The organism is Halomonas ventosae (assembly GCF_004363555.1).
Taxonomy (GTDB): domain Bacteria; phylum Pseudomonadota; class Gammaproteobacteria; order Pseudomonadales; family Halomonadaceae; genus Halomonas; species Halomonas ventosae.
Window position 1 is genome coordinate 57,672 of sequence record NZ_SNZJ01000002.1, and the last position, 55,002, is coordinate 112,673.

53 protein-coding genes (2 of these 53 running past the window's edge) are annotated in these 55,002 nt (G+C 69.1%); 29 read left to right on the forward strand and 24 right to left on the reverse strand.

Annotated features, from left to right (window positions below; translation table 11 throughout):
• Both DFP85_RS01765 and DFP85_RS01770 read right to left on the reverse strand, forming a co-directional pair.
• A protein-coding gene (locus tag DFP85_RS01765) for an SDR family NAD(P)-dependent oxidoreductase (protein ID WP_133634363.1) crosses the window boundary here: on the reverse strand, positions 1-255 show its 5' portion. The gene continues 522 nt to the left of window position 1, outside the view; 255 of the gene's 777 nt are visible here — the first part of the coding sequence; its start codon is at positions 253-255; its stop codon lies beyond the left edge, outside the window.
• Between the two features lie 69 nt (positions 256-324).
• Entirely contained in the window at positions 325-2,121 is a 1,797-nt protein-coding gene (locus DFP85_RS01770; RefSeq protein ID WP_133634365.1) for an NAD(P)/FAD-dependent oxidoreductase, read from the reverse strand.
• A gap of 354 nt (positions 2,122-2,475) precedes the next feature.
• Between DFP85_RS01770 and DFP85_RS01775 the strand changes: the two genes are divergently transcribed.
• From DFP85_RS01775 to DFP85_RS01785, 3 genes are all read left to right on the forward strand, one after another.
• Positions 2,476-4,431, forward strand: a complete 1,956-nt coding sequence (locus DFP85_RS01775) for a sigma-54-dependent Fis family transcriptional regulator (protein WP_133634367.1) — start codon at positions 2,476-2,478, stop codon at positions 4,429-4,431.
• A 77-nt stretch (positions 4,432-4,508) separates the two neighbouring features.
• Positions 4,509-5,387 carry an NAD(P)-dependent oxidoreductase gene (locus DFP85_RS01780; RefSeq protein WP_133634369.1) on the forward strand — a complete coding sequence of 293 codons (879 nt, stop codon included), beginning with the start codon at positions 4,509-4,511 and terminating at the stop codon, positions 5,385-5,387.
• A gap of 16 nt (positions 5,388-5,403) precedes the next feature.
• Positions 5,404-6,324, forward strand: coding sequence for a DMT family transporter (locus tag DFP85_RS01785; protein WP_133634745.1), 921 nt, complete (start codon positions 5,404-5,406; stop codon positions 6,322-6,324).
• 7 nt (positions 6,325-6,331) lie between these two features.
• Here DFP85_RS01785 and DFP85_RS01790 read toward each other — a convergent pair whose 3' ends face one another.
• Positions 6,332-6,907, reverse strand: a complete 576-nt coding sequence (locus tag DFP85_RS01790; protein WP_166644570.1) for a biliverdin-producing heme oxygenase — start codon at positions 6,905-6,907, stop codon at positions 6,332-6,334.
• A 112-nt stretch (positions 6,908-7,019) separates the two neighbouring features.
• Here DFP85_RS01790 and DFP85_RS01795 point away from each other — a divergent pair, with 112 nt between their 5' ends.
• The 3 genes from DFP85_RS01795 (at position 7,020) to ahpF (ending at position 9,838) form a co-directional block, all read left to right on the forward strand.
• The gene (locus tag DFP85_RS01795; protein WP_133634373.1) at positions 7,020-7,412 is read left to right on the forward strand and encodes a ribonucleotide reductase subunit alpha; all 393 of its coding nucleotides are present in this window, start codon (positions 7,020-7,022) and stop codon (positions 7,410-7,412) included.
• A 136-nt stretch (positions 7,413-7,548) separates the two neighbouring features.
• The gene (gene ahpC / locus DFP85_RS01800; protein ID WP_106229529.1) at positions 7,549-8,112 is read left to right on the forward strand and encodes an alkyl hydroperoxide reductase subunit C; all 564 of its coding nucleotides are present in this window, start codon (positions 7,549-7,551) and stop codon (positions 8,110-8,112) included.
• Between the two features lie 172 nt (positions 8,113-8,284).
• On the forward strand, positions 8,285-9,838 hold the full coding sequence (ahpF, locus tag DFP85_RS01805) for an alkyl hydroperoxide reductase subunit F (RefSeq protein ID WP_133634375.1): 1,554 nt from the start codon (positions 8,285-8,287) through the stop codon (positions 9,836-9,838).
• Between the two features lie 110 nt (positions 9,839-9,948).
• Here the strand turns inward: ahpF and DFP85_RS01810 are convergent, their stop codons facing one another.
• Entirely contained in the window at positions 9,949-12,036 is a 2,088-nt protein-coding gene (locus tag DFP85_RS01810; protein ID WP_133634377.1) for a sensor domain-containing diguanylate cyclase, read from the reverse strand.
• 216 nt (positions 12,037-12,252) lie between these two features.
• Here DFP85_RS01810 and DFP85_RS01815 point away from each other — a divergent pair, with 216 nt between their 5' ends.
• Positions 12,253-13,044, forward strand: a complete 792-nt coding sequence (locus tag DFP85_RS01815; RefSeq protein WP_133634379.1) for an EAL domain-containing protein — start codon at positions 12,253-12,255, stop codon at positions 13,042-13,044.
• A 7-nt stretch (positions 13,045-13,051) separates the two neighbouring features.
• On the opposite strand, the gene DFP85_RS01820 is transcribed toward DFP85_RS01815, so the two are convergent.
• The 10 genes from DFP85_RS01820 to DFP85_RS01865 form a co-directional block, all read right to left on the reverse strand.
• Entirely contained in the window at positions 13,052-13,417 is a 366-nt protein-coding gene (locus DFP85_RS01820; protein WP_133634381.1) for a DUF6164 family protein, read from the reverse strand.
• Positions 13,418-13,460: 43 nt separating this feature from the next.
• Positions 13,461-14,015 (reverse strand): hypothetical protein, encoded by a 555-nt coding sequence (locus DFP85_RS01825; RefSeq protein WP_133634383.1) that lies wholly within the window; start codon positions 14,013-14,015, stop codon positions 13,461-13,463.
• A gap of 81 nt (positions 14,016-14,096) precedes the next feature.
• Positions 14,097-14,648: a nitrous oxide reductase accessory protein NosL gene (locus tag DFP85_RS01830; RefSeq protein ID WP_133634385.1), complete on the reverse strand. Its 552-nt coding sequence runs from the start codon at positions 14,646-14,648 to the stop codon at positions 14,097-14,099.
• A gap of 43 nt (positions 14,649-14,691) precedes the next feature.
• The gene (locus DFP85_RS01835; protein WP_133634387.1) at positions 14,692-15,516 is read right to left on the reverse strand and encodes an ABC transporter permease; all 825 of its coding nucleotides are present in this window, start codon (positions 15,514-15,516) and stop codon (positions 14,692-14,694) included.
• On the reverse strand, positions 15,513-16,457 hold the full coding sequence (locus DFP85_RS01840) for an ABC transporter ATP-binding protein (RefSeq protein WP_133634389.1): 945 nt from the start codon (positions 16,455-16,457) through the stop codon (positions 15,513-15,515). The genes DFP85_RS01835 and DFP85_RS01840 overlap by 4 nt, the downstream gene beginning before the upstream one ends.
• Positions 16,454-17,815, reverse strand: a complete 1,362-nt coding sequence (locus DFP85_RS01845) for a nitrous oxide reductase family maturation protein NosD (RefSeq protein ID WP_133634391.1) — start codon at positions 17,813-17,815, stop codon at positions 16,454-16,456. Before DFP85_RS01845 ends, DFP85_RS01840 begins: the two co-directional genes overlap by 4 nt.
• A 56-nt stretch (positions 17,816-17,871) precedes the next feature.
• Positions 17,872-19,767: a TAT-dependent nitrous-oxide reductase gene (gene nosZ / locus DFP85_RS01850; protein WP_133634393.1), complete on the reverse strand. Its 1,896-nt coding sequence runs from the start codon at positions 19,765-19,767 to the stop codon at positions 17,872-17,874.
• Between the two features lie 4 nt (positions 19,768-19,771).
• Positions 19,772-21,910, reverse strand: a complete 2,139-nt coding sequence (gene nosR / locus DFP85_RS01855; RefSeq protein WP_133634395.1) for a transcriptional regulator NosR — start codon at positions 21,908-21,910, stop codon at positions 19,772-19,774.
• A 94-nt stretch (positions 21,911-22,004) separates the two neighbouring features.
• Positions 22,005-22,322 (reverse strand): c-type cytochrome, encoded by a 318-nt coding sequence (locus DFP85_RS01860; protein ID WP_133634397.1) that lies wholly within the window; start codon positions 22,320-22,322, stop codon positions 22,005-22,007.
• 171 nt (positions 22,323-22,493) lie between these two features.
• The gene (locus tag DFP85_RS01865) at positions 22,494-22,955 is read right to left on the reverse strand and encodes an Rrf2 family transcriptional regulator (RefSeq protein ID WP_133634399.1); all 462 of its coding nucleotides are present in this window, start codon (positions 22,953-22,955) and stop codon (positions 22,494-22,496) included.
• A gap of 149 nt (positions 22,956-23,104) precedes the next feature.
• Between DFP85_RS01865 and DFP85_RS01870 the strand changes: the two genes are divergently transcribed.
• Both DFP85_RS01870 and hemN read left to right on the forward strand, forming a co-directional pair.
• A complete protein-coding gene (locus DFP85_RS01870) occupies positions 23,105-24,298 on the forward strand; it encodes an NnrS family protein (protein WP_133634401.1) in 1,194 nt (397 codons plus the stop codon).
• Positions 24,299-24,413: 115 nt separating this feature from the next.
• Complete coding sequence (hemN, locus tag DFP85_RS01875; protein ID WP_133634403.1) at positions 24,414-25,799, forward strand: oxygen-independent coproporphyrinogen III oxidase; 1,386 nt, start codon at positions 24,414-24,416, stop codon at positions 25,797-25,799.
• 78 nt (positions 25,800-25,877) lie between these two features.
• On the opposite strand, the gene gdhA is transcribed toward hemN, so the two are convergent.
• A complete protein-coding gene (gene gdhA / locus DFP85_RS01880; protein WP_133634405.1) occupies positions 25,878-27,230 on the reverse strand; it encodes an NADP-specific glutamate dehydrogenase in 1,353 nt (450 codons plus the stop codon).
• Between the two features lie 471 nt (positions 27,231-27,701).
• On the opposite strand from gdhA, the gene ubiT reads away from it, so the two are divergent.
• From ubiT to DFP85_RS01895, 3 genes are all read left to right on the forward strand, one after another.
• Positions 27,702-28,187, forward strand: a complete 486-nt coding sequence (ubiT, locus tag DFP85_RS01885; RefSeq protein WP_133634408.1) for a ubiquinone anaerobic biosynthesis accessory factor UbiT — start codon at positions 27,702-27,704, stop codon at positions 28,185-28,187.
• Between the two features lie 72 nt (positions 28,188-28,259).
• On the forward strand, positions 28,260-30,371 hold the full coding sequence (locus DFP85_RS01890) for an adenosylcobalamin-dependent ribonucleoside-diphosphate reductase (protein ID WP_133634410.1): 2,112 nt from the start codon (positions 28,260-28,262) through the stop codon (positions 30,369-30,371).
• A gap of 54 nt (positions 30,372-30,425) precedes the next feature.
• Positions 30,426-31,178 (forward strand): ribonucleoside-diphosphate reductase, encoded by a 753-nt coding sequence (locus DFP85_RS01895; protein WP_133634412.1) that lies wholly within the window; start codon positions 30,426-30,428, stop codon positions 31,176-31,178.
• A gap of 91 nt (positions 31,179-31,269) precedes the next feature.
• Here DFP85_RS01895 and DFP85_RS01900 read toward each other — a convergent pair whose 3' ends face one another.
• From DFP85_RS01900 to ubiU, 4 genes are all read right to left on the reverse strand, one after another.
• Positions 31,270-31,548: a hypothetical protein gene (locus DFP85_RS01900; protein ID WP_133634414.1), complete on the reverse strand. Its 279-nt coding sequence runs from the start codon at positions 31,546-31,548 to the stop codon at positions 31,270-31,272.
• Positions 31,549-31,683: 135 nt separating this feature from the next.
• A complete protein-coding gene (locus tag DFP85_RS01905) occupies positions 31,684-32,316 on the reverse strand; it encodes a radical SAM protein (RefSeq protein ID WP_133634416.1) in 633 nt (210 codons plus the stop codon).
• The gene (locus DFP85_RS01910) at positions 32,313-33,245 is read right to left on the reverse strand and encodes a U32 family peptidase (protein WP_133634418.1); all 933 of its coding nucleotides are present in this window, start codon (positions 33,243-33,245) and stop codon (positions 32,313-32,315) included. Before DFP85_RS01910 ends, DFP85_RS01905 begins: the two co-directional genes overlap by 4 nt.
• Before the next feature lie 21 nt (positions 33,246-33,266).
• Positions 33,267-34,262: a ubiquinone anaerobic biosynthesis protein UbiU gene (gene ubiU, locus DFP85_RS01915; protein ID WP_133634420.1), complete on the reverse strand. Its 996-nt coding sequence runs from the start codon at positions 34,260-34,262 to the stop codon at positions 33,267-33,269.
• A 199-nt stretch (positions 34,263-34,461) separates the two neighbouring features.
• On the opposite strand from ubiU, the gene DFP85_RS01920 reads away from it, so the two are divergent.
• Complete coding sequence (locus DFP85_RS01920) at positions 34,462-34,890, forward strand: globin (RefSeq protein ID WP_133634422.1); 429 nt, start codon at positions 34,462-34,464, stop codon at positions 34,888-34,890.
• Between the two features lie 70 nt (positions 34,891-34,960).
• Here the strand turns inward: DFP85_RS01920 and DFP85_RS01925 are convergent, their stop codons facing one another.
• On the reverse strand, positions 34,961-35,578 hold the full coding sequence (locus tag DFP85_RS01925) for a hemerythrin domain-containing protein (RefSeq protein WP_133634424.1): 618 nt from the start codon (positions 35,576-35,578) through the stop codon (positions 34,961-34,963).
• Between the two features lie 59 nt (positions 35,579-35,637).
• Positions 35,638-36,294, reverse strand: a complete 657-nt coding sequence (gene ytfE / locus DFP85_RS01930) for an iron-sulfur cluster repair protein YtfE (protein WP_133634426.1) — start codon at positions 36,292-36,294, stop codon at positions 35,638-35,640.
• 153 nt (positions 36,295-36,447) lie between these two features.
• On the opposite strand from ytfE, the gene norR (DFP85_RS01935) reads away from it, so the two are divergent.
• From norR (DFP85_RS01935) to DFP85_RS01945, 3 genes are all read left to right on the forward strand, one after another.
• Positions 36,448-37,974 (forward strand): nitric oxide reductase transcriptional regulator NorR, encoded by a 1,527-nt coding sequence (gene norR, locus DFP85_RS01935; RefSeq protein ID WP_133634428.1) that lies wholly within the window; start codon positions 36,448-36,450, stop codon positions 37,972-37,974.
• A gap of 131 nt (positions 37,975-38,105) precedes the next feature.
• Positions 38,106-38,453 (forward strand): hexameric tyrosine-coordinated heme protein, encoded by a 348-nt coding sequence (locus DFP85_RS01940; protein WP_208108429.1) that lies wholly within the window; start codon positions 38,106-38,108, stop codon positions 38,451-38,453.
• 41 nt (positions 38,454-38,494) lie between these two features.
• Positions 38,495-39,202, forward strand: a complete 708-nt coding sequence (locus DFP85_RS01945) for a succinate dehydrogenase iron-sulfur subunit (RefSeq protein ID WP_208108430.1) — start codon at positions 38,495-38,497, stop codon at positions 39,200-39,202.
• A gap of 79 nt (positions 39,203-39,281) precedes the next feature.
• Here the strand turns inward: DFP85_RS01945 and hmpA are convergent, their stop codons facing one another.
• Positions 39,282-40,451, reverse strand: coding sequence for an NO-inducible flavohemoprotein (hmpA, locus tag DFP85_RS01950; protein WP_133634430.1), 1,170 nt, complete (start codon positions 40,449-40,451; stop codon positions 39,282-39,284).
• A gap of 217 nt (positions 40,452-40,668) precedes the next feature.
• Here hmpA and norR (DFP85_RS01955) point away from each other — a divergent pair, with 217 nt between their 5' ends.
• Positions 40,669-42,240 carry a nitric oxide reductase transcriptional regulator NorR gene (norR, locus tag DFP85_RS01955; protein WP_133634432.1) on the forward strand — a complete coding sequence of 524 codons (1,572 nt, stop codon included), beginning with the start codon at positions 40,669-40,671 and terminating at the stop codon, positions 42,238-42,240.
• Positions 42,241-42,366: 126 nt separating this feature from the next.
• Positions 42,367-43,524, forward strand: coding sequence for a cytochrome P450 (locus tag DFP85_RS01960; RefSeq protein WP_133634434.1), 1,158 nt, complete (start codon positions 42,367-42,369; stop codon positions 43,522-43,524).
• A gap of 64 nt (positions 43,525-43,588) precedes the next feature.
• On the opposite strand, the gene DFP85_RS01965 is transcribed toward DFP85_RS01960, so the two are convergent.
• Together DFP85_RS01965 and DFP85_RS01970 are read right to left on the reverse strand one after the other, a co-directional pair.
• Positions 43,589-44,797 carry a cytochrome D1 domain-containing protein gene (locus DFP85_RS01965; RefSeq protein WP_279512911.1) on the reverse strand — a complete coding sequence of 403 codons (1,209 nt, stop codon included), beginning with the start codon at positions 44,795-44,797 and terminating at the stop codon, positions 43,589-43,591.
• 7 nt (positions 44,798-44,804) lie between these two features.
• Entirely contained in the window at positions 44,805-45,140 is a 336-nt protein-coding gene (locus DFP85_RS01970; RefSeq protein WP_133634436.1) for a c-type cytochrome, read from the reverse strand.
• Between the two features lie 356 nt (positions 45,141-45,496).
• Here DFP85_RS01970 and DFP85_RS01975 point away from each other — a divergent pair, with 356 nt between their 5' ends.
• From DFP85_RS01975 to DFP85_RS02020, 11 genes are all read left to right on the forward strand, one after another.
• Entirely contained in the window at positions 45,497-47,227 is a 1,731-nt protein-coding gene (locus tag DFP85_RS01975; protein ID WP_133634438.1) for a nitrite reductase, read from the forward strand.
• Positions 47,228-47,284: 57 nt separating this feature from the next.
• Positions 47,285-47,785, forward strand: coding sequence for an AsnC family transcriptional regulator (locus DFP85_RS01980; protein WP_133634441.1), 501 nt, complete (start codon positions 47,285-47,287; stop codon positions 47,783-47,785).
• Positions 47,782-48,315, forward strand: coding sequence for a siroheme decarboxylase subunit beta (gene ahbB, locus DFP85_RS01985; protein WP_166644571.1), 534 nt, complete (start codon positions 47,782-47,784; stop codon positions 48,313-48,315). The genes DFP85_RS01980 and ahbB (DFP85_RS01985) overlap by 4 nt, the downstream gene beginning before the upstream one ends.
• On the forward strand, positions 48,312-48,770 hold the full coding sequence (locus tag DFP85_RS18835) for an Lrp/AsnC family transcriptional regulator (RefSeq protein WP_166644572.1): 459 nt from the start codon (positions 48,312-48,314) through the stop codon (positions 48,768-48,770). The genes ahbB (DFP85_RS01985) and DFP85_RS18835 overlap by 4 nt, the downstream gene beginning before the upstream one ends.
• On the forward strand, positions 48,745-49,302 hold the full coding sequence (ahbB, locus tag DFP85_RS18840; protein WP_166644573.1) for a siroheme decarboxylase subunit beta: 558 nt from the start codon (positions 48,745-48,747) through the stop codon (positions 49,300-49,302). The genes DFP85_RS18835 and ahbB (DFP85_RS18840) overlap by 26 nt, the downstream gene beginning before the upstream one ends.
• Before the next feature lie 18 nt (positions 49,303-49,320).
• Positions 49,321-50,553, forward strand: coding sequence for a heme d1 biosynthesis radical SAM protein NirJ (gene nirJ, locus DFP85_RS01995; RefSeq protein ID WP_133634443.1), 1,233 nt, complete (start codon positions 49,321-49,323; stop codon positions 50,551-50,553).
• Positions 50,554-50,573: 20 nt separating this feature from the next.
• Complete coding sequence (gene cobA, locus DFP85_RS02000) at positions 50,574-51,422, forward strand: uroporphyrinogen-III C-methyltransferase (protein WP_133634445.1); 849 nt, start codon at positions 50,574-50,576, stop codon at positions 51,420-51,422.
• Entirely contained in the window at positions 51,419-53,002 is a 1,584-nt protein-coding gene (locus tag DFP85_RS02005) for a nitrite reductase (protein ID WP_279512912.1), read from the forward strand. Before cobA ends, DFP85_RS02005 begins: the two co-directional genes overlap by 4 nt.
• A 305-nt stretch (positions 53,003-53,307) precedes the next feature.
• Positions 53,308-54,522, forward strand: a complete 1,215-nt coding sequence (locus tag DFP85_RS02010) for an NnrS family protein (protein WP_133634447.1) — start codon at positions 53,308-53,310, stop codon at positions 54,520-54,522.
• Between the two features lie 21 nt (positions 54,523-54,543).
• Positions 54,544-54,933 (forward strand): SirB2 family protein, encoded by a 390-nt coding sequence (locus DFP85_RS02015; RefSeq protein ID WP_424955070.1) that lies wholly within the window; start codon positions 54,544-54,546, stop codon positions 54,931-54,933.
• 62 nt (positions 54,934-54,995) lie between these two features.
• On the forward strand, positions 54,996-55,002 hold the beginning of the coding sequence (locus tag DFP85_RS02020; RefSeq protein WP_133634449.1) for a carboxymuconolactone decarboxylase family protein. Its footprint extends 311 nt past the window's final position; the window shows 7 of its 318 coding nt (coding positions 1-7); the start codon lies at positions 54,996-54,998; the stop codon falls past the right edge of the window.

The window sequence follows — 55,002 nt, forward strand, 5'->3', positions numbered from 1 at the left end:
GATATCGAGGTGGCCGAAGGCGGCTGCCACGTCATCGACCAGCTGGTTGATCGAGTCGGGCTCCGCCACGTCGACCTTCAAGGCCAGGCTTTGCCGGCCCAGTGCCTCGACCTTGCTGGCCGTTTCCCTGGCGATGTCGATATCCAGGTCAGCGACCGCCACGTCTGCCCCGGCCTGTGCCAGGGCCAGGGCGACTCCCTGTCCGATGCCGCGGCCACCGCCGGTGACCAATGCCGTCTTGCCATTGAGTTGCATAGGGGATGCTCCCTTGAAGCGTGAAGGTGCTGGCCCGACACGCTCGGCGTGCCGGACCGCTGCGGGGGATCAGGCGAGGTGGTGGACCTCCTGCAGGCCGTAGACCGGTGTCGGGATGCCCTCCTGGCGCGCCTTGAGCTGCAGTGCCAGGTACCGGGAGTAGTGGCGCGACTGGTGGAGGTTGCCGCCGTGGAACCACAGCGCCTCCTGCTGGGTGGGCTTCCACATGTTGCGCAGCTCGCCTTCCCAGGGCCCCGGATCCTTCGGGGTGTCGGAGCCCAGGCCCCAGCACTTGCCGACCTTGTCGGCCACCTCCTGGGAGATGATGCGTGCCGCCCAGCCGTTCATGGAGCCGTAGCCGGTGGCGTAGACGATGAGGTCCGCGGGTAGCTCGGTGCCGTCGGTGAGGGTCACCGAGCGCGGGTTGATGCACTCGATGCCGACGCCACTGCGCAGCTTGATCTCGCCGTTGGCGACCAGGTCGCTGGCGCCCACGTCGATGTAGTAGCCCGACCCCCGCCGCAGGTACTTGAGGAAGAGGCCGGAGTCGTCGGAACCGAAGTCCAGCAGGAAGCCGGCCTCCTCCAGCCGCTGGTAGAACTCGGCGTCCCGCTCGCGGATCTCGTCGAAGGCTGGCTTCTGGATGTCGGGCAGCACCTTGTAGGGGATCGAGGCGAAGATCAGGTCGGCCGTGTCGTGGGTGATGCCGCTGCGCACGGCCTCCTCGGAGTAGAGCGGGCCGAGCACCACGTCCATCAGTGAGTCGGACTTCACGATATGGGTCGAGGAGCGCTGCAGCATGGTGACGTCGGCCTCGTTCTCCCAGAGCGCCGCGCAGATGTCATGGGCGGAGTTGTTGGCACCCACCACGACCACCTTCTTGCCGCGATAGGCGTCCGGCCCGGGGTGCTGGCTGGAGTGCTGCTGCTCGCCCTCGAAGCGCTCGGCGCCCGGGAAGTGGGGAACATTGGGCATGCCCGACATGCCGGTGGCCAGCACCAGCTGCTGCGGCCGCAGCGTGACCCGCTCGCCGTCGCGGTTGACTTCGACGATCCACTCCCCCCTGGTCTCGTCGTAGCGGGCGCTCTCGCATTCGGTGGCGCCCCAGTAGTTGAGCTCCATCACCTGGGTGTACATCTCCAGCCAGTCGCCCAGCTTGTCCTTGGGCGCGAAGACCGGCCAGTTCTCGGGGAAGGGAATGTAGGGCAGGTGGTCGTACCAGACCGGGTCATGCAGGCAGAGCGACTTGTAGCGGTTGCGCCAGGAGTCGCCGGGGCGCGGGTTCTTCTCCACCACGATGGTGGGGACGTCCAGCTGGCGCAGGCGTGCGGCGAGCGCGATGCCGCCCTGGCCGCCGCCGATGATCACGCAGTAGGGCTGGCGCGTGTAGCCCAGCTCCTGCTGCTCGCGCTGGCGTGCCTCCAGCCAGGTCTCGCGTGACTTGCTGGCGCCGTGCTGGGCGCCCTTGGGGCGGCGTTCCCGGCTGGGCTCGGGATGGTCCTTGAGCCCCTGCATGGTGGTCAGCAGCGTCCAGCACCGGCCGTCCTTCAAGCGCAGCAGCCCCTTGCCGCTGGCTACCGCCGTCTCGAAGGTGATCCAGGCCTCGATCACGCCGTCGGCCTCGTTGGCCTTGCCGTCCAGGCGCCAGTTCGTGGGGCGTGTCTCGTCCAGGGTGGCCTCCAGCATGGACTGGATCTCCTCCTTGCCCTCCAGCGTCTTGAGGTTCCAGGTGAAGGTGACCAGGTCACGCCAGTAGCACTCCTCGCCGAACAGGTCCACGACCTGCTGGCGGTCTCTCTCGTGCAGGGCGGCCTCGAACTGCTCCAGCCATTGGGTGACATCTTGGGTCGGCGTGCGTGTTGTCATCATTGTTCTCCACTGCTCGTCATGGGGTGTGCCCCCTGACTGAGGCAGCATTCATGCCAGGCGCGGGACGCGATGGCCGGCATGGTTTTCAATGCATTGAAAAACAGGGAAATTGAGTTCTCTGGGCAGGGCCAGGGCCCGTCGGGCATCGGTGTCCGGGGCCGGCGGATGGCGTGCCACCTGTCACGGCCATGACGGCCAGGACGTTACAGCTGTAATGCCCGACCAAGGGCGAAGGCCTTGTCGATTGACTCTCCGCCGGGGCGGCATAGGCTGGGAGGCTGGCCTGCCAGACAACAACAACGGTCCCGTCGCCCCTTCCTGCCTGGCTAAGCGGGACCCCGGGAGGCAGACATGAGCCTGCAAACCGAACAACGCCAGCATATCGATACGCTGATCCAGCTCAGCGAAGGCCGTGAGACGGGACTCGGTGCCTGCCGCGAGGTGATCCGTCGCTCCTGGGCACGCTGCGTCGCTGAATACCGCCTCGACCCCAGCCGACCGCGCCCGGTGCGGGTGCTGACCCAGCAGGCACTGCGCGACCACCAGGAGTCGGTGGACGACCTGCTGCACGTGGCCCGTGCCGGGGTCGACCAGCTCCATGCCCAGGTGGCCCGGCTGGGCTATGTGCTGCTGCTTACCGACCATCGCGGCATCACCGTGGAGTTCCGTGGCCAGCGCCACCGGGACCGGGCGCTGCGCAAGGCGGGCCTCTATCTCGGGGCCGACTGGGACGAGCGCTATGCGGGGACCTGTGCCGTCGGCACCTGCATCCACGACACACTGGCCATCACCTGTCATCACGGCGAGCACTTCGACGCGACCCATATCAACCTGACCTGCACGGCGGCGCCGATCACCGACCCCCAGGGCAACGTGATCGCCGTCCTCGATATCTCGGCCCTGGAGTCGCCGCGATCCCACGAAAGCCAGAATTTCGGCCTCTCGCTGGTGACGCTCTACGCGCGGATGATCGAGGATGCCTACTTCATGCACCGCTACGGGGACTGCCTGATCCTGCGCTATGACACGGCGCGCGAATTCGTTCACCTCAACGGCCGGGGGCTGATCGCCATCGAGGAGGACGGCACCCTCATCGCCGCCAACGGCAGCGGGCGCGCCCTGATCGACGAGCACCTGCGCCGCTGGCCTTCCTGGTCCCCGGACCGCATGCCCTCGATCACCCAGCTGTTCGACGGCGAGATCAGCGATTTCCTGGGCATCCTCTCGGCCGGCGGCGACCAGGTTCGGGCCTTCCGCGCCCGGGCCAGTGATGCCATCTGCTTCGTCACCCTCATCGAGCCGCGAGGGCGGCGTGTCGCCGTGCGCGACCTGCCGGCATCGCCGACGCCGGTGCCGGCACTCGACCGGCTCGCCTCGGACGACCCGGCCATGCATCGGGTGCTCAAGCTGGCGCGGCGCCTGCGCAACGAGGAGGTGAGCGTGCTGATCACCGGGGAGACCGGCACCGGCAAGGAGGTGCTGGCGCGGGCCCTGCATGACAGCGGCTCGCGGGCGAGCGGCCCGTTCATCGCGGTGAACTGCGCGGCCATTCCCGAGTCGCTGATCGAGAGCGAGCTCTTCGGCTACCTGCCGGGCGCCTTCACCGGCGGTCGCCGCCAGGGCATGCGCGGGCTGATCCAGCAGGCCGACGGCGGCACCCTCTTCCTGGACGAGATCGGCGACATGCCGTTGCCGCTGCAGTCGCGGCTGTTGCGGGTGCTGGCGGAGCGCGAGGTGATGCCCCTCGGCGCTGATACGCCGGTGAAGGTCGACATCCGGGTGATCACCGCCACCCACCGTGACATGAGCCGGATGATCGGCGACGGCGACTTTCGGGAGGACCTCTACTACCGGCTCAACGGTGCCCAGCTGCGCCTGCCGGCGCTGCGGGAGCGAGCCGACCGGCACTTCGTGATCCGCAGCGTCTACGAGGCGCTGGTCGCCGAGCGCGAGCAGGCCACCCGCCTGCGCGCCGATGCCATGAGTGCCCTGCTGGCCTATGGCTGGCCCGGTAACATCCGGCAGCTGAAGAATGCCCTGGGCTTCGCCCTGGCCACAGTCGAAGGGGACGAGATCACCGTTCATGACCTTCCGGAGGAGTGCCTGGTCGATGCGCCTCCCGCACCGCTCACCCTGGCACAGGGGGACGACGAGGCGGTGGACGACGATGGGCAGGCCCTCCATGAGCTGTTGCAGCAGGCCCGATGGAACATCAGCCAGGTGGCCCGGCGGCTGGGCGTGTCGCGCCCCACCGTCTATCGGCGGATGCAGCGCCACGGCCTGGTGCCGCCGAACCGCAGAGGGTGAGGGCGTTCGTGATTCGAGACGGTCCGAGAATGTTAGGGCGAGAAGACGCACCACCACGGATGAGCAGGGAGGCAAGCATGACACAGACACCGCGTATCGGCCTGGTCGGGGCCGGCCTGATGGGCCACGGCATCGCCCGCAACATCCTTCGGGGCGGTTATCCACTGACGCTCCTGGAGCATCCCGGCAACCAGCCGGTGGATGACCTGGTGCAGGCGGGGGCACAGCTGGCGAGCACGGGGCGCGAGGTGGCAGAGGCCGCGGATGCGGTGCTGCTCTGCGTGACCGGCTCGCCCCAGGTCGAGGCGGTGCTCTTCGAACCCGGTGGGGTGCTGGAGGGGCTGGCGCCGGGGGGCGTGGTGATCGACTGCTCCACGGCGCTGCCCAGCTCCACGACCCGGGTCGCCGCGCGGGTGGTGGAAGCCGGCGGCCACTTCATGGATGCCGCCATGACCCGGACGCCGCGGGAGGCGGAGGAGGGGCGCCTGAACCTGATCGTGGGGGCCCCTTCGGCGCTGTTCGCCGAGATGCGGCCGCTGCTCGAGAGCTTTGCCGAGAACATCACCCATGCCGGCGAGGTGGGGGCCGGGCATACCCTGAAGCTTGTGCACAACTTCGTCTCGCTGGGCTTCTCGGCGGTGCTGGCCGAGGCGGCCGCGGCGTCGCGCCGGGCGGGCATCGACGATACGGCCTTCCTCGAGGTGGTGGGCAAGGGCGGCGGTGGCGGAGTGGTCTTCGACCGCCTGCGGCCCTTCATTGCCGAGGGCGATGCGTCCGGCTTTCGCTTCAGCGTGGCCAATGCCAGCAAGGACCTGGGCTACTACCATGCCATGACCGACGAACTGGGGGCCGGTCGCAGCGTCGCCGAGGCGGTGGAGGCACTTTTTGCGGGGATCGATGATCAGGGCCTGACGGTGCCGGAAGTCATCCGCGTCCTGGAGGAGAGGAAAGCGTGAGGGAGGCACGGCCGTGATGGTGTGGCGGTCGGGCGCCGGTCTCTCCCACCGCCAGCAGGGCCTGCTGCTGACCGGGGGCGGGGCGTTGATCATGTCGCCGGATGCGCTGCTGATCAAGCTGGCGGCCCTGCCGGACGCCGAGATCCTGATGTGGCGGGGGCTCCTCTCGGCGCTGGGCTTTCTGGTGATCGCCGTGGCGCGCTACGGCCGCGGCACCCTGGCCGCCTACCGGCGCTGCGGCGGCACCGGCATCGCTGTGGCGCTGCTCTTCAGCCTGACGACCTGCGGCTTCGTGCTGGGCAACCAGTACACCAAGGCGGGCAATGTCCTGCTGATCCTCGCGGGGGCGCCGCTGATTGCCGCCCTGCTGTCCCGCGCGATCCTCGCCGAGCGGCTGCCGCGCCGCACCTGGCTGGCGATCGGGCTCTGCATGCTGGGCATCGGGATGATCGTGATCGACGACACCGGGGCCGGCTCCTGGGTGGGCAATGCCTTCGCCCTGATGGCCGCCACCACCCTGGCGCTCAACTTCACGCTCTGCCGTCGGCGCCCCGGCGTGGACATGAGCCCGATGCTGGTGTTCAACGGCCTCATCGTGGGCGGTGGCGCTGCCCTGGCGCTGCAACTGGGCGGTGGTGGGATCGACATGCCGCCCATCGATCGCTGGCTGCTGGTGGTCCTGCTGTGCCTGTTCATCGTGCCGGCGGGGGTGACCCTGCTGCAGCGCGGGCCCCTCTACCTGCCCGCCGCCGAGGTCGGCCTGCTGCTGCTGCTGGAGGTGGTGGTCGGCACCCTCTGGGCCTGGTGGCTGCTGGGCGAGACCCCGGCACCGATCGCCCTGGTCGGGGGCGGGCTGGTGCTGGGCACCCTGGTGACCAAGGGGCTCTATGAGCGGCGCCTGGAGCTGCGCCTGCGCCAGGCGATGACCTCCCGCTGAACGCCGGCTACGCCCGGAAGCGGAGGTCCAGCTGATGGTGGAAGCGGGCGAAGGCCTCGCAGGCGCCCGCCACGGCGGCCTCCCTCTGCCCGGGTGGGCAGAGCGCCTCGAGCTCGGCCAGGCGCCGCGACCACTCCCCGGGGACCATGGCCAGGGAGAAGAAGGCGTGGGGTACCCCGGGGCCCAGGGTCCGGCGCAGCCGGTCGGCAATCACCCGGCCGCCCAGGCGGGATCCCTCCAGCACGTAGAGCTCTCCCGCCAGGGTGGCGGGGGAGGCCGGGCTTACCCCGGCCTCGTAGGCGAGCGCTTCCGGTGTCAGGCCGAGGGTGCCGAGGTCATCGGCGAGGCGCGGCAGCCGCCGTGGTACCCGGAGTCGCAGCCCGAGCCGGGAGATCTCGCGGCAGACGCGGCTCTCCAGTGCCGCATGGGCGGGATAGAGGGCCAGCAGCGAAGCACCGTAGGCCTCCCGGGTCAGCGTGGGGGCGAGCAGGCACTGCAGCGCGGGGTGATGGTCCAGGGAGCGGTGGGCGTCGCGGGTGGCGTCGCGCAGCTGACGGGCCAGCGGTGGGGTCGGGGGGCTCATCGGCGCTCCGGAACGTGATCTGGGTCGCATGGGCCGCGAAACCCCCTTCCCGAAGCGGAGCGGGCCCGTTACGCTGCCTGCCACGATACCATCCCGAACTGGAGGAGTCCCCGTGGCCATTTCCTGTTATGCCGACCTGCTGGACGAGGCGCGTGCCCAGCCAGAGCCGCAGCGCCTGCTGTTCGTCTTCACCCGCGCCGAGCTGCCGGACCATCCCAGCGAGGAGCAGCGGCGTCGCTTCGAGCAGGGCGAGGGCGGCGTGCTGACGCCGGTGGTCTGCGTCGACAAGGCCCCCGAGGAGCTCTCCGACATGGCCGCGCTGGTGGCGGAATCCCGGGAGACCGGCGTCGACTGGGACATCGTCTTCGTGGCGGCGCTGGCCGGCGAGAACGCCCAGGCCCAGGCCGAGCAGCACCTCAACCGCATGGTGGAGTCGCTCAAGATGGGCAACATCTCCCAGTTCCTGGCCTTCGACCGCCAGGGCGAGGCGGTGGACATAGGTTGATGCCCGTCCCGTGGGCCATAGGGTTGAATTATCAGCTCCATGACGCCATTCAATTTACGCTATCAGGAGATACGGGCTACCATGCGCCTCGTATCGCCGTCACCCATTCAACGAAAGTCGAAAGGAGCACTACCGAATGTCGCTGCTGAACACCGAAGTCAAGCCGTTCAAGGCCACTGCCTACCACAATGGCGAGTTCATCGACGTCACCGAGGAGAGCCTGAAGGGTCAGTGGAACATCTTCTTCTTCTATCCGGCCGACTTCACCTTCGTCTGCCCCACCGAGCTGGGTGATCTGGCAGACAACTACGAGGAGTTCAAGAAGCTGGGCGTCGAGATCTACAGCGTCTCCACCGACACCCACTTCACCCACAAGGCGTGGCACGACAGCTCCGAGACCATCAACAAGCTGCAGTACCCGATGCTGGCCGACCCGACCCACGCCATTTCGCGCAACTTCGAGGTGCTGATCGAGGAAGACGGCATCGCCGAGCGTGGCACCTTCGTGGTCGACCCCGATGGCAAGATCCAGATCATCGAGCTGAATGCCGGCAACATCGGCCGCAACGCCGAGGAGCTGCTGCGCAAGGTCAAGGCCGCCCAGTACGTGCGCGCCAACCCGAACGAAGTCTGCCCGGCCAAGTGGGAAGAAGGCGAAGAGACCCTCTCTCCGTCCCTGGACCTGGTCGGCAAGATCTAAGCGATCTGCCCCCCGCCGGCGAGGCCCCTAACGGCCTCGCCTGCCCCGCCCGGGTATCCCCTGCCCGGGCCCTGATTCCGGAAGCATGAGCGAACTGGGCCTCCCCGCGCGGGACGTCCCGGCCCCCTCATGCCTCCACCCCGACACCCGAACATGAAGGAATGCCGCTGTCATGTTGGACGACAATCTGAAAAGCCAGCTCCAAGCCTATCTGGAAAAGGTCACCCAGCCCTTCGAGATCGTCGCGTCCCTCGATGACGGCGCCAAGTCGAAGGAACTGCACGGTCTGCTGACCGACATCGTCGGCCTGACCGACAAGATCACCCTCAAGCTCGATGGCCAGGACGCGCGCCGCCCCTCCTTCGCGCTCAATCGCCCCGGCGAGGAGACCGGCGTGGTGTTCGCCGGCCTGCCCATGGGCCACGAGTTCACCTCCCTGGTGCTGGCGCTGCTGCAGGTGGGTGGCCATCCGCCCAAGGCCTCGGCTGAGGTGGTCGAGCAGATCAAGGGCCTCGAGGGCGAGCTCAACTTCGAGACCTACTTCTCGCTCTCCTGCCAGAACTGCCCGGACGTCGTCCAGGCGCTCAACCTGATGGCGATCCTCAACCCGGGCGTCCACCACGTCGCCATCGATGGGGCGCTGTTCAAGGACGAGGTGGAGGAGCGCCAGGTGATGTCGGTGCCGAGCATCTACCTCAACGGCGAGCCCTTCGACCAGGGCCGCATGAGCCTGGAACAGATACTCGCCAAGGTGGACACCGGCGCCGCCGAGCGCGAGGCCGCCAGGCTCAGCGAGAAGCCGACCTTCGACACCCTGATGATCGGCGGCGGTCCGGCCGGCGCCGCGGCAGCGGTCTATGCCGCCCGCAAGGGCATCCGCACCGGGGTGGCCGCCGAGCGCTTCGGCGGCCAGGTGCTCGACACCATGGGGATCGAGAACCTCATCTCCGTGCCCCACACCGAGGGCCCCAAGCTGGCCGCGGCGCTGGAGGAGCACGTCAAGGAGTATGAGGTCGACATCATGAACCTGCAGCGTGCGGTCAAGCTGGTGCCCGGCCAGCCGGGGGAGGAGCACGAGGTACAGTTCGAATCCGGCGCCAGCCTCAGGAGCCGGACCCTGGTGCTCGCCACCGGCGCCCGCTGGCGCGAGATGGGCGTGCCCGGCGAGGCCGAGTACCGCAACAAGGGGGTGGCATACTGCCCCCACTGCGACGGCCCGCTGTTCAAGGGCAAGCGCGTGGCGGTGATCGGCGGCGGCAACTCCGGCGTCGAGGCGGCCATCGACCTGGCCGGTATCATCGGCCACGTCACCCTGATCGAGTTCATGGACGAGATGCGCGCCGACGCCGTGCTGCAGAAGAAGCTGCGCAGCCTGCCCAACGTGGAGATCATCCTCGGCGCCCGCACCACCGAGGTGAACGGCGACGGCACGCGGGTCAATGGCCTCACCTATGAGGAGCGCGCCAGCGGCGAGATCCGCCAGGTCGAACTCGAAGGTGTCTTCGTGCAGATCGGCCTGGTGCCCAACACCGAATGGCTCCAGGACTCGCCCATCGAGCTCTCCGAGCGCGGCGAGATCGTGGTCGATGCCCACGGCATGACCTCGGTGCCCGGCATCTTCGCCGCCGGCGACGTGACCACCGTGCCCTACAAGCAGATCGTCATCGCCATGGGCGAGGGGTCCAAGGCCGCTCTGGGCGCCTTCGACTACCTCATTCGTCAGTGACCCGCGCTCGCCAGTGACCCACCGCCCCGGGCGTCGTCGACGCCCGATGGCTCCCGAGTCCTGCCCCCGCCGGTTTACCGGCGGGGGCAGGCTCGTTCATGGCCGGCGCCTCACGCCTGGGCGGCGCTCTCCGCTGCCTGCTCCACGCGGTTGCGCCCGTTCTGCTTGGCCCGGTACATCGCCTCGTCGGCCCGCGCGACCAGCCGCTTGCGGGTATCCCCGGGGTGCCAGCCGGCCACGCCGATGCTGATGGTCACCCGGCCCAGCTCACCAAGCTCGACCTCCTCCACGCACCGGCGCAGGCGCTCTGCCAGGGGGAGCGCTCCCTGTCCGTCGCAGTGGCTGGCCAGCACCATGAACTCCTCACCGCCCCAGCGTCCCAGGATGTCGCTGTCACGCAGGGTGGTCTGCAGGGCCCGGGTGATCTCGACCAGCACCCGATCCCCGGCCTCATGGCCGTGGGTGTCGTTGAACTGCTTGAAGTGGTCCACGTCGAACAGCAGCACCGCGCAGGGGTGGCCGTAGCGCTCGGCGGCGTTCAGGGCCGCATCGATGGCCTGCTCCATGCGGTAGCGGTTCCAGCTGCCGGTCAGGCTGTCGCTGAAGGCCAGCGACTGCAGCTGCTCGTTGACTCGGCTCAACTGCACGTTCAGCCGGTGGATCTGGTGGCCGGAGGCCAGCACGGCGAGGTCCTCGGCGAGGTCGCCGGCGGCGCGGCGCTCCATGGCCCCCCAGGCACGACTGCGCCCCGCCACCTCCTCCTGCCACTGGGCGAAGGAGCGGCGCGGGGTCATGATCAGCCGGCCGTCCCGCTCCATGGGCACGTCCTCGGGCTTGCCGGCCCAGCGGCGCGCCTCGCGCTGCTCGTGCCGGAACAGCATCAACCAGGCGGGCCGACGCTCATCGGTGGGCAGCGGGGCGGCGAGCAGGCCGCAGAGGTCATCCTGCTGCCACTCGGCCAGCGGTGTATCCCCCAGCGCCTGGGTGGCCCAGGGCATATCATGGCGCTGGTGGTGGCCGAGCCACGCGGCCATGGCCTCGAGCCGACGGTCCTCCGGCCGCCGTCCGACCCCGTGGACCCGGTCCCCCTGGACCAGCGCCACGCCGGCGGCACGCAGCAGGTCGAGCCACTGCTGGCCGTGGCGCTTGACCATCTCGCCGGGGTCGACCAGCTGTCCGCGCTCCCCGGCCAGCAGGTCGCGGCTGTCGTGGATGCTCTGCAGCAGTCGGGCCTCGGCACGGGCGCGTATCAGCATCAGTCGCGGCAGGGCGATCTGCACCAGGGCGCGTGCGGCATCCCGGTCCGCCGCCGACAGGGAAGTGGGGCCCAGGCCATGGCAGGCCAGCAGGCCCCACAGCCGTCCCTCGTCATGCATGGCGATGGAGAGGGAGGCGCCCACCCCCATGTTGCGCAGGTACTCCTGGTGGATGGGCGAGACGGCGCGCAGCGAGCCCCGCGAGAGGTCCAGCGGGGCGGGGTCGTGCGGGTCCGTAGCGGGCACCAGGGGGATGGGTGCCGCGGCGGCATCGGGGATGCTGCGCACCCGGTTGATGTCATAGAGCCGGCGGACCTGGGCGGGAATGTCGCTGGCCGGGAAGTGGTGTCCCAGGAAGCTCTCGGCCGGGGGCAGGCGGTGCTCGGCGACCACCCGGCCGTTCCACTGCTCGTCGAAGCGGTAGACCATCACCCGCTCGTGGCCGGTGAGTCGCTGGACCATGCGGGTCAGGGCCTGGAGCAGTCGCTCCTCGTCATCGATCTCGCCTACCTGGACCAGCCATTCGTTGACCAGCGCCAGCAGGCGCCGTTCATCGGGCCGGGCGAGAGGCTCGAGCTCGACCACCAGCCGCGAGCCGCTGCGATAGGCGACCACGTGCAGGTGGCGCTCACGCCCCTTCACCCTGATGCGGGTGGTGAGTGCCGCCGGCAGCCGCTCCCGGTCGGCGAGCTCCCGCTGCAGCCGGTCGAGCAGGCGCTCGCCGAGGAGCTCCCGAGGCGAGTGGCACAGGGCCTCGGCGACGCCTATCCCGAGGATTTCCTCGAGGTTGGCGCTGACCTGCCGGACCTGGCGCATGGTGCCATCGAGGCTGACCAGGCCCCCTGCCGGCTGGATGGCTCCCGGAATGTGCACCGGCTCCCGCGCGCAGGCCTCCAGGGCGGCGGCGATCTGGGCATCGCTGTAGCGTGTCGGGGCGTTCAAGGGCTGGTGTTCCTCGTGGGGTCTGGCGATGACCCTACACCCTTGCCGGCGCGGCGTGAACTGCCCGATGGCAACGGGCCATGTACGGCCCGGCGATTGCGTCACTCCCTCGCGCTTGGGATAGTGGGCGCGTCGTTGCCTGCCCTCGGCCAGGCCGACAGCGCCCCGCACCGGTTGCCGGGTTAGAGACCGACGAACACTGACAAGGAGTCACCGATGTCGAGCTGTGCGCGCGTCGCGGGGCACTGCGGCCGCTGCGAAGGGGAGCTGCCCTTCGCCTTCACCATGGCCTTCCAGCCGATCGTCGACGTGGAGACGGCGAGGATCACCACCTACGAGGCGCTGGTGCGGGGGCCGGCGGGCGAGTCGGCCTGGAGTGTGCTGTCCCAGGTTACCGATGACCTGCTCTACCGCTTCGACCAGGCGTGCCGGGTGCGGGCCATCGAGATGGCCAGTGCGCTGGGCATGCGCGAGAACCTCTCGATCAACTTCCTGCCCAATGCGGTCTACGAGCCCGAGGCCTGCATCCAGGCGACCCTGGACGTCTCGGCGCGGGTCGGCTGGCCCACCGAGCGCATCGTCTTCGAGATCACCGAGACCGAACGGGTCAGGGATCGCCAGCACCTGCGCAGCATCATCGAGGCCTATCGCGCCATGGGCTTCGCCACGGCGCTGGACGACTTCGGCAACGGCTATGCCAACCTGGACCTGCTTACCGACCTCACCCCCGACCGCCTCAAGGTCGACCGCGAACTGATCATGGGCTGCGACGGTGACCGTCGCCGCCAGGTCCTGCTCAAGGCCGTTAAGCGACTGGCCGACGAGCTCGACATCCTGCTGATCGCCGAAGGCGTGGAGACCCGGGAGGAGGCCCTGTGGCTGGCGAGGGCCGGCATTACCCGCCAGCAGGGCTACTTCCATGCGCGGCCGGCGGTGGCCGCGCTGGCGGCGGACCTGGGGCCTGCGCTGGCGGCGCTGCGCGACGAGAGTCGCCGGCCACGCGCCTGAGGCGGCATCAGCCGGCCAGCCACAGAAAGGGCAGCAGCGAGAGGGCGAGCACGGCGGCGGCGAGCAGGGCGAGCAGCAGCGTGCGGATCGGCTGGCGCGCCAGCCGCCGCCACAGGGTGGGGGCCTCGCCGCGCTCGGCGAGGGCATCATGCTCGCGCCGCATGCGCTCGCCGAGCGCCTGCTGGTAGGCGTCGATCAGCTCACGAGCCCGCGCCAGCTCGTGCGGGTTACGCAGCCAGATCGCGGCCACGCCGAGCCCCCAGAAGCCCGCCCGGGTCTCGAAGGTGTCCAGGCCGTGCTCGTCGAGCAGCCGGCGAACCTCCTCGGCCTCCTCCTCGGGCACGTTGCGCAGGTGGAACAGCAGCACGGCCACGCCTTCTCCTCCTCTCGATCTTTGCGAACCCTGCGCGGTCCCCTCAGCGCCCGGCCTCGTCGCACAGACGACGCAGGCGTTCGATCGCCTCGCCGGCGCCCGCCAGGCCGAAGACCATGAACCAGGGGTCGTCGGGGCCGCGCATCATGCGCAGGCGCAGCAGTTCCCCCTCGGCCATCTCCTCGAGCAGCAGCTCCAGGTCAGGGAGCGCGAAGCGCACGTAGAAGCCATCGTCGCCGCGCTCGGTGACGAAGGCGGCGCTGCCGCTGTGGATGGTCGCCTGATCGACGCGCAGGTCGGCGGGCACGCGGTTCACCGTGGCGCTCTCGGCCTGGTTCTCGGCGAGCGCCACACGCAGCTCCAGCCACGGCACGTCGCAGGCCCCGGCGCTGGCGTTGACGCTGAAGATGGCGTCGCTGTAGCTCTGCTGGTCGATGGCGCGGAAGTGGCGCTCCTCGCCCAGCGACAGCACCAGGGAGTGCCAGCCGCCATGGGCCCGGACGTCGCCGGTGTTGTAGTCGGTGGCCGACGCCGTCCCGGCCAGGGCCAGGCAGAGCGGCAGCAGCAGAAGCGGGGCGAGACGGGAGAGGCGGGGCATGACGTGGGGCTTCCTGGGGCGGCGATGCGCCGAGGCTAGCACGGAGGCCAGGGGCTGTCCTGCCCCGGGCGCCCGCGCGCGTCAGTCGTGGCCGGACATGTCGCCCATGCCCTGGTCGACATCGCCACCCAGCTCGCCGCGGCCCAGGCGCCCCAGCAGGTCGAGGTCGATCTCATCGAAGCCCACCAGCTCACCGCCGTGCGCCTCGCGGAAGGCTTTGGCGTCGGCCTCGTCGCCGAACGAGGCGAGGGTGTGGCCCATGGCGCCGCGCCGGTCGTGGCCCACCACGTAGATCGCCTCGCTGGCCAGCACGAAGGCCTCGTCATCGGGGGTGGCCCAGGAAGCGGCGGCCACGTCATGCACATAGGCGTGGGAGACCTGGGTCTCGTTCTCGGGCTGCCTGAGGAAGGCGAAGAGGTCCATGGTGGAGCAGAACTTCAGCGCCTCGCCCTGTGCCTCCATGAAGGCCTCGCCCTTGGGGCCGGGGTGCTCGCCGATCAGCATGCCGCAGACATGGCAGCTGTCGCCGGCCTCGATGGGCTGGGCGGCGGCCAGCGCCTCGGGCTCGGCGTCGCCGCAGGCCGCGAGCAGCAGGGCGACGATCAGGAGCAGCGGCAGAAGCAGTTTTTTCATCGGGGTCTCTCTACGGGAGCGGTGAAGAGGGTCGGCAGCGGACTCAGGCGGCGCGGCGCCGGAAGCGCAGCAGCGCCAGGCCCAGGGGCACCAGGATCCAGGCCACCAGGATGGCGGTGACCACGGCGGGCCGGAAAGCGCCGCCCTCGGCGATGGAGGTGAGGCCGGTGTAGCTGCGGGCGGCCTCGAAGCCGGCCAGGTTGATCAGGCGGAAGCACTCGGTGGGGTTGAGCAGCAGCAGCCAGGGCAGCCAGTCGCCGCCCTGCTCGACGCTGACCAGCAGCGCCAGCAGCCCCAGGTCGAAGACCAGCACGAACAGGAACCACACCACCAACGCCAGGCCGGCGGCGCGGGCCTTCTCGGTGACCCACACGCTGATCAGGTAGGCGAAGGCGATGAACACCCAGCCGAGCAGGATGCTGCTGCCGATCAGCAGACCCATGCCGGCGGCCAGCTCGGTCAGCGCCACGCCCTCGGCACCCAGCGCGATCACCACCCCGGCGACGGAGAAGCCCAGCGCCGTGGCGGCGGCCAGGATCAGGCCGTGGCCGAGGAACTTGCCGAGCAGCAGCTGGGTGCGGCTGATGGGGTAGGTGAGCAGCAGCAGCAGGGTGCCCGCCTCCTGCTCGCCGACCACGGCATCATAGGCCAGCAGCAGGGCGATCAGCGGGATCAGGAAGACCGCCAGCGTCGCCAGGCTGACCACGGTGGTGGCAAGCGACGTGAAACCCAGGCCGCCGCTGGCGGCGGCGCCGAACCAGGCGATGCCCACGGCGAGAAAGGCCAGCACGAGGGCGATGGCCAGTACCCAGCGGTTGCGCAGGCCGTCGCGGAACTCCTTGCCGGCGATGGTCAGGATGGCGTTCATTCGGCGTCTCCTCGTTGCGCGGGCGAGAGTCCGGCGGAGAAGTGGGTGTAGAGGTGCTCCAGGGTCGGCGGCAGCAGCTCGATGTCCTCGACGCCGGAGGTGTCGGTGAGTCGGCGCAATACCGCGAGCTTGGCGTCCGGCGGTACCGTCAGCGTGACCTCGTGGCCGTTGACGGGGTTGGCCGCGATGCGCGGGTCGTCCCAGCCGGCCAGGCGCGCGGCGAGGTCGCCCTCGCTGCCATGGCCCCGGGCGCGCACGGTGATCGGCAGGGCGGCCTCCTCGCGCAGCTCCGCCAGGCTGCCCAGCGCCAGGCGCCGGCCGCCGCCGAGGATCAGCGCGCGGTCGATATAGGGCTCCACCCCGGGCAGCACGTGGGAGGAGAGCAGCACCGTGCAGCCGCGCTCGCGCAGGCCGCGCACCGTGTCGTAGAAGTCGCGGGTGGCGGCCGGGTCGAGGCCGGTGGTGGGCTCGTCGAGCAGCAGCAGGCGCGGGTCGCCGAGCAGCGCCTGGGCCAGCCCGAGGCGCTGGCGCATGCCCTTGGAGTAGGTCTTCACCCGGCGATGGGCGGCATGGCCGAGGCCGACCCGATCCAGCAGTTCGCCCACCTGGCCGCGGTCGACCCGCTTGAGGCGGGCGAAGTAGTCGAGCACCTCCCGGCCGCTCAACTGCTCGTAGAAGCTGACATTCTCGGGCAGGTAGCCCAGGCGGCGGCGCAGCGTCTCGGCGTGGGCGCCGTCGGGGGCGCCGCCGAGGACCGACACTTGTCCTTCGCTGGGCGAGAGCAGCCCGAGGATCAGGTGCATGGTGGTGGTCTTGCCGGCACCGTTGTGGCCCAGCAGGGCCAGTACCTCACCCTCGTCCACCTGCAGGTCGAGGGCGTCGAGTCGCACCAGGCTGCCGTCGCGGCGGGTGACGCCCTGGAAATCGATTACCGCGGTCATGCGCTGACGTCTCCCCTTTCGGGTGTATGGAAGGCGGATCCATTCGAGTCGGATGCATCCAGGTCGGGTTCGTTCATCAGCGGATGGCTGTCCTTGACCCCCTGGGGGCGGAATACCGGAAACTGGCGCTGTACCCAGCGCAGCGCCAGCACCGCCGGGCTGTGAATCAGCAGCCGCGCCACCGGGTAGCGCCACAGCAGGCGATCCATGGCATCGTTGGGCTCGTAGGGGGTGTCGCCCACACCGTCACCATCCAGGTCCCAGCCCAGGTAGTCGCTCCAGTAGTTGCCCCGCCCGGCCTCGGACCACTCCTGGGCCCGGGTGGCCACGTACATCACCTGCTGGCGGTTGTCGACGAAGGCGTTGCCCACCAGCTCGTTGTCCTCGGAGCCGGCGGTGAGGTGGATGCCGATATCGCTCTCGGCGAAGCGGTTGGCCTCGAAGCGGTTGTACTGGGCGTTGTAGACGAACAGCGCCTTGCCCTCTGCCCCGCTGACCAGGCCCTTGCCCTGGGCGTCGCGGCGCTGGTGGGCCCCGGTGACGTGATTGCCGCGCAGCGTCGAGCCGGTGATGTTGTTCATCAGGATGCCGTAGTTGCGATCACCCTCCGAGCGGTTGCCGATCACCTCGAGGCGCTTGGACTGCATCAGCGCGTAGCCGGTGCGGGTATCGCGGGTGGTGTTCGCCTCCACGCGGTTGTCGTAGGCGTACATGTAGTGCACGCCATAGCGCAGCGCCTGCATATGGTTGCCGCGCAGCAGGCTCTGGCTGGTGGTGTCGATGTAGATGCCGTCGCGGGTGTGACGGATATCGTTGCCCTCCACCCGCACGTTGCGGGAGTTGAACAGGTGCACGCCGTTGCCGCGATCCTGGGAGCGCACGGCAGCGTCGCCGCGGATCACGTTGTCGAGTACCCGAACGTCGCTGACGGCGTCGAGCCAGATACCGAAGCCGGGACCTTCGAGGCGTGAGTCGCGGATCACGCTGCCGCTGGCGCTCTCCTCGACGAAGAGGCCGGCGTCCATCTCGGTGAGGTTGGCGCCCCAGTTCTCGACGGTCACGCCCTCGATCACGATGTTCGGGGCGTCGAGCACCACGGCGTGGCCCGCGCCGCCGCCGTCGATCACCGCGCCGGGCTCGCCCGAGAGGGTCAGGGTGCGGTCGATGACCAGCGGGCCGGGATAGCGGCCTTCGGGCAATATCAGGCGGTCGCCGCTCGCGGCCCGCTCGATCAGCGGTTGCAGCGGCTCGCCGGGGCTGGCCGTGAAGTCGGCGGCCAGCAGACCGCCCGGCAGCCACACGAGCAGCCAGGCGGTAAGCAACGGTCGGGGGACGACGCGAGGCTGTCGTCGGGTCATGCGTCTCTCCAGGAAAGAAGCGGGGCCGGGCGTCTGCCCGGCCCCGATGGGTGCTATCAGGCCTTCTCGACCAGCATGCGGCCGGTCATCTCCATATGCATGGCATGGCAGAACCACTGGCAGTAGTACCAGTGCACCCCGGGCCTGTCGGCGGTGAAGGTGACGCTGGCAGTCTGCTGGGGACTGATCTCCATGACGGCGCCATGGTTGGTCATGGTGAAGCCGTGGGTGACGTCCTCGACCTGGTCGAGGTTGGTGATCACCACGGTGACCTCGTCGCCCTGCTTGACCTTGAACTCGGTGATCCCGAACTGCGGTGCCACCGAGGTCATGTAGACGCGCACCTGGTTACCGTCGCGCACGATCTTGTTGTCGGTCTCCAGGGTGACGCCATCCTCCTTGGCCATGGCCACGGTCTCGGCGAAGAAGGGGTCGTCGCGGGCCCAGACCTTCCTGGGGTTGATCTGGTCGGCGCGTGCCAGGATACAGTCGTGGGGCTCGGCGAAGGCGGGGCCGTCGTGGACCAGCTTCATCTCCTCGCCGGAGATATCGATCAGCTGGTCGTTCTCCGGGCGCAGCGGGCCCACCGGCAGGAAGCGGTCCTTGGAGAACTTGGAGAGCACCACCAGCCACTTGCCGTCGGCGTCCTTGGTCTCGGTGAGGCTGGCGTGGTTGTGCCCCGGCTGGTAGTGGACGTCGAGCTTCTGGCGCAGGTAGTTGACCTCCTCGCCGTTGTAGGCGCGGATGGCGTCCTCGATGTTCCACTTGGCGATCTGGCTGTCGATGAACAGCGTGGTGTAGGCGTTGCCGCGGCCGTCGAAGGTGGTGTGTAGCGGCCCCAGGCCCAGCTCCGGCTCGCCGACCACGGTGTCGCGCGGCTCGATGGCGTCGTCGAACAGCTCGGGGAGCTTGTCGATGGCGATGATCGAGCAGGTCGGCGAGAGCTTGCCGTTGGCGATGAAGTACTTGCCGTCCGGCGAGGTATTGAGGCCGTGGGGGTTCTTGGGCACCGGGATGTAGCGGGTCAGCGCCGAGCCCTTGCGGCCGTCGAGCACCGGCACCTCGCTGTCGCCCAGGGTCTTGAATTCGCCGGCTTCCACGGCGGCCTCGATCGCCTCGACGTCGAACACCACCACCCAGTCACGCTCGGCGCGCATGGTGTCGGCCAGGGTCATGCCCTTCTCGGAGTTGTAGCAGGTCGAGGCCACGAAGCGCCCGGTGTAGTCGGCATCGGTGTTGTCGAGGTTGCCGTCGACGATCACCTGCCAGGCCACGTCCATGCTCTCGGCGTCGATGCCGTTGAACATGGTGTAGTAGCCCTCAGGGTTCTCCATGCCGCGGCCGTCATTGACGATGTCATCGTCGTGATGGGGGATGGGGAACTCGGCGTTGGCGAACACGTACTGGGTGTGCGGCACCTTCTGCAGGCGCAGGCCGTGGATCGCCTGGACGTTGGGGATGGTGGTGATCTTGTCCGTCTTCATGATGTCGAGACGGATACGCGCCACCCGGGTATTGGCCTTGTCGTTGATGAACAGGTACTTGCCGTCGTAGCTGCCATCGGTCATCGAGATGTGCGGATGGTGGGAATCACCGTTGAGAAACTTGACCGAGTCGCCGAGGATGCGCCTTGACTCGTTGGTGATGCCCCAGCCGGTGGCCCCCTCCTGGTTGAACACCGGGATGCGCATCAGCTCGCGCATGGAGGGGATGCCCACCACGCGCACCTCGCCGGACTGGCCGCCGCTCCAGAAGCCGTAGTACTCGTCGAGCTCTCCCGGGGCGACCTCGATGCTGCCTTCGCTGGCGGCCTGGGCCTTGCTGCTGCCGCCGAGCAGGGTGCCGGCGCCGAAGCCACCGGCCAGGCCGGCCCCGGCGACGCCGGTCACCGCGCTGTTGCGCAGGAAGTGGCGGCGGCCGAGGTTCTCGATCGTCTTCTTCTTGTCACTCATGGATTCACTCCTCCTGATGGGTCGGGATTCGCTGCAGCTTGCGTTGTCCGGCGCTGCCGGGGTCGTGGGTCTCGACGCCGCCCTGTCCCGCGGCCAGGCGGGCCGCCTTCTCGTAGCGCTTGCGACGCTTGATCACCGGCGGACAGCGCTGGTCGTCGTGGTAGGTGATCTGGCAGTCGAGACAGTAGTGGCACTCGTTGGCATTGATGCGGCCATCCGGGTGGATGGCGGCCACTTCGCATTCGTTGGCGCAGATCTGGCACGGGGTACCGCAGCTGCCGCGGTGCCGCTTCAGCCAGTCGAACAGGCGCAGGCGGGCGGGGATCGCAAGGCCTGCGCCCAGCGGGCAGACGTAGCGGCAGTAGAACTTGTGGTTGACGGCGGAGATCGCCACCAGCACCAGGGCGTAGAGCAGGAAGCCCCAGTCGCGCTGGAAGCGCAGGGTGATGGCGGTCTTGAAGGGCTCCACCTCGGCGTAGCGCTCGGCGGTGCCCAGCGAGTGCAGCGAGAGGGCGAAGAGCGCCAGCAGGATGATGTACTTCAGCGCCCAGAGCCGCTCATGGAGGCCGAAGGGCGGCTCATACTGCTTCACGCCGAGCTTGCGGGCGGCCTTGTTGACCAGGTCCTGGAGGGCGCCGAAGGGGCACAGCCAGCCGCAGAACACGCCGCGGCCCCACAGCAGCAGGCTCACCGCCACGAAGGACCAGAGGATGAACATCATCGGGTCGATCAGGAAGGAGCTCCAGCTGAAGCCGCTGATCAGCGAGTTGGTGAAGGTCAGGATGTTGACCACCGAGAGCTGTGCCAGGGAGTACCAGCCGATGAACACCAGGGTGTAGAGCAAAAAGCCCAGGCGCAGCGGGCGCAGGATCCTTGGGTGGCGGGCCAGCACGTCCTGGAACAGCATGATGCCGGTGAGTACGATCAGGCCGGCGGCCAGCACGGCGATCTGGAACGCCTTGTCCTTCCACACCTCGACCCAGATCGGCACCTCCTTGGGCGGCTCGGGACGGTCGATATAGGCCTCGGGCACGCTATAGTCGGCGCTGAAGCGGCTGAACTCGGTGTCCAGGGGGCCGGAGGCGCGGCGCACCAGCAGCTCCAGCTGCCACGGCTGGCCGGGGTCGAAGGCGGCCGCGTCGCGGATGATGAAGATGTCACGCTCGTCGAAGTCCGGGGCGCCCTCGATGCCGAGGTTGCCCAGGCGGATATGGTCGCGGTCGTGAAAGCTCACCGTGTTGCCGTTCTGGGAGAGCTCGATGCGATCGAAGATGCCCCCGCGCACGTAGCCCGAGCCCTTGAAGGAGTAGTCGCCGTGGCCCATCACCGCGATGGCGTGCTCGCCCTCGTCGAGCTCGGCCATCAGCTGCTCGTAGCCGGTGTCGCCCAGCAGGTTGCGCCCGGCGGTAGGCGGGTTCAGGTAGCTGTAGAAGAGCTCGATGAAGGTGCGCTCCGCCGGCTGCGGCGTATGCAGGTAGTCCTCGGCCGGAGTGCCCACGAAGGTCTCGTCCACCTCGCCATGGGTCAGGTGCAGGCGGCGGATGGTGCCGTCGCCGGTGAGCGTCGTCCAGTCGGCGGGCTCGAAGACCTCCTCGCGGACCGTCGCCGCCGGGGCAGCGGAGGGGTCGGGGATCAGCCCCTGCTCGGCGGCCACCTGGCGGGCGGCGCGCATGATGGTGTCGCTGACCACGATCACGGTGACCGTGGCCCCGGAGATGGCGTCGAGGTTGTCGCCGACCTTCATGCGGTCGTTGACGTGGGCGGTGACATGGTCGTCGGCGAAGCCCTCGAGCTTCGACTCGGGGATGCCCACCAGCATGATGGGCTCCTCGTGGCCGAGGAGGTCGGCCTGGACGATCTTCCCTTCCCGGTCGATGCCCACCAGGAGGTTGACCGGCTTGCCCGAGTAGGCCGGGATCGGCGCGATGTCGACGCTCTCGAAGGCGTAGCCGAGCAGCTCGTCACCGGCGTGCACCTCGCTCACCGGCCACTGGGACTCCGCCGGTTCCAGTCGCTCGGCGGCGGGGAAGCCCTCCCGGACCTGCTCCAGCTCCAGGGCGTGGAGGGCCGGGGTGATCTGCAGAAGCAGCAGGCCGAGCAGCAGGCCGGCAAGGCCGGCTGGCCGAGGGGGTCGTGCAGGCATGGCGAGGTCCTTGCGGGCGTGAGCCTGGGCGGTGCAGCGCGGCCTCCCGGCCGCCACCCATCAGGGGGAGGCCGGCCCGAGGGCCGGCCGGGGATCAGGGCTCGAGACTGGCGTAGTAGGCGGAGATGTCGGCGATGTCCTCATCCGAGAGCCCCTGGGCCTGGGGCGCCATGATCGCGGACATGCCGCCGCCGCGCTGGCCCTCGCGGTACGCCTTCATGGCGCTCTCGAGGTAGGCGGCGGACTGGCCGGCCAGGTTGGGATAGATCGGTGCGGTGCCCATGCCGTCGGTACCGTGGCAGGCGGCGCAGGCGGCGACCTTGCCCTTGCCGGCCTCCGGGTCACCGGCGGCCTGGGCGTCCATGGCCAGGAAGGCCCCGCCCAGCAGGGCGGCTACGAGCAGTGACTTCATAACATACCTCCGAAATGCATCTTTAAGTGCTTGAAAAAGCCCGAGTCGGGCAGGGCCCCATCGGGCGATCGAGGTCATGATGCCAGCCGTCGCCCGGGCGAGGCTTGACGTGCGTCATGTTCAGCCTAGACCCGGCGGCGCAAAAGGTAAAAGAGGGTGCTAATGCAGGGGTCAGGGGGGCTCGGGCGTGGCGGGGGTATCGTCGAGTTGCAGCAGCCGTACCAGCCTGGGGCGCTGCGGGCCGAGCAGGTCGGCCAGAGTGTAGTGGTCGAGCACGGCGAGGAAGGCGGCGAGGGCCTCGGCCAGGATCGGCTTGAGCCGGCAGGCGGGGGTGATGATGCACTCGTTATCGTCGCCGAAGCACTCCACCAGGTGCAGGTCACGCTCGGTGTCTCGAACCAGCTCGCCCAGCGGGATCGTCTCCGGGGCACGCTTGAGCAGCAGGCCGCCGTTCTTGCCACGGATGGAGGTGATGTAGCCTCGGTGGTTGAGGTCCTGCACGACCTTCATCAGGTGGTTGCGGGAGATATCGAAGCGCTCGGCGATCTCGGTGATGGTCGAGCGCTGCTCGCCCTTGACGGCCAGGTAGATCAGCACGCGCAGCGAATAGTCGGTGAAGCGGGTCAGGTGCATGGGAGTCCCGGCGCGTCGGACGCCTCGCAAGGCGTAGTGAGAAAACCAATTACCCTAACATCATGCCTGTTAGGTTTGATTCGCGACCGCGGCATTCGGTCGCGTGGTGGGCGATTGGCGTGGTCACCCGTAAGATGTAATTTATATGCATGTTATGGTTCCTTGCCAGTGATCCATGTCAAGCCGGTGGCACTCGCCGCACCGACCGGCGCCCCGCCTGGGCGCTGTTCTTTCCCCTCGCCGCCCTGCACGCGGCCCTGGCGGTGCCGCTGTCGCTGGCGGCGATATTCGGTTGGCTGCCCTGGCTACCGGGCTTGGCAACACCCTCAGCGCATGGCCGGGAGTTGCTGTTCGGCTTCGCCCTGGCGGTGATCGCGGGTTACCTGCTGGGGCCGCTGCCGCCCCGCCGGCTGGCGCTCCTGGCGGGGCTGTGGCTGGTCGGGCGGCTCGGTGGTCTGGCGGGCTACCCGGCCTGGCCCGTGTTGCTGGCGGATGCCGCCTTCGCCCTGTTGCTGGCCGCCCGGCTGGTGCCGCGCTTCCTGGCGGCCAAGAAGTGGCGCAACCGCCTGCTCTCGCCGCTGCTCGGGCTGCTCTGCATGCTGGCGGTGGCCAGCCTGGCGGCGCGCCCGGCCTTCCCCGGGCTGCTCTCGCCCCTTCTCCACCAGGGGGTGCTCTGGCTGCTGCTGCTGATGGCCTTCATGGGCGGCCGGGTGATCGCCCCGGCGGTGAACGGGCACCTGATGGCGCGCGACCGGGTGGCCGGGGCCGGTGTCCAGCCACGGCTCGAGGCGGCTTTGATCGGCCTGCTGGGCGCGGCGGGGCTGCTGGCGATCTGGCCGCCGCTGTGGCCGCTGGCCGGGGCGCTGCTGGCGCTGGCCGGGGCACTGCTGGCGCTGGCCGGGGCACTGGTCCTGGTGCGGCTCTGGCGCTGGTCGCCCTGGACGCTCCGCGATCGGCCGGACCTGCTTGGCCTGCTGATCGGCTATGCCTGGCTGGGGGCGGGAGCCCTGCTGGTGGCGGCCGACCTCCTAGCGGGGGGCTCGCTGGCGGGCGGGCTGCACGCGATCACCGTGGGGGCGCTCGGCACCCTGGCCAGCGGCATCATGCTGCGCCAGACGATCCTGAGGGCCAGGGGGCGCCCCGGGGAGGAGCGTTGGCTGGCGCCCCTGGCCCTGCTCTTCACCCTGGCGGCGGGGCTGCGACTCGCGCTGCCCCTGGCCGGCCTGCCGGTGCTGTGGGGCGCCGCCGCTGCCTGGAGCCTGGCCTGGCTGCTGGTGGCCTGGCGCCTGGTGCACTGGCGGCGGCGGGCTGCTGCCGCGGCGGTGCCTTCTACCTCGCCTTGATCTGGGTCAGCTACCCCTTGAAGGGTACCGACGCGCCCGGTCATGGCTGGCATAATTCGCCCATGCGGTGGTGGCCGCGGCCGCCGCCTAACGGTTCCAGAGGCTCGATTCGATCATGCAAGACACCCTGCCGTTCATCCGCCCCCTGGTCGAGAAGTACGACCGCCCGGGGCCGCGCTATACCTCCTATCCCACGGCGCCGCAGTTCCAGGCGGCCTTCGCCGAGGACGACTATCGTGCCGCCGCCGAGCGCAGCAACCGGGCCGCGACGCCCAAGCCGCTGTCGGCCTACGTGCACATCCCGTTCTGCGAGAGCCTCTGCTACTACTGCGCCTGCAACAAGATCATCACCCATAATCGCGAGCGCGCCGCGGAGTACCTCGCCTGGCTCAAGCGCGAGGTCGCGCTACAGGGAGCGCTGTTCGACGACTCGCGGCGCATGACCCAGCTGCATCTGGGCGGTGGCACCCCCACCTACCTGAGCAACGACCAGCTCGGCGAGCTGATGGCCGCGCTGGATGATGCCTTCCACTTCGCCGAGCCCGAGGCGCGGGAGTTCTCCCTGGAGGTGGATCCCCGTACCGTCACCCCCGAGCAGATCCACGAGCTCCATGCCCTGGGCTTCAACCGCCTGAGCTTCGGCGTGCAGGACTTCGACACTCGGGTCCAGGAGGCGGTCAACCGCATCCAGAGCGAGGCCCAGGTGGTGGAGCTGGTGGCCGCGGCCCGCGAGGCCGGTTTCCAGTCGGTGAGCGTCGACCTGATCTACGGCCTGCCGCTGCAGACCGTGGCGAGCTTCGATGCCACCCTGGACAAGATCATCGCCCTGAGCCCGGACCGCATCGCCGCCTACAGCTATGCCCACCTGCCGGAGCTGTTCAAGGCCCAGCGCCTGATCCGCCCCGAGGACATGCCGCCACCGGAGCGCAAGATCGAGCTGCTGGAGCTGACCATCCGCCGCCTCACCGAGGCCGGCTATGTCTATATCGGCATGGACCATTTCGCCCTGCCCGAGGACGAGCTCTCGCTGGCGAAGGAGAACGGCACCCTGCAGCGCAACTTCCAGGGCTACTCGACCCATGCCGACTGCGACCTGATCGGCCTGGGGAATACCGCCATCGGCAAGGTGGGCGACAGCTACAGCCAGAACGTCAAGGAGACGGCCCGGTACCAGGCGCGCCTCGAGGCGGGACGGCTGCCGGTGATGCGCGGTTACCGCCTGAACGCCGATGACCTGCTGCGACGCGATGTGATCAACGCCCTGATGTGCCATGGCCGCATCGACTTTGCCGCGATCGAGGCGGAGCACGACATCGCCTTTCGCGACTATTTCGCCGACGCCCTCGCCGAGCTGGAGGAGATGGCGGACGACGGCCTGCTGGCGATCGATGAGGGGAGCATCGCGGTGCTGCCGGCCGGGCGGCTGATGATGCGCAACGCCGCCATGGCCTTCGACGCCTACCTGAGCCACGGCCCGGGGCGCTACTCGCGCACCGTCTGAGTCCTGTCTAGCAACCGACGCGACACGGCGCCCCGCGGGGCGCCGTGTCGCGTTGTAGTGAATCGAGCGGCCGCGGGCTCAGACGACCCCCTGCTCGAGCATGGCATCGGCCACCTTGCGGAAGCCGGCGATGTTGGCGCCCAGCACCAGGTTGGTGGGGTCGTCGAACTCCTCGGCGGTCTCGGCGCACTGGCGGTGGATATTGGCCATGATCTCCTTGAGCCTGGCGTCGACCTTCTCCAGCGGCCACTGCTCCATGCTGCTGTTCTGGGCCATCTCCAGCTGGCTGGTGGCAACCCCGCCGGCATTGGCCGCCTTGCCGGGCCCGTAGGCGACCTTCGCGGCCAGGAAGCGGTCCACGGCCGCGGCGGTGGAGGGCATGTTGGCCCCCTCGCTGATGCAGGTCACGCCATTGCCCAGCAGGGCCTCGGCATCGGCCTCGGTCAGCTCGTTCTGGGTGGCGCAGGGGAAGGCCACGTCGCCCTCGATGCGCCAGACCGCATGGCCGTCCGCCGGGTAGTCGCCGGCCGGCAGGTAGCGCGCCTCGGGATGCTTTTCCAGGTAGGCCTCCAGCGAGACGCGCTGGACCTCCTTGAGCTCCTTGAGCAGGTCCAGGTCGATGCCGTCGGCGTGATGGAGGGTGCCCCGGGAGTCCGAGCAGGTGACGGGAATTGCGCCCAGCTCGTAGAGCTTCTCGATGGTGTAGATGGCCACATTGCCGGCACCGGAGACCAGGCAGGTCTTGCCCTCCAGGGTCTCGCCGCGGGCCTCGAGCATGTTCTCGGCGAAGTAGACGGCACCGTAGCCGGTGGCCTCCTTGCGCCCGATGGAGCCGCCCCAGTTGAGGCTCTTGCCGGTCAGCACACCCTCGTAGCGGCCGGTCAGGCGCTTGTACTGGCCGTACAGGTAACCGATCTCGCGGGCCCCCACGCCGATGTCGCCGGCCGGCACGTCGGTGGTCGGGCCGATGTGGCGATAGAGTTCGCTCATGAAGGCCTGGCAGAAGCGCATGATCTCGCCGTCCGACCGGCCCTTGGGCTCGAAGTCCGACCCGCCCTTGCCGCCGCCGATGGGCAGCCCGGTCAGGGCATTCTTGAAGATCTGCTCGAAGCCCAGGAACTTGATGGTGCCCGAGGTGACGCTGGGGTGGAAACGCAGCCCACCCTTGTAGGGGCCGAGGGCGGAGTTGAACTGGACGCGGTAGCCCTTGTTGACCTGCACCTTGCCGGCGTCGTCGGTCCAGCAGACGCGGAACATGATCTGGCGCTCCGGCTCGACGATGCGCTCGATGATGCCGTGGTCGAGGTAGTGGGGGCTGCGCTCGAAGAGCGGACGCAGGCACTCCAGTACCTCCTCGGCGGCCTGGTAGAACTCGGTCTGGGCCGGGCTGCTCCTGCGTAGGGCCTCGAGGGTGTCGTGGACGTAGGGCATGGGAAGATTCCTGTGCGGTCGAAAACGGGTCGGCAGCACTATAAGGCAATGCACCATTATGCAGCAACTGCATGGGCCATGCGGGGATTAGACATAGTATTGAGCCGAAATCCCTTCAAAATCGCGAAAAGTTATGCACCAGTTTGATGCATTAGAATTACTTCATAGATGGTGATTCAACGAAGTCGCGCCGGCGGATGGTCGAGCGACTCCCGTGCCGGCCCGCCATGTCGGCCTCTGCGCAAGCTGCGCGCCCGCCGCATCACCGGCGCGGCGACGCCCTGGGCGACGTAGTGACATTTTTTGCACATCTTGTGCTTGAGTCCGGCTAGTGGTCTATATATGGTACTGGCCCGGTGTGATCCACGGTGCCGGCGACGGCTTGACGCACGTCAGTGCAGGCGGTTTAGATGGCCCCTAGGATGAGCGGTTCGGCGGCCCAGCCGCGTCGACGTCATCAGGAGAACCTCCATGTCCCTGCCCCTACCGTCACTGTCGCTCCCGCGCCCGCCCGTGCCGAGCCGTCTGATCCGCACCCTGGACCCCTGCGTGCCGCTGGCCGCCAAGAAGCGGCTGGTGGAGCCGGTGCTCAACCGCACCTTCGCCGAGCCGCTCGCGGAGGGCGAGTTCGATGCCCTGGAGGGGCGCCGGATCAGCCTGGCCATCGAGGACCTCGGCGTGACGCTGACACTGAGCCTCGAGGCGCAGCGCCTGGTGCTCTGCCGCGAGCCGGGCGAGGCCACCATCCGCGGCGGCTGGCGCGAGTTTTTATGCCTCGCCACCCGGCGCGAGGATCCCGACAGCCTGTTCTTCCAGCGTCGCCTGCTGATCGAGGGCGACACCGAGCTGGGCCTGATGGTCAAGAACCTCCTCGACGGACGCGAGGAGGGCCTGGCCCAGGGCCGCCTAGGCGAATGGCTCCACCGTCTGGAGCGCCTCGCGGCCCGCGATCACTGACCTGCCGCCCGCGGCATCCGAAGACCGAAAGCGTTACATCGACAACGACGACACCGCTCTGGAGACCCCCGCATGAGCACATCCGCCAAGGCCGTCAAGACCTCCAACGAGGTGCCCCTGCAGTTGCCCTCCCGCGACATCTGGGATGCCAAGTACCGCCTCAAGGACCGTCACGGCCACCCCGTGGACAAGGACGTCACCGCCACCTGGGATCGCGTGGCACGGGCCCTGGCGGCCGTGGAGGACGACAAGGCCGAGGAGTGGCTGCCCCGGTTCCGCTGGGCGCTGGAGAACGGGGCCATCCCGGCCGGGCGGATCATGTCCAATGCCGGCGCCGAGGCCTACAAGCCGGCGGTGAGCCTGATCAACTGCACCGTCTCGCGCACTATCCGTGACTCCATGCACGACATCCTCGACTCGGTGGTGGATGCCGGCATGACCCTCAAGGCGGGCTGCGGCATCGGCTACGAATTCTCCACCCTGCGCCACAAGGGCGCCTTCGTGTTCGGCGCCGGCGCCGGCACCAACGGCCCGCTGGCGTTCATGGATATCTACGACAAGATGTGCTTCACGGTGGCCTCGGCGGGCGGGCGTCGCGGCGCCCAGATGGGTACCTTCGACGTCGGCCACCCCGACGTGCGCCAGTTCATCGAGGCCAAGCGCGAGGCGGGCCGCCTGCGCCAGTTCAATCTCAGCCTGCTGATCACCGACGAGTTCATGGAGGCGGTGAAGCAGGATACCGACTGGCCGCTGGCCTTCCCGCTCCACGAGGGCGAGAAGGACGACGTCGAGGAGAGCCAGCTCATCTACCGCGACTGGCCGGTGATCGAGGAGGGCTATACCGTCGACGCCGAGGGGCGCGTGGCCTGTCGCATCGTCGAGGTGATCAAGGCCCGCGAGCTGTGGGACACCATCATGGCCTCGACCTACGACTTCGCCGAGCCGGGCTTCATCCTGATCGACCAGGTCAACCGCATGAACAACAACTGGTTCTGCGAGGAGATCCGCGCCACCAACCCCTGCGGCGAGCAGCCGCTGCCCCCGGAGGGCGCCTGCCTGCTGGGCTCGGTGAACCTGACCCGCTTTGTCATCGATCCCTTCGGCAAGAAGCCGCGCTTCGACTGGGAGCGCTACCGCCAGGTGGTGGCGATCTTCACCCGCATGCTCGACAACGTGGTGGAGATCAGCGCCCTGCCGCTGCCGGGCCAGCGCCGCGAGATCGAGGCCAAGCGCCGCCACGGCATGGGCTTCCTGGGTCTGGGCTCCACCCTTACCATGCTCAAGATCCCCTACGGCTCCCCGGAGTCGCTGGCCTTCACCGAGGAGGTGAGCCGCAATCTGGCCCTGGAGGGCTGGAAGCAGGCCCTCGAGCTCTCCCGCGAGAAGGGCATGGCCCCGGCCCTCGCCGAGGACTACGAGATCACCCCGCGGATGATGCGCGAGCGTCCCGAGCTCAAGCAGGACGGCTACGAGGTGGGCGACAAGGTCCCCGGCCGCATCCTGCACGCCCGCTACAGCCGCTACATGCAGAAGGTCGCCGAGGTGGAGCCGGAGCTGGTGGCGCAGCTCGCCGAGCACGGCGCGCGCTTCACCCACCACAGCTCCATCGCGCCCACCGGCACCATCTCGCTGTCGCTGGGCAACAACGCCTCCAACGGCATCGAGCCCTCCTTCTCGCACCGCTACTTCCGCAACGTCATCCAGTCGGGCAAGAAGACCAAGGAGCAGGTCGAGGTGGTCTCCTTCGAGCTGGCGGCCTACCGCCACTTCATCGCCGCGGACGCCGTGGAGAGCGACCTGCCCGACTACTTCATCACCGCCGACGCGGTGAGCCCCAAGCAGCACGTGGCGGTGCAGGCGGCGGCCCAGGTGTGGGTCGACTCGGCCATTTCCAAGACGGTGAACGTCCCCACCGAGTTCCCCTTCGAGGAGTTCAAGGACCTCTACCTCGACGCCTACGCCAGCAAGCTCAAGGGCTGCACCACCTTCCGCTTCAACCCGGAGGCCTTCCAGGGCGTGCTGGTGCGCGAGGACGACCTCAAGAACACCACCTACGTCTTCGAACTGGAGAACGGCGAGACCGTCGAGCTTTCCGGCGACGAGAAGGTCATCTACGACGGCGAGGAGCACAACGCGGCGAACCTCTACGACGCGCTGAAGGAAGGCACCTATGGCAAGTGGTAAGCCGATCTGTCTGATGCCCAGCGTCAATCACAAACTTTCCGGAGGAGCCCCCTGATGGCCGTCGAGATCAATTCCAAGATCGTGTCCTACAGCGTCAAGAAGGCGGTGGAGGAGCCGCCCCTGGCCGAGGAGAACCCGCTCACGGTGCGCATTCCCTCGCGCCCCGAGGGCACCCTGGAGGCCGTGTCGGAGAAGATCTCCTACGTCGGCGCCGAGGGGCGCAAGAAGGTCTACCTGCTGGTGTCGTTCATGCCGGTGGAGGGCGTGCTCAACGGCAAGCGGGTGGTGATCGAGCGCCCGGTGGAGTTCTTCTTCCCCTCCGGCCAGCTCTCCAGCGAGCACCAGTGGATCACCGCCACCATGCGCAGCCTGTCGCTGGCCGCCCGCGGCGGCTACGTCACCCAGGCGGTGGCCGACCTGCGCAAGGTGGCCTGGGACAAGGGCCTGGTTCGCTGTGGCATGAATCGCTGGGGCAAGCCGATGTTCCATGACTCCGAGGTCGCGGCCATCGCCTGGTCGATCCAGCAGATCCTCTACCGTCGCGGCTTCCTCGACCAGGACGGCAACCAGGTGCCGGTGGAGGAGCTGGTCAGCCGCTATGCCCAGCGCCTGGCCAGCGGCCATCCCTGGCAGCCGCCTACCCCCGAGGAGATCGAGCAGGCCGAACGCAAGGCCCAGGAGGCCTCCCACGCCAGGGGCGACGGCCCCACCGTGGTGGGCCACTGCCCCGAGTGCAATGGCGAGCTGATCATGATGGACGGCTGCCCCACCTGCTACTCCGGGTGCGGCTGGTCCAAGTGCGGCTAGCCGGGTCTCGCTATCCCGGCCGGCCCCCGGGGCTGCCTCGGCAGCCCCGGGGGTCCGTCATTGACGGCCCCGTGGCGAGGGCCGCCCTCGCCTAGGCCTTCTTGCCGCCGTCGAAGTCGATATCCATGCGGATGTGCCAGTCGGTCGGGGGCAGGCTGACCACCTTGATGGCGTGGTCGGTCATGGCCTGGCGCAACGCTTCATACTCCGCGCCACCGGCCGCCTTGAGCCGGGCCAGTTCGTTCTCGGTGTGGCCCTGGCTCCCCAGGTAGTTCTTGGCCGTCTGTCGAAGGGCATCGCCGGTCTCACCGCTGATGAGCTGGTGAAATTCCTCATCGGCCATGCTGACGTTCTCGATGACGATCTCCATGCATCGCTCCTTGCTGCGTGGGCTGTCAGTGTGTCCGAGCCGACTGTTCCATCCCCGAGGCCTCGGGTGACGGCTCGCCCCATAGTGGGCAGCGATGGGAGGCGAGGAGTTCCCTGATCGTCGGCCTCGGCCCGTTCAATGACGCAGTTCGAGCCGCTCGAAGTGGGGTCGTAGACGGCGCACCAGCGCCTCCAGGGCCTCCCGCGGCGGGGCGCCGGCCACCGGCAGGCAGTAGTCGGGGTCGCGGCAGCGCTCCACGCGGGCCACCTGAATGGCATAGAGGCGCACGCCGCAGTCGGCCAGCGTCATGGCCAGGCGCTCCAGGTCCTCCAGGGCGAAGTCCCGCCCGCGCCCCTTGACGTCCAGGGCCACCCAGTCGAGCCGCGGCAGCAGGGCGGCCAGGCGATCCGGGTAGGGGCCGGCGGTATGCAGCCCCACGGCCAATCCCATCTCGCGTGCCTGCTCGAGGGCGCGGGGGAGGTCGGCATGCAGGGTGGGCTCGCCGCCGCTGAACACCACCGCATCCAGCCCGTCGGGCCGGGCCTCCAGGAAGGCGCGCATCGCCTCCCACTCGCCGGGCTCGCCGCGGCGGGGGCTGGCCATCTCGCTCACCTCGCAGTAGCCGCACTGCAGGGGACAGCCCTGGAGATGGATCACGGCGGCGCGCCGGCCCGGGAAGTCCAGCGTGCTCGATGCGGTCAGGCTCGCCACCGGGAGGCGGATGTCGGCGCCCTCGGCCGGCTCCAGGCGCAGGAGCGGCCCGATCATGGCGTGGCCACCCCGCGGGTGTTGTCCATGCCGGGCCGTCCGTGCCAGTAGCCGTCGCAGACCTCGGCGTCCACCAGCGCCAGCGGGTCGGGGGCGGGAAGCTCGCCGCGGCGGGCCGCATCGAAGGCCCCGACCACCTCGGCCATGCCTTCGGGCCGCGGGCTCAGCCGGGCGATCCCGACGCCCATCCCGGCCATGTCGCCCACCTCGTGGCGTAGGTCCTGGCAGGCGCCGGAGAGGGTCTGGATGCCGTTGAGGGTGAAGACCTCCCTCGACTCCTGTGAACGCAGCGCCAGGCCCTGGGGATATTTCTGGCAGACAAACCGGCAGCGGTCCTTGGGCTTCTGGTGGCGGCGCGCGGTGAAGCAGCGCGACGACCAGGCCAGCGGCAGGTGGCCGTAGGCGAACACCTCGCAGGGCTGCTCGAGCCCCTGTTCGCGGCAGTCGGCCAGCAGCCGGGCGAGGTCACTCCGCGACATTTCCACCGGGGCCTGCCAGCCCTGCATGCCGGCGCGGGCCAGCACCGCCAGGGTGGCGGGGTTGTAGAGGTTCAGCGCCGCACCGGCGACGAAGGGCAGGCCGGCCGCCGAGAGGCGTTGCACCGCACTCTGGTCGTTGGCCTCGACGGTGAATTCGCCGTTGTCGCACAGCTTGCGCAGGTCGCGCAGGTCGGCCTCGGATTCGATCAGGGTCTGGCTGGCCAGCACGACGCGCTTGCCGCTCTGGGCCAGTTCGCGGCCGATGCCCAGCCAGTCGTCGAGCTTCATGTCGCGACGCCGGGAGCAGACCGTCTCGCCCAGGGCGACGGTCTCCACGGGCCAGTCGGCAGCCTCGCGGTAGAAGTCGGCATAGTGCTCGCGGGTCCAGTAGAAGAGCACCGGGCCCAGGGCGAGCTGCAGGGAAGACGAGGGAGAGGAGGAAGTCGGCATGGTGGCTCCTGTGAGGTGACGCTATTTCCAGCGGCGCTCGTAGGCACCCAGGGTGGTGGTGGCGCCCTCGGAGAGCTCGCCGAGACCGGCCATCCAGGCGGGGTCCGGGTGGAAGTGCTCGGGGGCCCGATCGACACGATCCAGCGCCTTGCGCCAGATGCCGGCGACCTTCGACACGTAGGCGGGGCTGCGCTGTCGGCCCTCGATCTTCACCGCACTGATGCCCAGCTCCTTGAGCTCCGGGAGCAGCTCCAGGGTGTTGAGACTGGTGGGCTCCTCGATGGCGTGGTAGGTCTCGCCCCCCACCTCGAAGCGGCCCTTGCACAGGGTGGGGTAGCCGGCGCGCTCGCCCTCGGCGTAGCGGTCGATCAGCACGCCGTTGAGGCGTGACTCCAGGCCCCGAGGGGTCTCCTCCCAGCGCACATGGGCCGCCGGCGAGCAGACGCCGCGGGTGTTGGGGGATTCACCGGTCAGGTACGAGGAGAGATAGCAGCGCCCCTCGGCCATGATGCAGAGGCTGCCGAAGGCGAATACCTCGAGCTCCACCGGGCTCTGCTTCGCCAGGTCTCGCACCTGGGTGATGGAGAGCACGCGGGGCAGCACGGCGCGCCTTATGCCGAACTGCTCGTGGTAGAAGCGCAGCGCCTCGTGGCTCGTCGCCGAGCCCTGCACCGAGAGGTGGCGGGCGAGGTCCGGATGGCGGCGGGCGGCGTAGTCGAGCAGCCCCATGTCGGCCATGATCAGGGCGTCGACGCCAAGATCCGCGGCCTGGTCAACGGCGCGGGTCCACATCGCCCAGCCGTCGGGCTGCGGGTAGGTATTGATGGCGCAGAACACCCGCTTGCCGCGGGCATGGGCGTAGTCGATGCCCTCCCGGGCGCGCCTGTCGGTGAAGTTGAGGCCGGCGAACTGGCGGGCGTTGGTGGTGTTCTGGAAGCCGAAGTAGACGGCATCGGCGCCCTCGTCCACGGCACGCTTCAGGGCGGGCAGGTTGCCGGCGGGGCAGACGAGCTCCATGGCGAGACTCCTCTCGATGAAAACCCGACCATGCTAGTCGACCATCCCTGCCGGGCCCTTGACTGGCGTCATGGCGAGGCGGCATTCGCGTCGGGCGTGATGCAGGTCATGCCCGGGCCATGCGGACGACAGCCGGCGAGGCCTGGCGCGAGCATCTGGCCTAGTCTTGGGTCAGGCCTGCTCATCGGGTGGGGTGGTCATGGACATTGAACGCCTGTTCGATGCCAGTTACGTGCGAGTGCTGAGCCGGGAGGTCGAGGGACAGGCGTTCTTCGAGGCCTTCTACGAGCGCTTTATTGCGGCGTCCCCGGAGGTCGCGGTGAAGTTTCGCCATACCGACATGGCGCGCCAGCGGGCCATGCTCAAGAAGGCCTTCTATCACCTGCTGGCGTTCTACGCGTCGAGCCATGCCGACTACTACCTGCAGCAGGTGGCGGTCAGCCACGGCCGCGCCCACCTGGACATCGCCCCGGCGCTCTATGACCTCTGGCTCGAGACCCTGATCGACACGGTTCGCACCTTCGACGAGCAGTTCGATGACGAGGTGGAGCTGGCTTGGCGGCTGGTGATGACCCCGGGCATCGTCTTCATGACCTTCCATTACGACCGCGGCACCCGTTGCGACTAGGCGAATGCAGGGAGCCCCCATGGGCGGATGTTCATGGGGGCCGATACCGTGGAACCGGCGGATTGTCGGGTCAGGACGCGGCCGCCGGCCTGGCGTCGCAGAGCGGGCAGAAGTCGGCCTGCTCACTGTGGCCCAGACGCAGGCCGGTGTGGTTATCGGCGATCTGCCGGTAGAGCGTCTGGAAGCCGGGGCTGCCTTCGGCGGGGCTCGCCAGCGGGATGCGGGGCGACATCTCATCCAGCTCGGCGGCGGGGATACAGCGCTTGATGAGCGGATAGACGTGGCGGTTCTCGCTGTGCAGGTGATGGTGATAGAGCTCGCTGAAGGCGCGAGCCAGGTTGAGTCGGCCGGGGTCGAGCTCATCCTCCGGCATCTCATCCGCCTGGCGACGGAAGGTCGCCTCGAGCTCGTTTCCATCGCGGGTGATCCGCCGGTGCTCCTCGGAGAGCACCGCGAGCAGCTCGGCGCTCTGTGCGTGGCAGCCGGCCAGGCGGGCAAAGAGGGCATCCTCCACCGGGTGGTGCCACTCCTCGGGCTGATGGGTCAGGTAGTGGCAGAGCCTGGCCAGCAGTCGGTAGTCGGGGAGCTCGTCGCAGGCGGCGATATGCAGCTGGCGGTCGAGGATGCAGAGCAGCGCCGCATAGCGATGGTGGTCGGCGTGCAGGCGTTCGAGAATGATGGCTTTCATGGTGGCCTCCTTGACGCACCGCCGGGTCGCGGTGCGTCGCGGCTGGGCGCCGCCCGGGTTCAGCCGGCGCGCTCGAAGAGCAGGTTGTTCTCCAGGTGGATGTGCTGCATCAGGTCGTCACGGAACTCATGCAGCCCGGTGTAGAGGGCACGCCAGGTGGTGCAGGCGCCCTTGGGCGGGGTGATGTCGTCGGTCAGCGCCGCCAGCTGTTCGAGGTGTTCGCCGTGGTCGTCGTGCTCGTGGCGCATCACCGCGATGGGCCCCTGGGCCTGGGCGCCCATGCCCCGGCGAAGCATCGGGAAGAGGATCTGCTCCTCCTTCTGCATGTGGCTCTCCATCTCCTGGTAGATCGTGGTGAGCAGGTCGGCCAGGCCGTTGGGGCAGGTGTCTCGCTCGCCGTGGACCTGCTCGACGCGGCGCGCCATGCGCACCAGTTCGGGCAGCTGCTGGCGGTGGACGTCGTGGTAGCGGGTCAGGATATGGTCGATCAGCTCGTCGTTGCTGGCCGACTGCCAGTCGCGCTCGTCGCTTTCGCCGGCGGGCAGCCCCTCGAGTGCGTCCACCAGCGCCTCGGGGGCCAGTCCGACGCGCTCGGCGGCCTCGCGCAGGCTGATGCGGCCGCCGCAGCAGAAGTCGATATTGTGGTCGCGGAACACCCGGGTGGCGCCGGGCAGGGTCAGGGCGGTACGGCCGACGGTCTGTTCGATCAGGCTCATGGCAGGAGCTCCTTGGTCAGGTAGGTGACGACCTGCATGAAGCAAGCGGCGTGCCAGTTTCCAACTGCCTGTTTTATAGGGTATCGAGGCCAGGATGGTGAAAAGCACCCGAATCGAATAGGGTAGAGTGAACCCTTCAAGGTGAATATCACCATGCTCGACGAGACCCTGCTGGCGGACCTGGTCGCCGACCTGCCCAGCGCGGTGCGCCTGCAGCGCCTGGTGCGCACCCTGCGCGAGGGCTTTCGCTGCGGCGCCGTCTGCCTGCTGCGCCTGGAGGAAGGCACCCTGGTGCCACTGGCCGTGGACGGCCTGGTGCGTGAGGCGCTGGGGCGTCGCTTCGAGGTGGCCCAGCATCCACGCCTCGCCACCATCCTGGCCAGTCGGCGGACCACCCTCTTCCCGCCCGATGCCAGCCTGCCCGACCCCTACGATGGCCTGGTGGAACAGCAGCCCGGCCAGCCGCTGCATGTCCACGACTGCATGGGCATCAGCCTGCACGTGGAGGGCGAGCCCTGGGGGGCACTGACCCTGGATGCGCTGGAGGCGGGGACCTTCGACGCCGCCGACCGGGCGGCCCTGGAACGCTATGCGCTGCTGGTCGAGGCCGCGGTGCGGGTCAGCCGCCTGGAGCGTGACCTGCGCGCCCTGCGCATGGCCCGGCAGGAGAGCGGCCTGCCGCTGGCAGCCCCTGAAGTGCGGGATATCCTCGGTCACAGTGCCGTCTTGAACCGCCTGCTGCGCGAGCTCGACGTGGTGGCCGCCTCGGACCTGCCGGTGCTGCTCAGCGGCGAGACCGGCGTCGGCAAGGAGCTCTTTGCCCGCCGCCTCCACCGTCGCTCCGCCCGCCACGCCGCGCCGCTGGTGCAGGTCAACTGCGCCGCCCTGCCCGAGTCGCTGGCCGAGAGCGAGCTGTTCGGCCATGTGAAGGGGGCCTTCTCCGGCGCCACCGCCGAGCGCGCCGGGCGCTTCGAGGCCGCCGACGGCGGCACCCTGCTGCTCGACGAGGTGGGCGAGCTGTCGCTGCCGGTCCAGGCCAAGCTGCTGCGCGCCCTGCAGGAGGGCGAGGTGCAGCGCCTGGGCGAGGATGTCCCGCGGCGTGTCGACGTGCGCATCATCGCCGCCACCAACCGGCAGCTGGCCGAGGCGGTACGCGAGGGCAGCTTCCGCGCCGACCTCTACCACCGCCTGTCGGTCTACCCGGTGGTCATCCCGCCGCTGCGCGAGCGGGGCAGCGACGTGCTGGTGCTGGCCGGCCACTTCCTGGAGATCAACCGTACCCGGCTCGGCGTGCGCAGCCTGCGCCTCTCCCCCGCGGCCGAGGAGGCGCTGCTGGCCTACGCCTGGCCGGGCAACGTGCGCGAGCTGGAGCACGTGATCAGCCGCGCGGCGATCAAGGCCCTGAGCCACGGCGCGCGGCGCGACGAGATCATCACCCTGGTGCCGGCCTGGCTCGACCTGCCCGTCCCCGAGGGGGGAGGGAGCCGCGCATCGCAAGCGTCGGAGCCCGCCGATGAGGGCGGTGCATCGAGCCTGCGCGAGTGCGTGGAGGGGGCGCAGCGGCGGGCGATCCGCGAGGCCCTCACCGCCTGCGACGGCCGCTGGGCGGCGGCGGCCCGGCGCCTGGAGCTGGACCCCAGCAACCTGCACAAGCTGGCCAGGCGGCTTGGGCTGAAGTAGACCTCAGGTCGGTGGCGTCTCGCCGCCCCGCCTTGACGCCGCGGCGACCTTGGCTAGCTTTAAAGAAGTATATTTTATGCTTGTTAATGGCGGGCCCATGGGGCTCGCGCTTGCCAACGCAGGAGGCCATCATGTCGACGCATCATCGAATATCACTTTCGCCAGGCAAGGTCTCAGGCGCCCTGATGCTGGCGGCCTCGCTGCTGCTGGGCAGTGCCGCCCTGGCCGATGACCATGAAGCCATGGAGTCCGGCGATGTATGGCTGCCTAGCCTGATCACCGAGACGCCCCAGGAGGGCTTCGCCCTGGCGGTGAAACTCTCCCAGAAGGGGGTGGGCACCACCCAGCCGGACGCCGAGGTGCGCAAGGCGCAGCGTCCCGAGTATGCCGAGGATCCCGACAGCCTGATCGCGGCCTCCCACGTCATCGCCACCCACTTCCAGACCGTCGCCGCGGCCAATGACTACTGGCGGGAGTGACCCCGAAAGAGTGAATTCGATGTATCGCCGGGAGAGCGACCATGATCAAGGTACGGCTCTATCGCTACCATCCCGATGAGGATGACCGGCCACGCCTCGAGACGCTGGAGGTGGATGAGCGTTTCCGCAGGACGATGGTGCTCGATGTGCTCGAGCACCTGAAGCAGCGCGATGCCACCCTGGCCTTTCGGCGCTCCTGCCGCGAGGGGGTGTGCGGCTCCGATGGCATGAACATCAACGGCAGGAACGGCCTGGCCTGCATCACGCCGGTGGAGGAGGTGCTGGAACTCGGCGATACCCTGACCCTGCGTCCGCTTCCCGGCATGCCGGTGATCCGCGACCTGGTCGTCGACCAGACGCTGTTCTTTCGCCAGTTCGAGAAGATCCGCCCCTGGCTGATCAACGATGAGCCGCCCACCGCCACCGAGCGCCGCCAGAGCCCGGCTGACCGCGAGAAGCTCGATGGCCTCTACGAATGCATCCTCTGCGCCTGCTGCAGCTCGGCCTGCCCCTCCTGGTGGTGGAACCCCGACAGGTACATCGGCCCGGCCGGGCTCATCCAGGCCTACCGCTTCCTGATCGACAGCCGGGACACCGCCACCGACGAGCGACTGGCCGAGCTCGACGACCCCTTCAGCGTGTTCCGCTGCCGACAGATCGCCAACTGCACCTGGGTCTGCCCCAAGGGGCTCAACCCGATGCGCGCCATCGGCCATATCAAGGCGATGCTGCTGGCGCGCGGCAGCTGAGACCCATTTCCAGCACCTAGGCAGCACGACGACGCCCCGGCCATGCCGGGGCGTCGTGGGTGTGGCAGGTGGGCGGGTCTCAGGCGGCGTCGAGGGGGCGCGAGGGGCCGAAGTGCTCGTAGTGGCGACGCTCGCCGGGCACGCCCAGTTCGGCGAGCGCCCGGTCCACGGCGGTCATGAAGCCCTGGGGGCCCACGAAGTAGCAGCGGGCCCCTTCGGGAACCAGGCGGGCGAGCAGCTCGCGGTCGATCCGGCCGGTATGGTCGGCATCGTCGCCGCGCTCGTGGATGCTCACGGCCCGGAGCCGCTCCGGGTGAGCCTCGGCCAGGGCCGCGACCTCGTCGCGGAAGGCGTGATGCTCGGCGTCCAGGGCGGCGTGCAGGTAGACCACTCGGCGCCCCTGGGCCAGGGCATGGCGGGCCATGGGCAGCATCGGGGTCTGGCCGACGCCTCCGCTGGCCAGCAGCAGGGGCTCGTCACCCTCTTCCAGGGTCAGGTCGCCGGCGGGCGGCAGCAGCTCCAGGGTGTCGCCGACATCCATGGCATCGTGCAGGTGGCGGCTGGCACGCCCCTGTGGCTCGCGCTTCACCGAGATCCGGTAGTGGTCGCCGTTCGGCACGTCCGAGAGGCTGTAGTGCCGATAGACCGGCTCGCCGTCGATGGTCAGCCTGACGCCGATGAACTGGCCCGGCTGGTGATCGGCCACCGGGCCGCCGTCCTCGGGTTCCAGCACGAAGGAGCGGATCACCGCGCTCTCCTGGCGGGTCTCGGCGATACGGAAGCGGCGCGTGCCGCGCCAGCCGCCGGGTTGCTGCTCGAACTCCCGGTAGCGATGGTCTTCCAGTTCGATGAGCAGGCCGGCGAGCTCCTCGTAGAGGCTGCTCCAGGCCGCGGCGACCTCGGGGGTCACCGCCTCGCCCAGCACCTCGCCGATGGCGGCCATCAGGCACTCGCCGACGATGGGATACTGGTCGGGCTGGATGCCCAGGGAGACGTGCTTGCTGACCACGGTGGCCAGCACACCGCGTGCCTGCTGGGGATCCTGGCGCAGCCCCACATAGGCCAGCACGGCACCGGCCAGGGCCCTCGGCTGGCCGCCGTCCTGCTGGTGGGCCTGGTTGAAGAGCGGCTTCACCTGCGGATAGCGCTCGAACATCAGCGGGTAGAAGCGCTGGGTGATGGCATCGAGATGCTCGGCCACCACGGGGGCGGTGGCCGCGATCAACTGCTCCTGCTCTGTCGTCAGCATGGGAATCCTTCTGTCGGGGGGATGTTCTTGGTTTGGCCCCTCCCAGTCAGCAAGAGTCGTGCCACCCTGGCGACGGGCAAGATGTCGCAGCGCAGCATGACGGCCTCCATCGCCAACGCGTCCCCGGCGTTGGCACGGCACTCCAGGCCGGGCGATAGTGGCAAAGTGACACGATCTCTGTTGTCATGCTGACACCTGTTGTCGAAAACACAGTGCCATGACCGACTTCCTGCGCGCCTTGCGCGAACTGCTGGGTTGCCTGACTGAGCGGGCGCCGGACGCCTCCCTGGCCGACGAGTGGGATGCCCTGCTCCAGGCCCTGGTGGGCCGCTATCCTCTGGATGCCGCCACCCTGATGGTGATGGAAGACGGCGCCCTGCAGCCGGTGGCCGTGCTGGGCCTGCCCGGCGAGGTCCGCGGACGACGCTTCGAGCCGGTACAGCACCCCCGACTCGCCGCCATCGCCGCCCATCCCGGCGTGTGCCGCTTCCCGCCGGACAGCGACCTCCCGGACCCCTTCGACGGCCTGCTCGACGAGGACCTCAGCCAGGTGCACGACTGCCTGGGGGTGGCCCTGCGTGACGAGGGGCGACTGATCGGCCTGCTGACCCTGGACGCCCTCTCCTCCGGGGCGCTGCGGGACCTGGAGGAGGCGGAGCTGCTGGCCGCCGCGGAGCTGCTGGCCGTCTGCCTGCGCCTCGCGGAGCGCCTGGCGGAGACCCGCTCGCGGCTCAGCGAGGTACTGGGCGGCGAGGCGTCCGGCAGCGGGCTGCAGCAGTGGAGCAGCCCGGCCATGCAGCGGCTGATGACGGCCGTTGACCTGGTGGCGCCCACCGGGATGAACGTGCTGCTGCACGGCGAGACCGGGGTGGGCAAGGAGCGGGTGGCCCGCGAGCTGCATCGGCGGTCCCCCCGGCGCGGCGGCCCCCTGGTGCAGGTCAACTGTGCCGCCCTGCCCGAGAGCCTGATCGAGAGTGCCCTGTTCGGCCATCGGCGCGGTGCCTTCTCCGGGGCGGTGAAGGATCACCGCGGGCACTTCGAGATGGCCGATGGCGGTACCCTGATGCTCGACGAGGTGGGCGAGCTGCCGCTGGCCCTGCAGCCCAAGCTGCTGCGGGTGCTGCAGGAGGGGGAGATCCAGCCGCTGGGCAGCGAGCAGGCGCGGCGGGTGGATGTCCGGGTGATCGCCGTGACCAACCGCGACCTGGCCGCCGAGGTCGGGGCAGGCCGCTTCCGGGAGGACCTCTATCACCGCCTCGGCGTCTTCCCGCTGGAGGTGCCGCCGCTTCGCGAGCGCCCCGAGGATATCCCGCTGCTCGCCGGCCACTTCCTGGAGGACAACCGGGTGCGCCTCGGGGTGGCCAACTTGCGTTTCGCTCCCGAGGCCCAGGCGGCCCTGCTTGGCTGGCACTGGCCCGGCAACGTGCGCGAGCTGGAGCACGTGCTGGCCCGTGCCGCCCTGCGGGCCCTCGGCGAGCAGGAGGCGCTCACCGTGCCGGGCCAGCGGGCGGCGGTACTGCGCATCGAGCCGCGCCACCTCCAGCTGCCGCGCGGTGACGCCCCCGCGACGGCCGACACCCCGGCGGCACGCGGCATCGTCGGCGGTGAGGCAGAAGCCGGCGGCGGCCTGCGGGAGGCCACCGAGGCCTTCCAGCGGCGGCTGATCCGTGATGCCCTGGCCGCTCAGGGCGGCAACTGGGCGGCCGCCGCCCGGGACCTGGCGCTGGATCCCGGCAACCTGCACCGCCTGGCCCGCCGCCTGGGCCTCAAGTCGCGTCCCTGTGAATGAAGTGGCTGACATGCATCAATGCGCCTTTGGTCGAGGTGTGGTCGGATGGCCTCCCACCCGACGCATGATCGACACGGCGAGGCGCCGGGCGGCGAGTCCGACGCCTCGCGCCGACAAGGAGGCATGATGAGCGAGCCCCGCCACTCCGATTGGGACCCCCGGTCCGAGACCGTCCAGGCCGACCAGGTCGCCGCCTACGACGCGATGCGCCGCCGCTGCCCGGTGGCCTTCAGCGACTACCTGCAGTGGTCGCTCTTCCGTCACGCGGACGTGATGCGCGTGCTCGAGGACCACGAGACCTTCAGCAACGCGGCGAGCCGTCACCTCTCGGTGCCCAACGCCATGGACCCGCCCGAGCACACCCGCTTTCGGCGCCTCATCGAGCCCTATTTCGGCCCCGAGGCCATGGCCGAGTTCGCCCCGACCTGCCAGGCCATCGCCGAGGCCGTGGTGGACCGCCTGCCCGCCGACGGCGAGGTGGAGGCGATGACCGAGATGGGCCAGGACTTCGCCCTGGAGATCCAGTGCGCCTTCATGGGCTGGCCGACCCGCCTGCACGAGCCGCTGCGTGCCTGGGTGAGGCGCCAGCAGGCCGCCACCCTGGCGGGCGACCGCGAGGCACTGGGCGAGCTGGCGCTCGAATTCGACGGGGTGATCCGCGAGCTGCTGGAAAGCCGCCGCGAGGCCGGCGACGCCGCCCCGGACGACGTCACCACGCGGATCATGAACGAGACGGTGGAGGGGCGCGCACTGACCGACGAGGAGATCGTCAGCATCCTGCGCAACTGGACGGTGGGGGAGCTAGGCACCATCTCGGCGAGCATCGGCATCCTGATGCGCTACCTGGCGGCCCATCCCGAGCTCCAGGCTCGCCTGCGCGCCGACCATGGCTTGCTGCCGGCGGCCATCGACGAGATCCTGCGCCTCGATGCCCCGCTGATGTCCAACCGGCGCGTCGCCACCCGCCCGGTGGAGATCGGCGGCCGTCGCCTCGAGGCCGGCGAGCGCCTGACGCTCCTGTGGGGCTCGGCCAACCGCGACGAGGCGGTGTTCGGCGACCCCGACGAGGTGCGCCTGGACCGCGACCCAAAGGACAACCTGCTGTACGGGGCCGGCATCCACGTCTGCCCCGGGGCGCCCCTGGCGCGCATGGAGCTCAGGGACTTCATGGACGCGCTGCTCGACGCCACCGTCGATATCGCCCCGCTCCCGAGCCGTCCCGCGATACGCGCCCGCTACCCCGCCGGCGGCTACTCCGAGGTGCCTCTGCACGTGCGGCGCTAGTCACTAAGGACTCGTATCAGCGAGGGCGTCAGTGACAGGTCGTAGAGGGGCCGGGCCCCCTCTCTTACAACCCGATACGGTGCGCCCGGTCGGTAAAGAAGATGCCGCTGGGCGACTCGCTCTCGAGCCGGGCGACCTCCTCCAGGGTGCGGGTGTCGTAGACCACCAACCGGTCGCTGTCCCGGGCCGAGATCCATACCTGCTCGCCCCGGGGGGTGAACTCCATGTGCAGCACCGCCTCACCCGGTTCCAGAGTGGCAACGATCTCGCGGGACTCGGTGTCGATCACCTGCACCACATTGTTGTCGGGATGGGCGAAGTTGACCCATACCTGGCGCTCGTCGGGGCGGGACATCACGAAGATCGGCTGGCCGTGGACGGCAATGCGCTCCACCAGTGACCAGTCGTCACTATCGGCGAGGAGCACCTCGTGGCGGCCTACCGCCGGCAGCCAGGCCTCGTCGCCGGCCATCGCCCAGCCCTCCAGGTGGGGCATCTTGTAGACCGGCAGGCGCTCCTCGCCGCGGCCGTAGTCGGGCAGGATGCGCTGCACCCCCGCCTCCGGATGCCAGAGGTCGAGCAGTGCCAGGCCGTCCTCCCCGAACAGCCCGGCGATGTAGTAGCGCCCGTTGGGGCCGATCAGGGCGTCGTAGGGTGCCTCGCCGATATCGGTGAAGCGCGTCACCTCGGGGGCGCCCCCGCTCATGTCCACCATATGGATCTCGCCGGCCTCGAACAGGCTGTAGACGAAGCGGTTGCCGGGGGCATCCACCAGGCCCACCACCTTGGAGCGCTGTTCCTGGCCGTCCTCGTCCCGGTAGGTCGCCGGAATCTCCGCCACCTCCTCCAGGGTCTCGCTATCGAAGATCTTCACGCCGCCCGGCTCGTAGTTGGCCACCGCCACCAGGGCGCCATCCTGGGAGATGGCGCCACCGATGCTGTTGCCGGACTGCATCACCCGGTGGGTGATCTCGCCGGTGAGCAGGTCGACCCGGCTCAGCCCGCCGTCGCGGCCGAAGACAAAGGCGTAGCGGGCATCGCGGGAGAACTTCACCGAGGCGTGGGAGAGGTCGCCCAGTCCCTCCACCCGCTCGAGGATGCGGCGCTCGCTGGTATCCACCACCGCCAGGCTACCGGTGGCGCGCTCCACCACCACGCCGAGGTCGCCGGTGCCGCGCAGCTCGGTATTCGGGGTGGCCTGGCAGCCGGCCAGCAGGGCGAGCAGCGAGACGGCGGCGAGGGGCTTGCGAAGGGGGGCAGGCATCAAGGGCATGGCAGGGTCACTCTTCCAGGGGGTTGTCGTTCTGCAGGTGGTCGGCGAGCCAGCGCGCCTCCTCCTCGGTGAGCAGGCCTGCCCAGCCGGGCATGGCGGTGCCGGCGACGCCGTTGAGGATCAGCGCGGCCAGCCCGTCGCGGCTGTAGGCGTTCATGCGCGACTCGGGAAGCGCCGGGCCGAGGCCGCCGCGCAGGGTCATGCCATGGCAGGAGCCGCAGTCCTGGTAGAGCAGGGTCTCGAGCTCCTGCTCCCGCTCGTCGGAGAGCGAACCATCGGCCAGGGCGGCCACCGGCAGCCAGCAGAGCGCCATCAGCAGACGGCGGGGGACGGAAAGGGGCATGGCATCTCCTCGGGCGGGCCCGGTGTCGTGGCTGGAGGCAGTGTCACCGCTGGCGGCCGGGCGTGCCTTGACGGGGGTCAAAGCGTCGCCCTGCAGGGCCCATGAAGCATGATCCCTCCGGGCTCGCAATGTCTCTTTGGAGGTAGGCCGGAGCCCCTTTGACACAGGTCAACCTTGCCGGGGAAAGCGGCGTGGGAGCCGTTAAAGATGCATGAATTATACGCGTTAATGGGCCAATCTCTGGCGCAGGAAGGTCATCGGCCGTACAGCTTCGGGTGGCCATCCGGCGAACGACAACAATGACTCGCCCATGACCTGGCGACAGCGCATTCAAGGATCATGACAGAGGTGGAACGATGATGAAGAAAGACTGGTATCTCAAGCCCCTGGCGGTGGCGGTGACCACCGTCGCCCTGGGGATCAGTGCGGCCCAGGCTCAGGATGGCCACAAGGGTGTCGATGAGTCCAAGAGCGCCTACCAGGGCGCGCCGTCGGCCATGGACCCGAAGTCCGCCAAGGTGGTCACGTCTCCCGGTGCGCCGGACCTGACCGAGGCCGAGTTCGAGAAGGCCAAGGAGATCTACTTCCAGCGCTGCGCCGGCTGCCACGGCGTGCTGCGCAAGGGGGCCACCGGCAAGCCGCTGACCACCGATATCACCCAGGAGCGCGGCCTGGAGTACCTCAAGGCCTTCATCACCTACGGCTCCGCGGCCGGCATGCCCAACTGGGGCACCTCCGGCGACCTCACCGATGACGAGGTCGAGCTGATGGCCAAGTACGTCATGCACGAGCCGCCGGTGCCGCCGGAGTTCGGCATGCCGGAGATGATGGAGACCTGGGAGGTGAAGGTCGCACCGGAGGACCGCCCCACCGAGCAGATGAACGACCTGGACATCGAGAACCTCTTCTCGGTCACCCTGCGGGACGCCGGCCAGATCGCGCTGATCGACGGTGCGTCCAAGGAGATCGTCAAGATTCTCGACACCGGCTATGCGGTGCACATCTCGCGCATGTCTGCCTCCGGCCGCTACCTGTTCGTCATCGGCCGCGACGCCAAGGTCGACATGATCGACCTGTGGATGGAAGACCCGAGCATCGTCGCCACCATCAAGATCGGCATGGAGGCACGCTCCGTCGAGACCTCCAAGTTCGAGGGCTACGAGGACGACCTGGCGATCGCCGGCGCCTACTGGCCGCCGCAGTACGTGATCATGGACGGCGAGACCCTGGAGCCGAAGAAGATCGTCAGCACCCGCGGCATGACCGTGGACACCCAGGAGTACCACCCTGAGCCCCGCGTGGCGGCCATCGTCGCCTCCCACCAGCACCCCGAGTTCATCGTCAACGTCAAGGAGACCGGCAAGGTCCAGCTGGTGAACTACGAGAACCTGGATGCCCTCTCCATGGTGGAGATCGATACCTCCCGCTTCCTGCACGACGGCGGCTGGGACGCCTCGGGCCGCTACTTCCTCACCGCGGCCAACGAGTCCAACCAGATCGTGGTGATCGATGCCCAGGAGCGTGAGCTCGAGGCGATCGTCGACGTGGGCAAGATCCCGCACCCGGGCCGCGGCGCCAACTTCGTCGATCCCGAGTTCGGGCCGGTGTGGGCCACCAGCCACCTGGGCGACAACACCATCCAGCTGATCGGCACCGACCCGGAGGGGCATCCCGACAACGCCTGGCAGGTGGTACGCACCCTGGAAGGCCAGGGCGGCGGCTCGTTGTTCATCAAGACCCACCCGGAGTCCGACAACCTCTACGTCGACACCGCCCTCAACCCGGGCGAAGGGCCCAGCCAGAGCGTGGCGGTCTTCGATGTCAACGACCTGGAGGCCGGCTACGAGGTGCTGCCGATCGCCGAGTGGGCCGACGTGGGCGAGGGCGTGAAGCGCGTGGTGCAGCCGGAGTACAACCAGGCCGGTGACGAGGTGTGGTTCTCCGTCTGGAACACCATGGACGAGACTTCCGCCCTGGTGATCGTGGATGACGAGACCCGCGAGCTGAAGCACGTGATCAAGGATGAGCGCCTGGTCACGCCGACCGGCAAGTTCAACGTGATCAACACCCAGAAAGACATCTACTGATCGGGAACCGGCGGCGGGCGCAAGCCCGCCGCCACCCGCCGCAAGTGAGCTGTGCCGATGCATTGCCAAGCCCCGAAGAACCAAGCCCGAGACCTCGATACCCTGGATCGCCGCCTGATCGACAGCTACCAGCGTGGCCTGCCGGTCTGCACCCGCCCCTTCCACACCGTGGCCGAGCGCCTGGGCACCTCGGAGGCCGAGGTGATCGCGCGCCTGGAATGCCTGCAGGCCCGGGGCGTGCTGAGCCGGGTGGGGCCGGTCTTCGACCACGCCCGGGCCGGCGCCAGCCTGCTCGCCGCCGTGGCCGTGCCCGAGGCCGAGCGCGATGCCTTCGCAGAGCTCATCAACGCCGCCCCCGGCGTCAACCACAACTATGCCCGTGAACACGACTACAACCTCTGGTTCGTGATGACCGCGCCGGACGAGCCCGAGCTCGAGGCGCGGCTCGAGACCCTTGAGTCACGCCTGGGATTACCGATCCTGCGCCTGCCGATGCTGGAGGGCTTCCATATCGACCTCTCCTTCCCCATTCCCTGGGCCGAACTGGAGCGCACATGAGCACCGCGACCCCGCTGTCCCTCGATACCGCCCGCGCGCCGGGCGAGCCGGATGCCCACCGTCGCCTGCGCGCCCTGCTGGAGCAGGGGCTGCCACTCACCCCGAGGCCCTGGCAGGCCCTGGCCGAGCAGGCCGGCATGGCCGAGGAAGAGGTGATGGCCTGCGTGCGCCGCTGGCAGGCGGACGGCATGATCAAGCGCCTGGGGCTGGTGGTGCGCCATCGCCGCCTGGGGATCCAGGCCAATGCCATGGTGGTGTGGGACGTGCCGGACGAGCGGGTCGCCCTGGTCGGGCGCCGGCTCGCCCGGGAGACCGCGGTGACGCTCTGCTACCGCCGCCCGCGGCGCCTGCCCGACTGGCCCTACAACCTCTTCTGCATGATCCACGGTGCCCGCCGCGAGCGGGTGCTGGGGGAACTCGCCGCCATCGTCGAGCGCCTGGACCTGGGCGAGCTGGAGCACCGGGTGCTGTTCAGCACCCACGCCTACCGCCAGTGCGGCGGTCGCTACGTGCGGGAGGGGGCGGCATGACCCTGGAAGACCTCGACGCCGTCGATCGTCGCCTGATCAACTGCCTGCAGGAGGGCCTGCCCCTGGAGCCACGCCCCTATGCGGCGGTGGCCGAGACGCTGGGCATCGCCGAGGGCGACCTGCTGTATCGGCTGGAGCGCCTGCGCGAGGGCGGGGTGCTGAGCCGTTTCGGGCCCATGTACCACGCCGAACGGCTGGGCGGTGGCCTGACACTGGCGGCGCTGGCGGTGCCCGAGGCCGACTATGAGCGGGTCACTCAGGTGGTCAACGCCTTCCCCGAGGTGGCCCACAACTATCGCCGCGAGCACGCGCTCAACATGTGGTTCGTGCTGGCCACCGAGACGCCCGAGGCCATCGACGCGGCCATCGCCGGCATCGAGGCGGCCACCGGCCTGCCGGTCTACAACATGCCCAAGGAGGAGGAGTTCCATGTCCGTCTCCACCTGCCCGTCTAGGCCGGCCCCGGGTGGCGAGTTGCCGGAGCGCGACACCCGGGGACTCGACGCCGCCGACCGCGCCATCGTGCTGGCCACCCAGGCCGGCCTGCCGCTGGTCCCTGACCCCTGGGGGGCGGTGGGGCGCGAGGTGGGCCTCGACGGCGCCGAGGTGCTCGAGCGCATGCGGGCGATGCAGGAGCGCGGGGTGATCCGCCGGGTCGCGGCGGTACCCAACCACTACCGTCTCGGCTACGTGGCCAACGGCATGACGGTGTGGGACGTGGACGACGCCGAGGTCGAGCGCCTGGGCCGCGAGGTGGCCGCCATCGAGGGCGTCAGCCACTGCTATCGCCGCCCGCGCCACCTGCCCCACTGGCCCTACAACCTGTTCGCCATGCTCCACGGCCACAGCCGGGAGGAGGTCGAGCGCCAGGCCGCGGTGCTGCGCGAGCGCCTGGGCGAGGCGTGCCGCGACCATCGCATCCTCTACAGCTCGCGCATTCTCAAGAAGACCGGGCTGCGCCTGTCGCGCCGCGCCGGGCAAGCGTAACCAAGGCAGGAGAACGCCATGTTCCGCGTCACCCGCTATATCAAGAGCCTGATGGAACCGGCCCCCCTGGGTCATGAAACCATAGGGCCGGCACGCAAGCCGCCCGGCCCGGTGGTGATCTGGAACCTGATCCGCCGCTGCAACCTGACCTGCAAGCACTGCTACACCACCTCGGCGGACATCGACTTCGCCGGCGAGCTCTCCACCGCCGAAGCCCACGCCGTCCTTGACGACCTCGCTGCCTTCCGGGTGCCGGCGCTGATCCTCTCCGGCGGGGAGCCGCTGATGCGCCCCGACATCTTCGAGCTGTCGCGTCGCTCCCGGGAATTGGGGATCTACACCGGGCTCTCCACCAACGGCACCTTGATCACCGAGGAGAATATCGACGAGATCGCCGACGTGGGTTACGACTACGTGGGCATCAGCATCGATGGCCTGGAGGCCACCCACGACGTCATCCGCCAGCGCCAGGGCGCCTTTCGCGAGTCGATGCACGCGGTGAAGCTGTGCAAGGAGCGCGGCATCAAGGTCGGGCTGCGCTTCACCCTGACCCGCGAGAATTACGAGCAGCTCGGCGACATCCTGGCGCTGCTCGACGAGCACGACGTCGACAAGTTCTACCTCTCGCACCTCAACTACGGCGGCCGCGGCCGGCGTCACAGCAAGCAGGACGCCTGGTACCGCATGACCCGCGACGCCATGACCCGGCTCTTCGACCACTGCCGCGAGGAGCTCGAGCGCGGCGTGGAGCGCGAGTACGTCACCGGCAACAACGACGCCGACGGTCCCTTCCTGCTGATGTGGGCCCGGGAGCACTTCCCCGAGCAGGCCGAGGCCCTGGAGCAGCGCCTGCTCAACTGGGGGGGGAACGCCTCCGGCGAGCATATCGCCAACATCGACAACCTGGGCCACGTCCACCCGGACACCTTCTGGTGGGACCACGACCTGGGCAGTGTCCGCGAGCGGCCCTTCTCGGAGATCTGGCGCGATACCACCGACCCGCTGATGGTCGGTTTCCGCCAGCGGCCGCGGCCGCTCAAGGGACGCTGCGGCGAGTGCCACTTCCTGCCGATCTGCAACGGCAACACCCGGGTGCGGGCCTGGAAGGTCTCCGGTGACCCCTGGGAAGAGGATCCCGGCTGCTACCTGACCAACCGCGAGATCGGGGTCGAGGGCGCCGATGAGCGCCGTATCTCTGCCCCCTATGTCTCTCCACCCTATGAGGCCATCCAGGCCGTCGAAATCACCTGAGGCTTGCGAGGAGTATCGCCATGCCGTCACGTCGCGTTTCCTATGATCTCGCCGAGTCGCCCCTGGCGCCCGGCGAGGTGGCCATCGTCGGTGCCGGGCCCGGTGACCCGGGGCTTCTGACCCTGCGCGCCCTGTCGCTGCTCGAGCAGGCCGACTGTCTGGTCTTCGACCGCCTGGTCTCCCGCGAGGTGCTGGCCCTGGCGAGCCCCCGCGCCCGGCGCTTCTACGTGGGCAAGGCCTCGCGATGCCATGCCCTGACCCAGGAGGAGACCAACGCCCTGCTGGTGCGCCTGGCCGGGGAGGGCAAGCGGGTCGTGCGGCTCAAGGGCGGCGACCCCTACATCTTCGGCCGGGGGGGCGAGGAGGCCGAGGTGCTGATCGCGCACGGCATCCATTTCCGGGTGGTGCCGGGGATCACCTCCGCCCAGGGGTGTGCCGCCTATGGCGGTTTCCCGCTGACCCATCGCGACCACGCCCAGAGCGTCACCTTCGTCACCGGGCACTGCAAGGGCGACGGCGACCTGGCCCTGGACTGGACCTCCCTGGCGGTGCCCCATCATACGGCGGTCTTCTACATGGGGCTGGCCAACGCCGAGCTGATCAGCCGCAAGCTGCAGGACCACGGCCTGCCCGCGGACCATCCGGTGGCCCTGGTGGAGCGGGGCACCACCCCCGAGCAGCGCCAGGTGATCACCTGCCTGGGCGAGCTGGTCGAGACCATCGCCCGGGAGGGGCTCAAGCCGCCCACCCTGATCGTGGTGGGCGAGGTGGTGCGCCTGGCCGGCACCCTGGCCCAGCCGGCCCCCAGGGAGTCGACCTTCGCCGAGGGCGAGACCCTGGAACTGGTGCGGGAGCGGATTGCCCTGTGAAATGCGTCGTCTCCCTCCGGTTGTTCCTGCCGCCCCTGGCCGCCGCGCTGCTGGTCACGGCCATGGCCCCGGCCGGTGCCGACGATACCCGCGCGCTCTACCAGGCCCAGTGCGCCTCCTGCCATGGCGAGGAGCGCCTGGGCGGTATCGGCCCGGCGCTGCTGCCGGGCAACCTCTCGCGGCTCAAGCCTGCCGCCGCCGAGGCGGTGATCCGCGATGGGCGAGCGGCCAGCCAGATGCCGGGCTTCGGCGAGCAGCTCGATGACGATCAGATTCGCTCCCTGGCCGAGTGGATCTACCGGGAGCCCGAGGTCGAACCCATCTGGGGGCGCGACGAGATCCTCGCCAGCCACGAGGTCACCCATCCGGATGGAACCTTGCCGGATGTGCCGCGCTTCGACGCCGACCCGCTCAACCTCTTCATCGTGGTGGAGACCGGCGACCACCACGCCAGCCTGCTGGACGGCGACACCTTCGAGCGGATCCACCGCTTCGAGACCCGCTACGCCCTGCACGGTGGGCCCAAGTACACCCCCGACGGGCGCCACGTCTTCTTCGGCTCCCGGGACGGCTGGATCACCAAGTACGACATCTACAACATGGAGGTGGTGGCCGAGGTGCGCGCCGGCATCAACATGCGCAACATCGCCGTCTCCGCCGACGGCCGCTACGTGATGGCCGCCAACTATCTGCCCCACAGCCTGGTGCTGTTCGATGCCCACAACCTCGACCTGATGAAGGTCTACCCGGCGGTGGGCGAGGAGGGCGAGAGCTCCCGGGTCAGCGCCGTCTACGCCGCGCCGCCGCGAGGCAGCTTCATCGCCGCCCTCAAGGACCTGCAGGAGGTGTGGGAGATCCCCTGGCCGCTGCCCACCGAGCCGGTGGTCTCCACCGGCCATATGGCCACGCCGCTCGAGCAGCGCCGCGGGCATGACACGCCCAACTTCCAGGTGCGGCGCATCCCGGTGCCCGACTACCTGGACGACTTCTTCTTCGATCTCGACTACGAGCACGTCATCGGCGCCTCCCGAGGTGGGGAGAGTGACGGCCAGGGCGGCATGGTGGTGAACCTCGACAGCGGCGAGAAGGTGGCCGACCTGCCCCTGGAGGGGATGCCTCACCTGGGCTCGGGCATCACCTGGGAGCACGAGGGGCGCCGGGTGATGGCGACGCCCCACCTCACCCGGGCGGCGGTGTCGATCATCGACATGACCGACTGGACGGTGATCAAGACCCTCGAGACCGACGGCCCTGGCTTCTTCATGCGCAGCCACGCCAACTCGCCCTATGTCTGGGCGGATGTCTTCTTCGGCCCCAACCGCGACCGGGTCCATGTCATCGACAAGGCGAGCCTGGAGATCGTCGAGACGCTGATTCCCGAGCCCGGCAAGACCGCCGCCCACGTGGAGTTCGACCGCTATGGCGAGAAGCTGCTGCTCAGCCTCTGGGAGCAGGACGGCGCGGTGATCGTCTATGACGGCGATACCCTGGAGGAGGAGAAGCGCATTCCCATGAGCAAGCCCTCCGGCAAGTACAACGTCTGGAACAAGACGCGGTACGAGGAAGGCACCAGCCACTGAGTCGAAAAGCCGTCATTCCTTGCTGCGCTCGACGACCCACATGGAAGTGGGAAGTGCGTTGGTTCGTCGGGAACGAACCTAGGGATCCTGGCCGCCGGCGGTACCGGAACGCCGGCCCGGTCAAATCCTCATTGAGCCGCCAGTCAACTCCGGTTGCTCCGCTCCGGCGGCGGCCAGCCTCTCTTCGCTCGCGACAGGAATGAACGGCCTTTCTCATAAGAAGTATTCTTGATGCCTGTCATGGAAGGCGCGCCGGGAGTGGGGCACAATGGCCATAACCAAGCGTTTTAGTCGGGTATGGCGCCATGCAATCGACCTCCTCCTCTTCCGTCCGCTCCTCCACGCTGTCGCGCCTGCCGGTGGCGCGCCTGGCCTTTCGCCCCTTCTTCCTGCTGGCGGCGCTGTTCAGCGTGCTCTCGATGGGGGTGTGGCTCGCCTTCTGGCACGGCGACATCCTGCTGCGTCCCTTCGGTGGGCTGATGTTCTGGCACCAGCACGAGATGCTCTTCGGCTTCGCCGCCGCCGTGGTGGCGGGCTTCCTGCTCACCGCGGTGCAGAACTGGACCGGCCTGCCCAGCCTCAAGGGTGGCCCCCTGCTGGCGCTGGTCGGGGTCTGGCTGGCCGGGCGGCTGCTGATGGCCTTTCCCCTGGGCCTGCCGCCCTGGCTACCGGTGCTGGCCGACCTGGCGTTCCTGCCGGTGGTGGCGGGGGTCATGGCCCGGCTGGTGATCGCCGCGAAGCGCTGGCGCAACCTGGTCTTCCTGCCGGCCCTGGCGCTGCTGACGCTGGCCAACCTGGCCATGCACCTGGGGGTATTGACCGGCGACGCCGAGCTGATCCGCCAGGCCGCCTACCTGGCGGTGCTGCTGTTCACCCTGCTGATGGTGGTGGTGGGCGGCCGGGTGATCGCCATGTTCACCGCCAACCGCCTGGGCCTGACCCGCAAGCCGCCGATCCCGGCGCTGGAGTATGTGAGCCTCGGCAGCGTCATGGCGGTGGTGATGGGCCAGTTGCTGGTGATGCTCGGCGTGGCGATCCCCGACGCCCTGCTGGCGGCCCTGATGGGCCTGGCCGCCCTGGCCAACGCCGTGCGGCTGTCGCGCTGGGGAGGCCTTTACAGCTGGCGCGAGCCGCTGCTGTGGGGACTGCACCTGAGCTACGCCTTCATCCCCGTGGGCCTGGCGATGTGGGCCCTGGCGGTGCTGGGGACCTTCCGGGCCGAGCTGGCGGTACACGCCCTGACCATCGGTGGCATGGGCACCATGATGCTGGCAATGATGTCGCGGGTCTCGCTGGGCCACACCGCACGCCCCATCCGTACCCTGCCGGGCATCGGGGTGGCCCTGGGGCTGATGGTGGCCGCGGCCCTGCTGCGCTCGCCGGTGCTGGCGCTCTTTCCGCAGATCACCCACTGGACCTACAACCTGGGCATCATCTTCTGGTGTCTGGCCTACGGCATCTTCCTCGTCCACTATACGGGGCCGCTGCTGTCGGCCCGGGCCGACAGCAAGGACGGCTAGCCGCGGCCTGGGGAGCGCACCATGATCGAACACTATGTCCTGATCAAGCACCTGCACGTCACCGCCGCCACCCTGAGCATCCTCTTCTTCATGCTGAGGGCCTGGTGGTCGGTGCGCGAGGCGGCGGTCCTCAAGGCACGCTGGGTGAGGGTGGCGCCCCACCTTATCGATACCACCCTGCTGGTGCTGGGCGTGGTGCTGATGGTGATGCTCTCCGCCTGGCCCCATCAGCACCCCTGGCTGGCGGCCAAGCTGATCGCCCTGCTGGCCTACATCGGCCTTGGCACGGTGGCGATCAAGCGTGGCAGGACGCCGCGGACGAGGGCCGTCGCCGCCCTGGCCGCGGTGGCCACCTTCGCCTACATGCTGGGCGCGGCGATCCGCCACAGCCCACTCTCCTGGTTGGCGTGACGCAGGGGGCGGCCGTGCTGGCCTATACTGTCCCCGCCACTCTTCTTCAGAAGGACGATCTCATGTCGA

Bases quoted from the DNA above. Each gene is read 5' to 3' on its own strand.
- DFP85_RS01890 (WP_133634410.1), top strand. From the start codon at position 28,260: ATGAGCACATCCGCCAAGGCCGTCAAGACCTCCAACGAGGTGCCCCTG.
- DFP85_RS01785 (WP_133634745.1), top strand. From the start codon at position 5,404: ATGGTGTGGCGGTCGGGCGCCGGTCTCTCCCACCGCCAGCAGGGCCTG.
- ahpC (WP_106229529.1), top strand. From the start codon at position 7,549: ATGTCGCTGCTGAACACCGAAGTCAAGCCGTTCAAGGCCACTGCCTAC.
- norR (WP_133634432.1), top strand. From the start codon at position 40,669: ATGACCGACTTCCTGCGCGCCTTGCGCGAACTGCTGGGTTGCCTGACT.
- DFP85_RS01845 (WP_133634391.1), bottom strand. From the start codon at position 17,815: ATGACCCGACGACAGCCTCGCGTCGTCCCCCGACCGTTGCTTACCGCC.
- DFP85_RS01870 (WP_133634401.1), top strand. From the start codon at position 23,105: ATGTTATGGTTCCTTGCCAGTGATCCATGTCAAGCCGGTGGCACTCGC.
- DFP85_RS01960 (WP_133634434.1), top strand. From the start codon at position 42,367: ATGAGCGAGCCCCGCCACTCCGATTGGGACCCCCGGTCCGAGACCGTC.
- DFP85_RS01775 (WP_133634367.1), top strand. From the start codon at position 2,476: ATGAGCCTGCAAACCGAACAACGCCAGCATATCGATACGCTGATCCAG.
- DFP85_RS01835 (WP_133634387.1), bottom strand. From the start codon at position 15,516: ATGAACGCCATCCTGACCATCGCCGGCAAGGAGTTCCGCGACGGCCTG.
- ytfE (WP_133634426.1), bottom strand. From the start codon at position 36,294: ATGAGCCTGATCGAACAGACCGTCGGCCGTACCGCCCTGACCCTGCCC.
- ahbB (WP_166644571.1), top strand. From the start codon at position 47,782: ATGAGCACCGCGACCCCGCTGTCCCTCGATACCGCCCGCGCGCCGGGC.
- DFP85_RS01905 (WP_133634416.1), bottom strand. From the start codon at position 32,316: ATGATCGGGCCGCTCCTGCGCCTGGAGCCGGCCGAGGGCGCCGACATC.
- ubiU (WP_133634420.1), bottom strand. From the start codon at position 34,262: ATGGAGCTCGTCTGCCCCGCCGGCAACCTGCCCGCCCTGAAGCGTGCC.
- DFP85_RS18835 (WP_166644572.1), top strand. From the start codon at position 48,312: ATGACCCTGGAAGACCTCGACGCCGTCGATCGTCGCCTGATCAACTGC.
- DFP85_RS01910 (WP_133634418.1), bottom strand. From the start codon at position 33,245: ATGCCGACTTCCTCCTCTCCCTCGTCTTCCCTGCAGCTCGCCCTGGGC.
- DFP85_RS01840 (WP_133634389.1), bottom strand. From the start codon at position 16,457: ATGACCGCGGTAATCGATTTCCAGGGCGTCACCCGCCGCGACGGCAGC.
- nosZ (WP_133634393.1), bottom strand. From the start codon at position 19,767: ATGAGTGACAAGAAGAAGACGATCGAGAACCTCGGCCGCCGCCACTTC.
- DFP85_RS01980 (WP_133634441.1), top strand. From the start codon at position 47,285: ATGCATTGCCAAGCCCCGAAGAACCAAGCCCGAGACCTCGATACCCTG.
- norR (WP_133634428.1), top strand. From the start codon at position 36,448: ATGCTCGACGAGACCCTGCTGGCGGACCTGGTCGCCGACCTGCCCAGC.
- DFP85_RS01965 (WP_279512911.1), bottom strand. From the start codon at position 44,797: ATGCCCTTGATGCCTGCCCCCCTTCGCAAGCCCCTCGCCGCCGTCTCG.
- DFP85_RS01900 (WP_133634414.1), bottom strand. From the start codon at position 31,548: ATGGAGATCGTCATCGAGAACGTCAGCATGGCCGATGAGGAATTTCAC.
- DFP85_RS01770 (WP_133634365.1), bottom strand. From the start codon at position 2,121: ATGACAACACGCACGCCGACCCAAGATGTCACCCAATGGCTGGAGCAG.
- DFP85_RS01975 (WP_133634438.1), top strand. From the start codon at position 45,497: ATGATGAAGAAAGACTGGTATCTCAAGCCCCTGGCGGTGGCGGTGACC.
- cobA (WP_133634445.1), top strand. From the start codon at position 50,574: ATGCCGTCACGTCGCGTTTCCTATGATCTCGCCGAGTCGCCCCTGGCG.
- DFP85_RS01970 (WP_133634436.1), bottom strand. From the start codon at position 45,140: ATGCCCCTTTCCGTCCCCCGCCGTCTGCTGATGGCGCTCTGCTGGCTG.
- hmpA (WP_133634430.1), bottom strand. From the start codon at position 40,451: ATGCTGACGACAGAGCAGGAGCAGTTGATCGCGGCCACCGCCCCCGTG.
- DFP85_RS01860 (WP_133634397.1), bottom strand. From the start codon at position 22,322: ATGAAGTCACTGCTCGTAGCCGCCCTGCTGGGCGGGGCCTTCCTGGCC.
- ahpF (WP_133634375.1), top strand. From the start codon at position 8,285: ATGTTGGACGACAATCTGAAAAGCCAGCTCCAAGCCTATCTGGAAAAG.
- DFP85_RS01780 (WP_133634369.1), top strand. From the start codon at position 4,509: ATGACACAGACACCGCGTATCGGCCTGGTCGGGGCCGGCCTGATGGGC.
- DFP85_RS01925 (WP_133634424.1), bottom strand. From the start codon at position 35,578: ATGAAAGCCATCATTCTCGAACGCCTGCACGCCGACCACCATCGCTAT.
- DFP85_RS01815 (WP_133634379.1), top strand. From the start codon at position 12,253: ATGTCGAGCTGTGCGCGCGTCGCGGGGCACTGCGGCCGCTGCGAAGGG.
- ahbB (WP_166644573.1), top strand. From the start codon at position 48,745: ATGTCCGTCTCCACCTGCCCGTCTAGGCCGGCCCCGGGTGGCGAGTTG.
- DFP85_RS02015 (WP_424955070.1), top strand. From the start codon at position 54,544: ATGATCGAACACTATGTCCTGATCAAGCACCTGCACGTCACCGCCGCC.
- DFP85_RS01865 (WP_133634399.1), bottom strand. From the start codon at position 22,955: ATGCACCTGACCCGCTTCACCGACTATTCGCTGCGCGTGCTGATCTAC.
- DFP85_RS02010 (WP_133634447.1), top strand. From the start codon at position 53,308: ATGCAATCGACCTCCTCCTCTTCCGTCCGCTCCTCCACGCTGTCGCGC.
- DFP85_RS01945 (WP_208108430.1), top strand. From the start codon at position 38,495: ATGATCAAGGTACGGCTCTATCGCTACCATCCCGATGAGGATGACCGG.
- ubiT (WP_133634408.1), top strand. From the start codon at position 27,702: ATGTCCCTGCCCCTACCGTCACTGTCGCTCCCGCGCCCGCCCGTGCCG.
- hemN (WP_133634403.1), top strand. From the start codon at position 24,414: ATGCAAGACACCCTGCCGTTCATCCGCCCCCTGGTCGAGAAGTACGAC.
- DFP85_RS01940 (WP_208108429.1), top strand. From the start codon at position 38,106: ATGTCGACGCATCATCGAATATCACTTTCGCCAGGCAAGGTCTCAGGC.
- DFP85_RS01790 (WP_166644570.1), bottom strand. From the start codon at position 6,907: ATGAGCCCCCCGACCCCACCGCTGGCCCGTCAGCTGCGCGACGCCACC.
- nosR (WP_133634395.1), bottom strand. From the start codon at position 21,910: ATGCCTGCACGACCCCCTCGGCCAGCCGGCCTTGCCGGCCTGCTGCTC.
- gdhA (WP_133634405.1), bottom strand. From the start codon at position 27,230: ATGCCCTACGTCCACGACACCCTCGAGGCCCTACGCAGGAGCAGCCCG.
- DFP85_RS01920 (WP_133634422.1), top strand. From the start codon at position 34,462: ATGGACATTGAACGCCTGTTCGATGCCAGTTACGTGCGAGTGCTGAGC.
- nirJ (WP_133634443.1), top strand. From the start codon at position 49,321: ATGTTCCGCGTCACCCGCTATATCAAGAGCCTGATGGAACCGGCCCCC.
- DFP85_RS01830 (WP_133634385.1), bottom strand. From the start codon at position 14,648: ATGAAAAAACTGCTTCTGCCGCTGCTCCTGATCGTCGCCCTGCTGCTC.
- DFP85_RS01825 (WP_133634383.1), bottom strand. From the start codon at position 14,015: ATGCCCCGCCTCTCCCGTCTCGCCCCGCTTCTGCTGCTGCCGCTCTGC.
- DFP85_RS01895 (WP_133634412.1), top strand. From the start codon at position 30,426: ATGGCCGTCGAGATCAATTCCAAGATCGTGTCCTACAGCGTCAAGAAG.